This window comes from Epibacterium sp. Ofav1-8, assembly GCF_022348185.1.
Lineage (GTDB): Bacteria > Pseudomonadota > Alphaproteobacteria > Rhodobacterales > Rhodobacteraceae > Epibacterium.
In genome coordinates this window covers 1-56,362 of sequence record NZ_JAKRFD010000016.1, presented here as the reverse complement: position 1 = coordinate 56,362, position 56,362 = coordinate 1, and the positions used below count along the sequence as shown (strand labels likewise).

General features: G+C 64.1%; 54 protein-coding genes and 1 tRNA gene (1 of these 55 cut by a window edge). 32 read left to right on the top strand and 23 right to left on the bottom strand.

Translation table 11 applies throughout. The annotated features are described in order from the left end of the window. Both pbpC and MHM97_RS20420 read right to left on the bottom strand, forming a co-directional pair. Positions 1-805, bottom strand: partial view of a penicillin-binding protein 1C gene (gene pbpC, locus MHM97_RS20425; protein ID WP_239325040.1) — the 5' end (the start) only. It extends 1,379 nt beyond the left edge of the window; only the first 805 of its 2,184 coding nucleotides appear in the window; its start codon is at positions 803-805; its stop codon lies beyond the left edge, outside the window. After that, positions 802-6,249, bottom strand: coding sequence for an alpha-2-macroglobulin family protein (locus tag MHM97_RS20420; protein WP_239325036.1), 5,448 nt, complete (start codon positions 6,247-6,249; stop codon positions 802-804). Before MHM97_RS20420 ends, pbpC begins: the two co-directional genes overlap by 4 nt. A 150-nt stretch (positions 6,250-6,399) precedes the next feature. Between MHM97_RS20420 and MHM97_RS20415 the strand changes: the two genes are divergently transcribed. Further along, complete coding sequence (locus tag MHM97_RS20415; RefSeq protein ID WP_239325033.1) at positions 6,400-8,655, top strand: response regulator; 2,256 nt, start codon at positions 6,400-6,402, stop codon at positions 8,653-8,655. 31 nt (positions 8,656-8,686) lie between these two features. Here the strand turns inward: MHM97_RS20415 and yaaA are convergent, their stop codons facing one another. The 3 genes from yaaA to MHM97_RS20400 form a co-directional block, all read right to left on the bottom strand. After that, complete coding sequence (yaaA, locus tag MHM97_RS20410) at positions 8,687-9,451, bottom strand: peroxide stress protein YaaA (RefSeq protein ID WP_239325030.1); 765 nt, start codon at positions 9,449-9,451, stop codon at positions 8,687-8,689. A 30-nt stretch (positions 9,452-9,481) separates the two neighbouring features. Then, positions 9,482-11,521 carry a DNA helicase RecQ gene (gene recQ / locus MHM97_RS20405; protein WP_239325027.1) on the bottom strand — a complete coding sequence of 680 codons (2,040 nt, stop codon included), beginning with the start codon at positions 11,519-11,521 and terminating at the stop codon, positions 9,482-9,484. A 106-nt stretch (positions 11,522-11,627) separates the two neighbouring features. Then, a complete protein-coding gene (locus tag MHM97_RS20400; protein ID WP_239325024.1) occupies positions 11,628-11,915 on the bottom strand; it encodes a YggT family protein in 288 nt (95 codons plus the stop codon). 133 nt (positions 11,916-12,048) lie between these two features. Here MHM97_RS20400 and MHM97_RS20395 point away from each other — a divergent pair, with 133 nt between their 5' ends. The 11 genes from MHM97_RS20395 (at position 12,049) to MHM97_RS20345 (ending at position 22,195) form a co-directional block, all read left to right on the top strand. Beyond that, positions 12,049-12,627 (top strand): acyl-CoA thioesterase, encoded by a 579-nt coding sequence (locus MHM97_RS20395; protein WP_239325022.1) that lies wholly within the window; start codon positions 12,049-12,051, stop codon positions 12,625-12,627. A gap of 49 nt (positions 12,628-12,676) precedes the next feature. Next, positions 12,677-14,062 (top strand): MFS transporter, encoded by a 1,386-nt coding sequence (locus tag MHM97_RS20390; protein ID WP_239325020.1) that lies wholly within the window; start codon positions 12,677-12,679, stop codon positions 14,060-14,062. Then, positions 14,059-14,982, top strand: coding sequence for a penicillin-insensitive murein endopeptidase (gene mepA / locus MHM97_RS20385; RefSeq protein ID WP_239325008.1), 924 nt, complete (start codon positions 14,059-14,061; stop codon positions 14,980-14,982). Before MHM97_RS20390 ends, mepA begins: the two co-directional genes overlap by 4 nt. Then, positions 14,955-15,884, top strand: coding sequence for an esterase-like activity of phytase family protein (locus MHM97_RS20380; protein ID WP_239325006.1), 930 nt, complete (start codon positions 14,955-14,957; stop codon positions 15,882-15,884). The genes mepA and MHM97_RS20380 overlap by 28 nt, the downstream gene beginning before the upstream one ends. A gap of 132 nt (positions 15,885-16,016) precedes the next feature. Next, positions 16,017-16,649, top strand: a complete 633-nt coding sequence (locus tag MHM97_RS20375; protein WP_239325004.1) for a queuosine precursor transporter — start codon at positions 16,017-16,019, stop codon at positions 16,647-16,649. Between the two features lie 547 nt (positions 16,650-17,196). Continuing rightward, positions 17,197-17,616: an alternative ribosome rescue aminoacyl-tRNA hydrolase ArfB gene (arfB, locus tag MHM97_RS20370; protein ID WP_239325002.1), complete on the top strand. Its 420-nt coding sequence runs from the start codon at positions 17,197-17,199 to the stop codon at positions 17,614-17,616. Positions 17,617-17,698: 82 nt separating this feature from the next. Next, positions 17,699-18,445, top strand: a complete 747-nt coding sequence (locus tag MHM97_RS20365) for an SDR family oxidoreductase (RefSeq protein ID WP_239325000.1) — start codon at positions 17,699-17,701, stop codon at positions 18,443-18,445. Positions 18,446-18,530: 85 nt separating this feature from the next. Beyond that, a complete protein-coding gene (locus tag MHM97_RS20360; protein WP_239324998.1) occupies positions 18,531-19,550 on the top strand; it encodes a P1 family peptidase in 1,020 nt (339 codons plus the stop codon). 140 nt (positions 19,551-19,690) lie between these two features. Continuing rightward, entirely contained in the window at positions 19,691-20,146 is a 456-nt protein-coding gene (locus MHM97_RS20355; RefSeq protein ID WP_239324996.1) for a c-type cytochrome, read from the top strand. Positions 20,147-20,323: 177 nt separating this feature from the next. Further along, positions 20,324-20,878, top strand: a complete 555-nt coding sequence (gene idi, locus MHM97_RS20350; RefSeq protein ID WP_239324994.1) for an isopentenyl-diphosphate Delta-isomerase — start codon at positions 20,324-20,326, stop codon at positions 20,876-20,878. 60 nt (positions 20,879-20,938) lie between these two features. After that, positions 20,939-22,195: a flavin-dependent oxidoreductase gene (locus MHM97_RS20345; protein ID WP_239324992.1), complete on the top strand. Its 1,257-nt coding sequence runs from the start codon at positions 20,939-20,941 to the stop codon at positions 22,193-22,195. A gap of 121 nt (positions 22,196-22,316) precedes the next feature. Here MHM97_RS20345 and glpK read toward each other — a convergent pair whose 3' ends face one another. The 3 genes from glpK to panB all read right to left on the bottom strand — a co-directional run bounded on the left by glpK (position 22,317) and on the right by panB (position 25,607). Beyond that, positions 22,317-23,801 (bottom strand): glycerol kinase GlpK, encoded by a 1,485-nt coding sequence (gene glpK, locus MHM97_RS20340; RefSeq protein WP_239324990.1) that lies wholly within the window; start codon positions 23,799-23,801, stop codon positions 22,317-22,319. A 117-nt stretch (positions 23,802-23,918) separates the two neighbouring features. Next, complete coding sequence (gene panC, locus MHM97_RS20335) at positions 23,919-24,761, bottom strand: pantoate--beta-alanine ligase (RefSeq protein ID WP_239324988.1); 843 nt, start codon at positions 24,759-24,761, stop codon at positions 23,919-23,921. A gap of 15 nt (positions 24,762-24,776) precedes the next feature. Beyond that, positions 24,777-25,607 (bottom strand): 3-methyl-2-oxobutanoate hydroxymethyltransferase, encoded by an 831-nt coding sequence (gene panB / locus MHM97_RS20330; protein WP_239324986.1) that lies wholly within the window; start codon positions 25,605-25,607, stop codon positions 24,777-24,779. Between the two features lie 225 nt (positions 25,608-25,832). Here panB and MHM97_RS20325 point away from each other — a divergent pair, with 225 nt between their 5' ends. Continuing rightward, positions 25,833-27,311 carry an ABC transporter substrate-binding protein gene (locus MHM97_RS20325; protein WP_239324984.1) on the top strand — a complete coding sequence of 493 codons (1,479 nt, stop codon included), beginning with the start codon at positions 25,833-25,835 and terminating at the stop codon, positions 27,309-27,311. Positions 27,312-27,484: 173 nt separating this feature from the next. Here the strand turns inward: MHM97_RS20325 and MHM97_RS20320 are convergent, their stop codons facing one another. Then, a complete protein-coding gene (locus tag MHM97_RS20320; RefSeq protein ID WP_239324982.1) occupies positions 27,485-28,627 on the bottom strand; it encodes an acetoin utilization protein AcuC in 1,143 nt (380 codons plus the stop codon). 109 nt (positions 28,628-28,736) lie between these two features. On the opposite strand from MHM97_RS20320, the gene MHM97_RS20315 reads away from it, so the two are divergent. The 5 genes from MHM97_RS20315 (at position 28,737) to MHM97_RS20295 (ending at position 34,151) form a co-directional block, all read left to right on the top strand. Continuing rightward, complete coding sequence (locus tag MHM97_RS20315; RefSeq protein ID WP_239324980.1) at positions 28,737-29,684, top strand: ABC transporter permease; 948 nt, start codon at positions 28,737-28,739, stop codon at positions 29,682-29,684. A gap of 124 nt (positions 29,685-29,808) precedes the next feature. Beyond that, positions 29,809-30,624 carry an ABC transporter permease gene (locus tag MHM97_RS20310; RefSeq protein ID WP_009176077.1) on the top strand — a complete coding sequence of 272 codons (816 nt, stop codon included), beginning with the start codon at positions 29,809-29,811 and terminating at the stop codon, positions 30,622-30,624. Next, positions 30,621-32,231, top strand: coding sequence for an ABC transporter ATP-binding protein (locus MHM97_RS20305; protein WP_239324978.1), 1,611 nt, complete (start codon positions 30,621-30,623; stop codon positions 32,229-32,231). Before MHM97_RS20310 ends, MHM97_RS20305 begins: the two co-directional genes overlap by 4 nt. Further along, complete coding sequence (locus tag MHM97_RS20300) at positions 32,228-32,701, top strand: GNAT family N-acetyltransferase (RefSeq protein WP_239324976.1); 474 nt, start codon at positions 32,228-32,230, stop codon at positions 32,699-32,701. Before MHM97_RS20305 ends, MHM97_RS20300 begins: the two co-directional genes overlap by 4 nt. Continuing rightward, positions 32,694-34,151 carry an aldehyde dehydrogenase family protein gene (locus MHM97_RS20295; protein ID WP_239324974.1) on the top strand — a complete coding sequence of 486 codons (1,458 nt, stop codon included), beginning with the start codon at positions 32,694-32,696 and terminating at the stop codon, positions 34,149-34,151. The genes MHM97_RS20300 and MHM97_RS20295 overlap by 8 nt, the downstream gene beginning before the upstream one ends. A 94-nt stretch (positions 34,152-34,245) precedes the next feature. Here the strand turns inward: MHM97_RS20295 and pncB are convergent, their stop codons facing one another. From pncB to pncA, 3 genes are all read right to left on the bottom strand, one after another. Continuing rightward, the gene (gene pncB / locus MHM97_RS20290) at positions 34,246-35,535 is read right to left on the bottom strand and encodes a nicotinate phosphoribosyltransferase (RefSeq protein ID WP_239324972.1); all 1,290 of its coding nucleotides are present in this window, start codon (positions 35,533-35,535) and stop codon (positions 34,246-34,248) included. A gap of 63 nt (positions 35,536-35,598) precedes the next feature. Next, complete coding sequence (locus MHM97_RS20285; RefSeq protein ID WP_239324970.1) at positions 35,599-37,869, bottom strand: PAS domain-containing sensor histidine kinase; 2,271 nt, start codon at positions 37,867-37,869, stop codon at positions 35,599-35,601. Positions 37,870-37,955: 86 nt separating this feature from the next. Then, the gene (gene pncA / locus MHM97_RS20280) at positions 37,956-38,549 is read right to left on the bottom strand and encodes a bifunctional nicotinamidase/pyrazinamidase (protein ID WP_239324968.1); all 594 of its coding nucleotides are present in this window, start codon (positions 38,547-38,549) and stop codon (positions 37,956-37,958) included. A 204-nt stretch (positions 38,550-38,753) separates the two neighbouring features. Between pncA and trhO the strand changes: the two genes are divergently transcribed. After that, positions 38,754-39,647: an oxygen-dependent tRNA uridine(34) hydroxylase TrhO gene (gene trhO / locus MHM97_RS20275; RefSeq protein WP_239325139.1), complete on the top strand. Its 894-nt coding sequence runs from the start codon at positions 38,754-38,756 to the stop codon at positions 39,645-39,647. A gap of 30 nt (positions 39,648-39,677) precedes the next feature. Here trhO and MHM97_RS20270 read toward each other — a convergent pair whose 3' ends face one another. The 4 genes from MHM97_RS20270 to MHM97_RS20255 form a co-directional block, all read right to left on the bottom strand. Continuing rightward, positions 39,678-40,511: a metal ABC transporter permease gene (locus tag MHM97_RS20270; RefSeq protein WP_305037483.1), complete on the bottom strand. Its 834-nt coding sequence runs from the start codon at positions 40,509-40,511 to the stop codon at positions 39,678-39,680. Then, positions 40,511-41,371, bottom strand: coding sequence for a metal ABC transporter permease (locus MHM97_RS20265; protein ID WP_239324966.1), 861 nt, complete (start codon positions 41,369-41,371; stop codon positions 40,511-40,513). The genes MHM97_RS20270 and MHM97_RS20265 overlap by 1 nt, the downstream gene beginning before the upstream one ends. Next, positions 41,368-42,255 (bottom strand): manganese/iron ABC transporter ATP-binding protein, encoded by an 888-nt coding sequence (locus MHM97_RS20260; RefSeq protein WP_305037482.1) that lies wholly within the window; start codon positions 42,253-42,255, stop codon positions 41,368-41,370. Before MHM97_RS20260 ends, MHM97_RS20265 begins: the two co-directional genes overlap by 4 nt. 93 nt (positions 42,256-42,348) lie before the next feature. Further along, a complete protein-coding gene (locus MHM97_RS20255) occupies positions 42,349-43,212 on the bottom strand; it encodes a metal ABC transporter substrate-binding protein (protein ID WP_239325132.1) in 864 nt (287 codons plus the stop codon). Between the two features lie 435 nt (positions 43,213-43,647). Here MHM97_RS20255 and MHM97_RS20250 point away from each other — a divergent pair, with 435 nt between their 5' ends. The 9 genes from MHM97_RS20250 to MHM97_RS22920 all read left to right on the top strand — a co-directional run bounded on the left by MHM97_RS20250 (position 43,648) and on the right by MHM97_RS22920 (position 48,210). Continuing rightward, positions 43,648-44,058 carry a Fur family transcriptional regulator gene (locus tag MHM97_RS20250; protein ID WP_239324964.1) on the top strand — a complete coding sequence of 137 codons (411 nt, stop codon included), beginning with the start codon at positions 43,648-43,650 and terminating at the stop codon, positions 44,056-44,058. Further along, positions 44,051-44,545 carry a hypothetical protein gene (locus MHM97_RS20245; RefSeq protein WP_239324962.1) on the top strand — a complete coding sequence of 165 codons (495 nt, stop codon included), beginning with the start codon at positions 44,051-44,053 and terminating at the stop codon, positions 44,543-44,545. Before MHM97_RS20250 ends, MHM97_RS20245 begins: the two co-directional genes overlap by 8 nt. 109 nt (positions 44,546-44,654) lie before the next feature. Further along, positions 44,655-45,533, top strand: coding sequence for a carbon-nitrogen hydrolase family protein (locus tag MHM97_RS20240; RefSeq protein ID WP_239324960.1), 879 nt, complete (start codon positions 44,655-44,657; stop codon positions 45,531-45,533). Positions 45,534-45,616: 83 nt separating this feature from the next. Then, on the top strand, positions 45,617-45,835 hold the full coding sequence (gene infA / locus MHM97_RS20235) for a translation initiation factor IF-1 (RefSeq protein ID WP_005620785.1): 219 nt from the start codon (positions 45,617-45,619) through the stop codon (positions 45,833-45,835). 144 nt (positions 45,836-45,979) lie between these two features. Further along, the gene (locus MHM97_RS20230; RefSeq protein ID WP_239324958.1) at positions 45,980-46,561 is read left to right on the top strand and encodes a Maf family protein; all 582 of its coding nucleotides are present in this window, start codon (positions 45,980-45,982) and stop codon (positions 46,559-46,561) included. Beyond that, positions 46,558-47,580 (top strand): ribonuclease E/G, encoded by a 1,023-nt coding sequence (locus tag MHM97_RS20225; protein ID WP_239324956.1) that lies wholly within the window; start codon positions 46,558-46,560, stop codon positions 47,578-47,580. The genes MHM97_RS20230 and MHM97_RS20225 overlap by 4 nt, the downstream gene beginning before the upstream one ends. After that, complete coding sequence (locus MHM97_RS20220; protein WP_239324955.1) at positions 47,577-47,759, top strand: DNA gyrase inhibitor YacG; 183 nt, start codon at positions 47,577-47,579, stop codon at positions 47,757-47,759. Before MHM97_RS20225 ends, MHM97_RS20220 begins: the two co-directional genes overlap by 4 nt. An 81-nt stretch (positions 47,760-47,840) precedes the next feature. Continuing rightward, positions 47,841-47,915, top strand: a tRNA-Phe gene (locus MHM97_RS20215). A 61-nt stretch (positions 47,916-47,976) separates the two neighbouring features. Next, the gene (locus MHM97_RS22920; protein ID WP_370645773.1) at positions 47,977-48,210 is read left to right on the top strand and encodes a DUF6538 domain-containing protein; all 234 of its coding nucleotides are present in this window, start codon (positions 47,977-47,979) and stop codon (positions 48,208-48,210) included. 57 nt (positions 48,211-48,267) lie between these two features. Here the strand turns inward: MHM97_RS22920 and MHM97_RS22980 are convergent, their stop codons facing one another. Beyond that, the gene (locus tag MHM97_RS22980) at positions 48,268-48,480 is read right to left on the bottom strand and encodes a tyrosine-type recombinase/integrase (RefSeq protein ID WP_441316277.1); all 213 of its coding nucleotides are present in this window, start codon (positions 48,478-48,480) and stop codon (positions 48,268-48,270) included. A 746-nt stretch (positions 48,481-49,226) separates the two neighbouring features. On the opposite strand from MHM97_RS22980, the gene MHM97_RS20210 reads away from it, so the two are divergent. The 4 genes from MHM97_RS20210 to MHM97_RS20195 all read left to right on the top strand — a co-directional run bounded on the left by MHM97_RS20210 (position 49,227) and on the right by MHM97_RS20195 (position 53,022). Next, positions 49,227-50,339, top strand: a complete 1,113-nt coding sequence (locus MHM97_RS20210) for a DUF4123 domain-containing protein (protein WP_239324954.1) — start codon at positions 49,227-49,229, stop codon at positions 50,337-50,339. 3 nt (positions 50,340-50,342) lie between these two features. Continuing rightward, positions 50,343-51,200: a Tox-REase-5 domain-containing protein gene (locus MHM97_RS20205; protein WP_239324952.1), complete on the top strand. Its 858-nt coding sequence runs from the start codon at positions 50,343-50,345 to the stop codon at positions 51,198-51,200. A gap of 83 nt (positions 51,201-51,283) precedes the next feature. After that, positions 51,284-52,003: an Imm52 family immunity protein gene (locus MHM97_RS20200; protein ID WP_239324950.1), complete on the top strand. Its 720-nt coding sequence runs from the start codon at positions 51,284-51,286 to the stop codon at positions 52,001-52,003. A gap of 347 nt (positions 52,004-52,350) precedes the next feature. Next, entirely contained in the window at positions 52,351-53,022 is a 672-nt protein-coding gene (locus MHM97_RS20195) for an Imm52 family immunity protein (RefSeq protein WP_239324940.1), read from the top strand. A gap of 166 nt (positions 53,023-53,188) precedes the next feature. Here the strand turns inward: MHM97_RS20195 and MHM97_RS20190 are convergent, their stop codons facing one another. From MHM97_RS20190 to MHM97_RS20165, 6 genes are all read right to left on the bottom strand, one after another. Next, positions 53,189-53,464, bottom strand: a complete 276-nt coding sequence (locus MHM97_RS20190; RefSeq protein WP_239324938.1) for a hypothetical protein — start codon at positions 53,462-53,464, stop codon at positions 53,189-53,191. Further along, entirely contained in the window at positions 53,461-54,183 is a 723-nt protein-coding gene (locus MHM97_RS20185) for a lysozyme (protein ID WP_239324933.1), read from the bottom strand. Before MHM97_RS20185 ends, MHM97_RS20190 begins: the two co-directional genes overlap by 4 nt. 66 nt (positions 54,184-54,249) lie before the next feature. After that, positions 54,250-54,570, bottom strand: a complete 321-nt coding sequence (locus tag MHM97_RS20180; RefSeq protein ID WP_239319235.1) for a hypothetical protein — start codon at positions 54,568-54,570, stop codon at positions 54,250-54,252. Between the two features lie 18 nt (positions 54,571-54,588). Beyond that, the gene (locus tag MHM97_RS20175) at positions 54,589-54,996 is read right to left on the bottom strand and encodes a DUF4376 domain-containing protein (RefSeq protein ID WP_239324931.1); all 408 of its coding nucleotides are present in this window, start codon (positions 54,994-54,996) and stop codon (positions 54,589-54,591) included. Beyond that, complete coding sequence (locus tag MHM97_RS20170) at positions 54,993-55,316, bottom strand: hypothetical protein (RefSeq protein ID WP_239324929.1); 324 nt, start codon at positions 55,314-55,316, stop codon at positions 54,993-54,995. The genes MHM97_RS20175 and MHM97_RS20170 overlap by 4 nt, the downstream gene beginning before the upstream one ends. A gap of 12 nt (positions 55,317-55,328) precedes the next feature. Continuing rightward, on the bottom strand, positions 55,329-56,273 hold the full coding sequence (locus MHM97_RS20165; RefSeq protein ID WP_239324927.1) for a hypothetical protein: 945 nt from the start codon (positions 56,271-56,273) through the stop codon (positions 55,329-55,331). Between the last annotated feature and the right edge of the window lie 89 nt (positions 56,274-56,362).

The window sequence follows — 56,362 nt, the reverse complement described above, 5'->3', positions numbered from 1 at the left end:
TGCGCTGCAACACCCGCGCCCGTGCGGAGCGTGCTGCACCTACCGAACGGTCAGGGCGGCGTATTTCCGGCGCTTGCGGCAGCGCCACCAGCAAGGCTGCCTCGGCGGCGGTCAGGCGGTGCGGTTCCTTGCCGAACCAGGCAAAGCTCGCCGCCCGCACCCCTTCGAGATTGCCGCCAAAGGGCGCATGGGTCAGATAGAGCGCCAGGATCTCCGGTTTCGACAGCTGCCGCTCCAGCGCCAGCGCCACCCGGATCTGGCGCAGCTTGCCCGCCCAGCGCCCGGTGGAGCCATCCTCCAGCAACCGCGCCACCTGCATGGTCAGGGTGGAGCCGCCGGACACCGTGCGCCCGTGCCACAGGGCCTGCCCGGCCGCGCGCAGCATCGCCAGCGGATCCACTCCGATGTGGGTGTCAAACCGCTTGTCCTCATATGCGCGCAGCATCTGCAGATAGGTCGCGTCCACATCCTCGACCCGCACCGCCATGCGCCAGATGCCATCCGCCACCGGATAGGCCCGCAGCAGGCGCCCATTGCGGTCGCGCAGCTCGACAGAGGTGTCCGCAAGCGTCTGAGGAAGCACCGTCGCATCGACCCACCGATCAAGCGCCTGGGCGGTGAGCGCCCCCACAACAAGCAGCAACAGCAGCGGCGTTCTGACGCCCGCCAGCCATCGCCACTGGGGGCGCAACGCGCCCCCGCCTGACCGTTCGGTCAGGCCGCGCCCGGCCCTGGCAGGGGCCGGGCGCCCCCGCCATCGGCGCCGACGCAGCAGCACCCTGCCGGGGCGATCTGCCCGTGTCATTCGACCTGCAACCGTCCCGCCGCCGTGTTGGCGCGATAGGCCGGGCGATACATGTCCTCGACCGAGGCCGCCGGATGGTGGAAATCACCGGGGCTGACCGCGCGGACCATATAGGCCAGCGTGATCGGATCATCCCCCCGCGAGGTCACCGCCGCGAGGAACCGATCAGAGCGGAACTCCACGTGATCGGCCTCCCAGAGGCTGAGCCAGTCCAGTTCGCGCAGGTCACCGGAGCGCAGCAGGTTGGGATTGTCGATCTCCAGCCCCGCCGGCAGCGGATCATTGACCATCAGCCGCGCGCCGATCTCCTCTTGCGGCAAAACCCGTAGCACCGTCACCAGCCGGGTGCCGACCGCGACCGAGGCCAGATCCACCGGCTCCCCTTCCAAGGTGTAATACTCCCGCGTCAGGGCAAAGCCGTAGCCACGCGCCGCCGGGGGCACGACAGGCACGCCGATGCGGGTCAGGGTGATGTCGGTGCTGCGCCCGGAGGTCGCAGTGATCGACAGATCCGCCGGGCTATCACCCTGCATCACCTCGACAAAGGCTCCGGTGACTGGCTGGCCATTGACCCGCAGACCGGAGTCTTCGGGATTGTCCACCAGCGCCTGCGCCGCCATCAGACTCCAAGCGGCTTCCTGGGTGGAGCGATAGCCCTCACCGCCCGCGACCCGCGCCGTGAGGTAGTCGCGATTGACCGCCGCGCTGCCGGCCTCCACCGCCAGCGCCAGGACAGCCGCCGAGTCGCGCAGCTGGGTGCCGTAATCGACCCGCAACAGCGGCTGTTCCGCGCCCTGTCCGGCGATCATCTGCGCCGCGCGGGCAAACATCCTGTCCGCCCGGCGCTGGTCGCCATAGGCCGCGAGTGCGGCCCCCAGTTGCGCCGCGCCCATCGGGGTGGAGAAGGCCTCGGCCTTCACATCCGCATAATACCGCAGATCGCCCATCGCCGCTGCGCCCTCGCGCGCCAGCACCAGCAGCGCATAGGCCACGTCCTCGCCACCGCTGTCGAAATCCGGCGCGTAGTTCAGCCGGTTGCGCAGATTGTCCATGGCGCGAGCAAAGGCCTGATCAGGCACCATATAGCCTTTGGCCCGGGCCCGGCTGAGGAAGTCAGAGGCATAGGCATCCAGCCACAAATCGCCGCTCTCGGCGCGCCAGAGGCCAAAGGCGCCATTGGCGGCCTGCCGGGTCAGCACCTTTCGGATGGCACCGTTGATGCGCGCGTCCACCTTGGGGCCATCACCCAGACCGGCAGCCTCGGCCACCGACGACAGATAGAGCAGCGGCAGCGCCTTCGACGTCACCTGTTCGGTGCAGCCATAGGGGTAGCCGTCTAGCTGCGACAGCAGCCCCGGCACGTCGAATTTGGCCAGCGGCCCCGCCGACATCACGGCGCGGGCGGAGCCGGGGCGCAGCCCCGCAAACACATCCGCGTTGAACAGGAAGCTGTCGCCACCCGCCAGCGAGAAACGCCGGGTTTCCGAGACCTCGGGATCATTGGCGCGCACCGGCAGGCGCAGGGTCTGGTCCAGCATCTCGCCGCCGGGTGTGGTCAGGCTCAGACGCACCTCCGGATCGCCCACGGCCTCTGCCGTGACCGGAAGTTCCAGCAGCACCCGGCCCTGTTCGGTGAGCGTCACCGAAGGCGGCAGCGCGCCCAGTTGCAGCCCGGACCCGATCACCTCGGCCGCCAGACCGATCTCACCCGCAGGCCCATCGGCATGGGTGATGTCGAGGCGGATGCGGCTCTGATCGCCGGGCGCCAGGAAGCGCGGCAGTGAGGCGGTCAGCACCACCGGATCGCGCACGATCATGTCGGCCTCCGCCTGCCCGACCGAGCGGTCAGTCCACGCCACGGCCATCAGCCGCACGGTGCCGTTGAAGTCCGGCAGATCGATGGGCAGGGTCACGCTGCCATCGTCCCCAACCCGCACTGCACCGTGGAAGACCGACATCAGATCCTGCGTCGGCGGCGGGGACTGGAATTGCGCCCCAAGCCCGGCATCGCCGCCGGAGCGCACCCGTCCCAGCGCGCCATTGCCGGGATCGATGAGGCGGCCATAGATGTCGCGCAGTTCCATCCCCAGACGCCGCTGACCGTGGAAATAGCCGACGGGATCGGGGCTCTGAAAGCCGGTGAGGTTGAGGATACCGACATCAACGGCGGCCAGAGTCAGCCAGACCTCCTCGCCCGCCTTGGCCCCGGCGACCTCTACCGTCGCCGCGACCGTCTGGCGGGGGCGGGTGACCTCGGGGGTGTTGATCGTGACATCCAACTCCTGCCCCGGCTGGGTCGCTGCGGCATGCGCGATGCCCAGCGCCCGGGTCGGTGTGCGGCCCTGCCGACTGGCGACGGGCTGCACGACAGAGGCGGTCACATAGGCGCCGCTGCCCCAGTCCGATGTGACCTCAAGCGGGATCACGTTCTCGCCTGCCGTCACCTCGACCGCTTGCCGGTGGATCAGCTCGCTGCCCATGACGGAGATCAGCGCGGTGCCCGCCGCTTGCGGCACGATCCGCAGGCGGGCGGTGTCGCCGGGGGTGTAGCTTTGGCCATCCAGCGACAGTTCCAGACGATCCGGGGTCTGCGCGTCGGAGGCGGGCACATACCAACCGGCGTAGAAATCCTGCGCAGCGGTCACGTAGTCGCCATCCAGACGTTCCACCACCAGCTCGTAGCGCCCCCAGTCCACCGGCGCGGTGACTGCCACCGGATCGCCGCCCAGCATCGCCTCGCCCGAGGCCACGCGGGTGCGGCGGGTGATCGGCTCCCACTGCCAGTCGCCATAGAGCTGATACCACTGGTAGCGCGTCTCGACCCGGTTCAGCACCCATTGCACCTGCATCGGGGCGGGGGTGAGATCCGGTGCCAGCGAGATCAGCTCGAACCCGGCCTCGGTGCCCTCGGCCACCACGTCATCGGCAAACTGCGTCTTGATCCCGATCACAGGGGTCGCAGGCTGCACCGGCACGGTCAATTCACGCTCGACCGGGCGCGCGGAGCCATCCGAGAGCCGCGTGCGCAGGCGGGCCTCAAGCGGCAGACCCGCTGCCTGCACCTCGGGCAAATCACCAACCGCGACGGACTGGCCATCGGCGCCGGTGTCCTCGCCGCTGAAGTAGCGGGTCTGGCGGTTGGTTTCCGCATCATAGCGCCCAAAGCGATAGCCGGGCCAATCGGCCAGCTGCCGCACCGGGGCGAGAGAGACATCACCCTCGACGCTCAGACCAGCGCCGGGTGCGCCAAACAGGAATCGCGCGTCGATATCGACGACCAGCTGACCGCCGGGGCGCAGGCCCGCGACATCACGAATGTCCTGTTCAAAATCGATCCGCTCGGGCAGGAAATCCTCGACCAGTACGGTTTGCCGCGCCAGCGGCTCCGCCTTGGGGTCGGCATAGATCTCGATCGCCCAGGAGCCGCGCGGCACGCTGTCGCCCACGGGCAGGGCATAGACATGACCGCCTGCATCGCCGCCTTCGGAGATGTGGCGCGAATATTCCACCCCGTCGGGGCGTTTCAGCACCGCGATCAGCGGCAGGCCCTCGATGGCCTGCGCACGGGGATCGCGCGACAGGGCGGTGACGTTGATGGTTTCACCGGCACGATAAGCACCCCGATCCGTGGTCAGGAAGACATCAACCGGGCCGGGCGCGGGACGGCCCTCGACACCACGGTCCGACAGATCAAAGGCGGCATCGCGCAGCGACAGGAAGGCAAAGTCCTCCTCTCCGGCGCGCGCCAGCAGCATTGCGGGCGCAGCACTACCGGCGCCCCGGGTCAGCCCCGGTGCAAAATGCGCATAGCCGGTGGCATCGCTGGTGCTGCGGGCAATCACCGCGTTGGCCTCCGAGATCAGCTCGACCTCGACACCGGCGCGGGCCTTGGCGTCCGACAGGCCCTGCACCTGCACATGCAACCCATCGGCCCCGGACATGGAGCTGAGGCCCAGATCCGTCAGCACAAACCACTGCATCGCCGCCGGGCTGTCATAGGGATCGGCCCCCGGCACAGAGGCGCTGAGCGCATAGATGCCCACGGGTTGATCGGCCAGCACATCGTCCAGCGGCAGGCGGGTGGTCATGTCGCGGTTCAACGCCTGCTGCACCTCGGCGGTGCCGGTCCAGAGTTCCTCTGCCACTGTGGCGTCGAAATTCTCGCTCTGCCATTGGTTCAGCGGGCGGGCAAACAGGTCCTCCTGCATGCTGCGCAAGAGGTTGCGGTCGCTGATGCGGGAGAGTTTCAGATCGAGCTTGTCGACATTGACCGTCTCCACCGGCAGGGCGGTCACATCGCTGCGCGCCAGCACATAGGCGCGGCCCGGAAAGCGCACCGAAGGGCTGCGGTCGCGGATGTAGTGGCTGAGGTCCACATCCTTGATCAGCGCCTCGCCATTGGCGGCTGGAAGACCGCGGCGCAGGGTGACCCGCAGATGCTGGCCATGGGTCAGGCCGGTGAGACAGAGCTCCTGCCCCGAGGCCTCGACCGCAAGGCCCTCGGCCTCGGATTTAAGATAGTCGCCATAGGTGACGCCGGTCTTGGCCAGATCCTCGGAGAAGACGATGCACATACGCGGGTCGGCGCTGTCGGCCTCAACCCGGGTGTCGCTGACCCGAAAGCCGTATTTCGCCACCGCACGATCCAGCAGATCGGCGATGTCCTGACGCGGCGCGATGTCCTGTGCCAGGCGCAGCACGGAGACCATATCGCGGCCCCGGCCCAGTTTCTCGAGCGCCAGACCGGCCTCGCTGAGGGCGGTGGCCTGCAAGGGGGCGGCATCCGCACGCAGATAGCCGTTCAGCGCCGCCGCAACGGACTCGGCCCGAAGGCGACGAGTCTCGCTGCTGCTGTCGCTGGGCATGGCGCGCAGATAGCGGGCATAGTCCACCCAGAGATCCGGCGCATCGCTCAGCGCCACCGCCTCGCCCATCCAGCGCGCCGCAAGGGTGGCGTTGTTGCCGGCAAAGAACTGCCCGGCCCCATCCACCAGCGTGTCGAGGGGTTGGCCGCTCAGCGGGTAGCGGGTGCCGATCTCCTCTGCGAGCCTGCGCGCCGCGTTCAGATCCGTGCGACCGGACAGCGACAGCCGCGCCGCACGCTCTGCCGCGCGCGCCGCCAATCCCGCGTCCACCGGAAGCTTGCGCACGCTCAGGGCGCCGACAAACCCCGAAGGGTCGCGCAGCTCGGATTTCGGGAAACAGGCATTGGATTTGGTGTTATAGACAAAGCCGGCGCAGGCGTCCTGCGTGGCGCAGGCCTGTTGGCAGGCTGACAGCGAGGTGTCGAACAAGGCCTGCAGGTCGGCGCCAAAATGATCGGTATCCGGCTGCGTCACAAACCGCATCTGCGGCAGCGGGGCATCGTCAGCGCCCTGCGCAGACACCGCAAGGCCTAAAGTATTCGAAAAAATAAAAGTCAATAAAATCAAAAGGCGCCGCATGGAATCCTCCCTGTCACCAGCTAGAAGCTGACACGCGATTAACCACATGGCAAGCATCAGCGCCATAACACCAACGCTAAAGCCAAATTAAGGATTGCCTGCGAGATTGGGGCCGCAGGTGCGGAATAGAGTAGTTTGGAGTTGGCGCGTATGTCGCTTGCTGAAAAATTGGCACAGGAACGCCGAGCCCGACTGGCGGCGGAGCGGCTTCTGGAGCTCAAACAGGCGGAATTGACGGATGCGAACCGCAAACTTGGTCGCCATGCGCTGGCGCTGACCAAGCGTATTGGCGCGACTCAGGCCGAAATCGCCACCTTTCGCGATGAGAACGAGAAGGTCAAAAGCGACCTCAACACCGCCAATGAAAAGGTGGAACAGGCCGAACGCCGCCTGTGGCACTCGATCCAGGCGTTTCAGGACGGGTTTGCGTTCTTTGACAGCAACAGCAAGCTGATCGGCGCCAATACCGCCTATCTCAACATTTTTGAAGGCGTGGAGGAGGTCTCGCCGGGGGTGTCCTATGTGCGCATCCTGCAGATCCTCACCGACGAAGGGCTGATCGACACCGAGGAGCTGTCGGCCGATGCCTGGCGCGCGATGATGACCGAACGCTGGATGTCCCCGGCGCCGGAGCCGACGGTGATCCGGCTGTGGAACGACCGCTATCTGAAGCTGATCGACCAGCGCGGCCATGACGGCGACATCGTCAGCCTCGCGCTCGATATCACCACGACGGTACACTACGAGGAAGAGCTGCGCGCCGCCCGCGAACGGGCCGAGGCCGCCAACCGCGCCAAATCGGCCTTCCTCGCCAATATGAGCCATGAGATTCGCACCCCGATGAATGGGGTCGTGGGCATGGCCGAATTGCTCAACGACACCAATCTGACCGAAGAGCAGCGCCTCTACGCCAATACGATCAAGAATTCCGGCGAGGCGCTTCTGGTCATCATCAACGACGTGCTCGACTATTCCAAGATCGAGGCGGAGAAACTGGTGCTGCATCCGGAACCCTTTGATCTGGAAGCCTGCATGCACGAGGTGGTGATGCTGCTTCAGGCCAATGCCCGCGACAAGGGGCTGACGCTCCTGGTGGATTACGACCTGTTCATGCCGACCAATTTCATCGGCGATCCGGGGCGCATTCGCCAGATCCTCACCAACCTGATCGGCAATGCGGTGAAATTCACCAATGAGGGCCATGTCACCGCCCGCGTCACCGGCGTGCCGCAACCCGAGGACAACACGGTGATGCTGCATATCTCGATCGAGGACAGCGGCATCGGCATTCCCGAAGAAAAGATCCGGCACATCTTTGGCGAGTTCAACCAGGTCGAGGATGAGGCCAACCGCCAGTTCGAAGGCACCGGCCTTGGCCTGGCGATCACCGAACGCCTGATCAAGATGATGGATGGCGAGATCTGGGTCGAGAGCGAGCTGGGACAGGGGTCCTGTTTTGGCTTCCGGCTGCCGCTGGTGGTGTCCGATGGCAGTCAGATAAACGCGCCGGAGCTGCCGGAGAATCTGAACTGCGTGATGATCGTCGACGATATGGAGATCAACCGCGAGATCCTCAATCGCCAGCTGCAGCGCCTGGGGCTCAAGGTGATCGCGGTCAACAGCGGTGCCGCGGCGCTGGAACAGATGTCGGCCGAGGTCGATCTGGTCATCACGGATCGCAACCTGCCCGGCATGGACGGCCTCAAACTGGCGCGCAGCCTGCGCCACGCCTGGCAGGATCTGCCGGTGCTGCTGCTGTCCTCCGACCCGACCGACACCAGCGACCCCGCCGTCGGCGCGATCTTTGCCGGCGTGTTGCAGAAACCCTTGCCACGGGGCGCGCTGTTCACCGCCTTGACCAACCTCAGCGCCCCCACCGCAGCCGCGCCCCCGGCCCCCCCGGCGCCGGAGCCTGCACCTGCCGCCAGCGTCAGCGCCCCTGCAGAGCCCGTCACCCCGTCGCCGCCGCTGGCCTCCGACCTGCGCCGCATGCGGGTGCTAGCCGCCGAGGACAACCGCACCAACCAGCTGGTGTTCCGCAAGATGGTCAAGGATCTGAACATCGACCTGCGCTTTGCCAACAACGGGCAGGAGGCGGTCGAGCTGTTCCAGAGCTTTGCGCCCGACCTGATCTTCATGGATATTTCGATGCCGAAGATGGACGGCAAGGAGGCCACGCAGGCGATCCGTGCGCTCGAAGGCCCCGAGCACCGCCGGGTGCAGATCGTGGCGCTCACCGCCCATGCCATGGATGGCGATTCCGAGGGGATTCTGGCCGCGGGTCTGGACGACTATCTGACCAAACCGCTGCGCAAGGCGCTGATCCACGACCGGCTGATGAAGAATGTCCCCCCCGGTGTGGCGCCGCTGAGCACCAGTGAGGATGCGCTGCGCGCCACCGGGTAGGCAGCGGGATTTATGTGGCCGCGGCCTAGGGTCAGGCGCGGCGCAGGAACACCGGCGCGTCGGGCTCGGACATCTCGGGCTGATAGGCATAGCCGCCGCTGTCAAACCCGGTGATCGCCGCCGCATCCGTCAGCCGGTTCTGGATGATAAAGCGCGTCATGGCGCCCCGGGCCTTCTTGGCGTAGAAGCTGACCACCTTGGGGCCGCCCGGCTTGTCCTCCAGGAACACCGGCGTCACCACGCGCGGTTTCAGAACATCGAGATCCACCGCCCCGAAATACTCCTGGCTGGCGCAGTTCACCAGAACATCGCTGCCCACCACATCGGCCTGCGCATTCAACGCGTCGGCGATCTTGCGGCCCCAGTAGGCATAGAGGGTCTTGCCCTTTGCCGTCGCCAGCCGCGAGCCCATTTCCAGCCGATAGGGCTGCATCGCATCCAGCGGGCGCAACAGCCCGTAGAGCCCGGACAGGATGCGGAAGTGATCCTGCGCCCAGGCCAGTTCATCGGCGTCGAGCGAGGTCGCCTCCAGCCCCTGATAGGTATCGCCGGCAAAGGCCAGCGCGGCAGGGCGCAGGTCCGCGTCGCTGGGGTCGGCCTGAAAGCTGCGAAACCGCTCATGGTTCAGTTTGGCCAGATCCTCGCTGATATGCATCAGCTTCATCAGATCACCCACCGACAGGGTGCGGGCCACCTCTGCCAGGGCGATGGCGTCGTCCTGGAGCGCGGGATAGGTCATCTCCACATCGCGGTCGGACCAGTCGAGTTTCTTGGCGGGGGATGTTACTACCAGCATTCTCTGCCTCCGTTTGCTCTTGGCACCGACTTAGCCCGCGCCGCGCAGGACGTCCAGAAACGCCGATGCAAAACGTTCCGCGCGGCGCTCCCCCAGCAGACGTTCCAGGCCGCTCTCATCGTCACCGCGCATCTGCGCCACCTTGGCCAGTTGCGAGGCCGAGCAGGTCAGCGGCTTCTGGGTGCCGCATGCGCCGCGTTGCAACCGCGCCTGCACCTCCAGCAGCGTGTCGTAGATCGAGCCCTGTTCGCGTCCGGCCAGCTTGCGCCGCGCCGGGTGCAGCGCTTCGGCCTCGCCGGTGATCACCCCTAGGAACTCATCGCCGTAGCGGTCCAGCTTTTTTGCCCCAACGCCGGAAATGCGCGCCATCTCATCCAGGCTTTGCGGGCGTTTTTCCGCCATCTCGATCAAGGTGCGGTCGGGAAAGATCACATAGGCCGGGACTTTTTGCGCCTCGGCGAGGGCACGCCGCTTGGCCTTCAGCGCCGACAAGAGTGGCGCATCCTCATCCGAGACCAGTGCCTTGACCGCCGGACGGCGGGTGGCGGATTTGATGGTGTCCTTGCGCAGGGTGATGCTGTCCTCGCCACGCAGGATCGGCAGCGCCGGTTCGGTCATCCTGAGCGCGCCGTGGCGCTCCGGGTCGGGCCGCACCAGATCGCGCCCCATCATCTGGCGGAAGATGGCCTGCCACTCGGGCTTTGAATGCTCGCGTCCGCAGGCAAAGACCGACAGATCGTCATGCCCTTTCTGGCGCACGCGGTCATTGGCGTTGCCGATCAGAATATCGATGAGATGCCCCGCGCCATAGGTCTCCTCGGTGCGCAGAATGGCCGAGAGCGCCTTTCGCACGGCGGTGGTGCCGTCAAACGTCTCGACCGGCACATCACAAAGATCGCAATTGCCGCAAGGCTGCGCCTCTTCACCGAAATAGCCCAGCAAGGTCTGACGGCGACAGGTCATCGCCTCCGCCAACCCCAGCAAGGCGTTGAGCCGTGCATGATCCGCGCCGCGCCGCTCCGCAGGTGCAAGCCCCTCGTCGATCTGGTTGCGGCGCAGGCGGATGTCCTCGGGCCCAAACAGCGTCATCGTCTCGGCCGGGGCCCCATCCCGCCCGGCGCGGCCGATTTCCTGATAATAGGCCTCGATGCTTTTGGGCAGATCCGCATGGGCCACCCAGCGAATGTCGGGCTTGTCGATGCCCATGCCAAAGGCCACCGTGGCCACCACGATCAGCCCATCCTCGCGCGCGAAGCGGGTTTCCACGATGCGGCGATCCTCGGCCTCCATGCCGCCGTGATAGTGGCAGGCCACATGGCCCGAGGCCTCCAGAGCGCGGGCGATATCCTCGGTCTTGGCGCGGGTGCCGCAATAGACAATGCCCGACTGGCCGCGCCGCGCGTCGGCAAACTCCAGGATCTGTTTACGCGGGCTGTCCTTGGCGGCAAAGGCGAGGTGAATATTGGGCCGGTCAAAGCCGCGCAAGAAGGCGCGCGGGGCCTCGCCATCAAACAGTTTCTGGATGATCTCTTGCTGGGTTTCCTGATCCGCCGTGGCGGTAAAGGCCGCCAGCGGCACGTCGAGCGCGCGGCGCAGCTCGCCGATGCGCAGGTAATCCGGGCGGAAATCATGGCCCCACTGGCTGACGCAATGGGCCTCGTCCACCGCGATCAGCGACACGCCAATGCGGCGCAACATCCCCATGGCGCTGCCTGCGGCCAGCCGTTCGGGCGCCATGTACAAGAGCTTCAGCTCGCCCGCTTCAATGGCGTTCCAGACCGCTTCGGTTTCTTCCTCGGTATTGCCAGAAGTAAGCGCCCCGGCACAGACACCGGCCTCCTGCAAAGCGCGGACCTGATCGCGCATCAGCGCGATGAGCGGCGAAATCACCACCGTGATCCCCTGCCGCCTGAGCGCAGGCAATTGGAAACACAGGGATTTGCCGCCCCCCGTGGGCATGATCGCCAGCACGTTTTCGCCTGCGCTCACGGCGTCGACGATCTCTTCCTGTCCGGGGCGAAAGCCGTCGAATCCAAAGATATCGCGCAACAGGGGGATTGCGTCGTGCATAGGGGGCCTGTGGGTTGGTCTGCTCAGGTTATGAGCGGCACAATCCCACAGCTGGAATCGGGGGGCAAGACCCGCCGCGGGCCGCAGCGGTCAATTGGCGCAGGCGCTAGTAGAACATCGCCGCGTTGTTCACCAAGATGATGCGCAGCGCATAGACACCGATCAGCACCACCAGCGGGGCCAGATCGAGCCCCTGCATATTGGGCAGGATGCGGCGCACCGGCGCGTAGAGCGGTTCGAGGATACGGTTCAGACCATACCAGATCTGCGCCACGAACTGCTGGTTCAGGTTCAGCACCTGGAAATTGATCAGCCAGCTCATGATCACATGGGCAATGATGAAGAACCAGACAATGTCCAGGACCAGCATCAGGATTTGAAACAGCGACTGCATCTTTGAACTTTCCTCTTTCGAACCGCAACACAGGTAGGCGGGGCGCGCGGATTTCGCAACCCTTCCGCAAGGTCCTAGGTTGACGTGTGGTGAACAGGTGGCATCAAGGGAACAAGTAAACCGGAGTGTTCAGATGTACCCGATCGTACGCCTTTTGAAAGATGCCGTGATTGCCAGCCGCCAGCCGCGTCTTGCGCCGCTCGACACCCATGTGTCGCGCCATCACTGCTGGCCGTGGGACATCGACATCTGGATGGAGCTCAACAATGGCCGCACGCTGACGCTCTATGATCTGGGGCGCACGATGCTGACCCTGCGCACCGGTTTGGCAGGCGTGTTGAAACGCGAAGGCTGGGCCGTGGCCGTCGCGGGGACTTCGATCCGCTATCGCCGCCGCATCAAAGCCTTTGAGCGGTTCGAGATGAAAAGCCGCGCCATCGGCTGGGACAACCGCTTTATCTATGTGGAACAGGGCATGTGGAAGGCGAACGGCGACTGCGCCAACCACGCATTGCTGCGCACGGTGGTGACCGACAAGAACGGCATCGTGCCGCCCGAACGGGTGATCAAGGCCTGGGGCCAGGACATTCAGACCCCGGATTTGCCCGACTGGGTGCAGGCCTGGTGCGCCGCCGAAGACCAGCGCCCCTGGCCGCCCATGGCGGATGCGGGCGCTGGTGCCCACCACGAGAGGCTTGCAAGCGCCTCCTGACCCCTGCCATAGCTAGACCCAACGTGCAGTCGGGCATTTGGGGGCGGTAATGGCGGAACTTACGGCGGCGCAGGGAATTTCCCTGCGCAAACGCATCTGGGGCTGGTGGTTTTTCGACTGGGCGAGCCAGCCCTATCACACGCTGCTGGTGACATTCGTCTTTGGCCCTTTCTTTGCCGCCAGCGCGACCGAGTATTTCCTGGCAACGGGGCTGGAGAGCGAGGCGGCCAAGGCGCAGGCACAATCGAGCTGGTCGCTCTGCCTGACCATCACCGGGCTGATTATCGGTCTCTCGGCGCCCTTCCTCGGGGCGCTGGCCGATATTGCCGGGCGCAAACTGCCGTGGATCATCGGATTTTCCGTGGCCTATGTGCTGGGCTCGGCGGGGTTGTGGTTCATGGATCCGGCGGGCAGCAACCTGTGGTGGATGCTCATTAGTTTCGGCGTCGGCTTTATCGGCGCGGAGTTTGCGCTGATCTTTGTCAATGCGCAGCTGCCGTCGCTGGGAAGCAAGGAAGAGGTCGGGCAGCTGTCCGGTTCCGGCTTTGCCTTTGGCTACCTCGGCGGGGTGGTGTCGCTGTTCATCATGCTGTTGCTGTTTGTCGAACAGGACAGCGGCAAGACGCTGATCGGCCTGGACCCCATTCTGGGCCTCGACGCCAGCGCGCGCGAGGGCACCCGCGCGGTGGGGCCCTTTGTGGCGATCTGGTTTGCGCTCTTCATGATCCCCTATTTTGCCTGGGTGCGCGATCCGCGCGGCCCCCGGCGTGGCAGCGCAAGCCTTGGTCGGGCGGTGTCGATGGTGGTCGCCTCGGTCAAGGGGCTGGCCCATCGCAAGAGCCTCACCAGCTATCTGGTGTCCTCGATGCTGTATCGCGATGCGCTCAATGGGCTTTATGGGTTTGGCGGCGTCTATGCGGGGCTGGTGCTTGATTGGTCGATCACCCAGATCGGCATCTTTGGCATTATCGCCGCGATCTCGGCGGCGCTGTTCAGCTGGATCGGCGGGCTGGCGGACACGCGGTTTGGCCCGAAACCGGTGATTTTGACCGCCATTCTGGTGCTGAGTCTCGTCTGCCTGATCGTCGTCAACATGTCGCGCACGCAGATCTTTGGCGTCGCTTTGGCCGACGGATCAAGCCTGCCGGATCAGGTCTTTTTCGCCTGCGGCGTGCTGATCGGCGGCTTCGGCGGAATATTGCAGGCCACCAGCCGCACCCTGATGGTGCGCCATACAACCCCGGAAACCGCCACCGAAGCCTTTGGTCTATATGGGCTTTCCGGGCGGGCGACAGCATTCTTGGCGCCGGCGCTGATCGGCCTGATGACAACACTCACGGGCAGCGCGCGGCTTGGGATTACACCAGTGATTGCGCTCTTTGCCCTTGGTCTGCTTTTATTGACCCGGGTGGATGGTGAAGGAGATCAGGTTTGAGGTTCATTCGACAGGTCACCCTGGCGGCGTTTGTGCTGGCCGCCTGCGCGCCGACGCAGGACAGCCCGCGCCCATCCGCCGCGTCATTTGCCAACAAGGCGGTGAACTCCACCGCGCCCGCCAAACAGCTGTTCGGCGCCAAGCGCGACGGCTCCGCCCAACGCCCGGCGCCCCTGGGGTCCTACGCCAAGGGCTGCGTCGCGGGGGCGGTGCAGCTGCCCGAGACCGGCCCCACCTGGCAGGCCATGCGCCTGAGCCGCAACCGCAACTGGGGGCACCCGGAGACCATTGATTTCATTCAGGACCTGAGCCGCGTCGCCGCGCGTCAGCCGGGCTGGCAGGGGTTGTATGTCGGTGACATCAGCCAGCCGCGCGGTGGGCCGATGCTGTCCGGGCACCGCAGCCACCAGATCGGTCTGGATGCCGATATCTGGATGCTGCCGCCGGATCGGCTCGATCTGAGCCGCGAGGCACGCGAAAACATCTCGTCGATTTCCTTGCGGCGCGCCAGCGGGGCCTATGTGAACTCCAATTGGAGCACACAGCATCACGAGATCCTGAAAGCCGCCGCATCGGACCCGCGTGTGGCGCGGATCTTTGTCTTCCCCGGCGCCAAGGTGAAGATGTGCGACACCGCAACCGGCGACCGCAGCTGGCTGCGCAAGATCCGGCCCTGGTGGGGGCATCACTATCATTTCCACGTGCGGCTGAACTGCCCGCGTGGCGCCCGGGGCTGTGTCGACCAGGATCCGCCCCCGCGCGGCGATGGCTGTGATGACGCCCGGCAATGGGTGGCCAACATCCTGAACCCGCCGCCGCCAAAACCGGTTGACCCGAACGCGCCAAAGCCTAAACCGCGCAGGGACTACACCCTTTCGGATCTTCCCCAACAATGCGCCGCCGTTCTCTCGTCCGACTAGCCTCGCTCTCTGCTTCCCTGATCGTCGCGCTCTGTGCGGCGGCCTGGGCGGCATCGGCGGTCTGGAAAGTAACCCACGCCGAGAGCAACAGCGCGACCCATGTCTCCAGCTATCGCTGGCAGGAGGACGCCCCGTGGTTCGGCGGCCTGTCGGGGCTGGAGCTCTCGGATGACGGCCTGCGCTTTACCGCGATCACCGACCGCGCGCATATGGTCACGGGCGAGATCACGCGCGACAAAGGCGTCATAACAAGCCTGCGGATGGCCACAAACGGACGGCTGCGCGACGCGGATGGCGCGCCCGTGGCCGAAAAGGTCGAGGACAGCGAGGGCCTCGCCCTGGCCGGAGACGACAGGTATTTCGTGTCGTTCGAAAGCCCGCATCGGGTGCTGGAGTATCGCAGCGCGCAGGTCCGCGCCCTGTCCGCGCCCGCGGCGTTCAAGCGGTTCTATTTCAACGCGTCCTTTGAATCGCTGGCCTATGGCCCGGCGGGCGAACTGCTGCTGATTTCCGAAGCGGCCGCCCGCGACGCGCAGGTCTCGCGGGTCTGGCGCTGGCGCCAAGCAACGGGCTGGCAGGGGCTTGGCCCCTATCCCGAAGGCGACGGGTTTCTGCCGGTGGGGGCCGATTTCGGCCCCGATGGTGCCCTTTATGTGCTGGAGCGCAAATTTGTCACCGTGGGCTTTCGCAGCCGCCTGCGCCGTTTTGATCTGTCGGATCAGGGTCTGAGCGGCGGAGAGGTGTTGCTGAATACCCCCCTGGCACAGCACGACAACCTCGAAGGCGTCAGCATCTGGCGCACCGCATCCGGCACGCTGCGCGCAACCATGATTTCGGATGACAATTTCTTTTGGGTGCAGCGCACGGAACTGGTCGAATACGACCTGCCCGACCGCCGCTAATGCGGATCGCCCCATAAAACAGGGGGCGATCTCTTGCATTTGCCCCGGGATCTGCATAAACGAAGCGATCTTTCGCGCTCCGGACCGGGGTGCACAAGTCTCCGCGACCTTGTCTAAAAAACGGTAATATACATGACCCGCACCTATCTTCCTGGCGTTCTCGCCATGGCTGCCGTCGTGGTGGCCTCCAACATCCTCGTGCAATTCCTGTTCGGCAACTGGCTGACCTGGGGCGCGTTTACCTATCCCATCGCCTTCCTCGTCACCGATGTGACCAACCGCGTCTATGGCGCAGGCCCCGCGCGCAAGGTCGTGCTGGCCGGTTTCATCGTCGGCGTGATCTGTTCGCTCATTGGCACGCAGATCATGGGCGAGTTTGGCCCGCTGGTGACCCTGCGGATCGCCATTGCCTCCGGTCTGGCGTTCCTGCTGGCGCAGCTGTCGGACGTGGCGATCTTTGCCAGCCTGCGCGGCGGCAAATGGTGGCGTGCGCCGCTGGCCTCCACGCTGATCGGCTCGTCGCTCGACACCGCGATCTTTTTCACCATCGCCTTTTCCGGCGCTCTGACCTTCATCGAGCCCGGCAATGACGTCTCTTGGGCCGGGGAAATGCTGCCGCTTCTGGGCGCAGGCCCGGTTGCCCCGCTCTGGGTGTCGCTGGCCGTGGCCGACTGGCTGGTCAAGCTGTCGCTGGCGCTGATCGCGCTGATCCCCTTCCGCCTGATTGTTGCCCGTTTGACGCGCAGCCAGACCGCCGAGATCTGATTTCGCGCGATTTTCATTTGGTGATCCGAGAATTCCGTGCCACTCTGAGGACAACAGAAACAGAGAGAAAAGGAGGTGATCCAGTGTCAAGAAAGGGATTGGAGCAAGGAGCAGCAACCACCGGAGCGGTCCGCCACTGAGGCAGCCCTCTCTGGCAGAGGCCAACCGGCTGGGTTTGCACAGGCTGACACAGCGCTGACTGCACCCTAACCTGCCTTTGCTCTCAAAGACTTTCGGAAGGGCCGCGCCATATGGAGCGGCCCTTTTCCGTGCGTATTCAGGGTATTGCGCGTGCCAACCGCGTGCTCTGGAGCGATGCTGCTGACAGAGCGGGCTCTCAGTCCCGTGTCAGATGTATTTGCCCCGATTGCGTTTATCCGGGGGCAAAACCGGTTCCCACTTTTGCGCGACATGCTCTTGCTGGTGCCGCATGTCTGGTGGTGCAAAACCGGTTCCCACTTTTACACGACATGCTCTTCTGGATGACGCATGTCTGATAGTGCAAAACCGGTTCCCACTTTTGCACGACATGCTCTATGGTCCGCGCATGCTACGCATAAACGACGATATCACCCTGCAGGATTGGGAACTGACCGAGAGCTTCATGCGCGCCTCTGGCCCCGGCGGGCAGAACGTCAACAAGGTCTCCTCGGCTGTCGAGCTGCGCTTTGAGGCCGAACGCTCGCCGCATCTGCCCGGCCCGGTCAAAACCCGCCTGCGCCGCATCGCCGGGCGGCGCTGGACCAATGACGGTGCGCTGATCCTGCAATGTGACGAGACCCGTTCGCAGGCACGCAACCGCGAGATCATCCGTGAACGGCTGGCAGAACTGATCCGCCGCGCCCTGGTGAAACCCAAGCGCCGCATCGCCACCAAACCCACCCGCGGCAGCGTCGAGCGTCGCCTCAAGGCCAAGAAGACCCGCGCCGAGGTCAAATCCCTGCGCGGTCGCGTCGACGGCGACTGAGCACAGATCCGGCAACGCCCCTTGCGCCGGTTGCGCCCCCGCGCCATCCTGCCGCCAATCAGCAGGAGAGGGAGGGCCAACCATGCGCCTCAAGGACAAGACCGCCATCGTGACCGGCGGCGCCTCGGGCTTTGGCAAGGGAATCGTGGAGGCGTTTCTGCGCGAAGGTGCGCGGGTGATGATCGCCGACATCAACGCAACCGCCGCGGCTGAACTGGCGGCGTCGCACGGGCAATCCGCCTGCGCGCAGACCGTGGATGTGGGGGATCGCGGCTCGGTCCTGGCGATGGCCAACGCGGCGCAAGAGACATTTGGCCAGGTCGACATCCTGGTGAACAACGCCGGCGTCACCCATCTGCCCACCCCGCTGGAAGAGGTCTCGGAAGAGGATTTCGACCGGGTGTTCAACGTGAACATGAAATCCGTCTATCTGACCGCTCAGGCGCTGGTTCCCCACATGAAAGCGTGCGGCGCCGGTGCAATCCTCAATGTGGCCTCCACCGCGGGTGTGTCGCCGCGCCCGCAGCTCAACTGGTACAACGCCTCCAAGGGCTGGATGATCACCGCCACCCGCACCATGGCCGTCGAACTGGCCCCGTCGGGCGTGCGGGTGAATGCAATCAACCCGGTCGCCGGAGAAACGCCGCTGCTGAAGTCGTTCATGGGCGAGGACACGCCGGAGGTGCGGGCCAGGTTCCTCTCGACCATTCCGCTGGGCCGCTTTTCCACCCCGGAGGACATGGGCAACGCCGCGCTCTATCTCTGTTCGGACGAGGCCAGCATGGTCACCGGCGTGTGCATGGAAGTCGACGGCGGCCGGTGTATCTAACACCTGCGGCCGCCCCCAATCCGCGCGCCAGCGCTTAACCTGTGCGCCCCGCCAGGGGCGCTCCGCTTTGCAACAGGATATCGCAATGACCCCAGGCCCCCGCAACCTGATCACCGATGTCGCTGGCCTTCGGGTCGGCAATGCCGCGGATCACGCCCTCAAATCCGGCACCACGGTGCTGACCGCCGATCAGCCCTTTACCGCCGCCGTCCATGTCATGGGCGGCGCGCCGGGCACGCGGGAAACCGACCTGCTGGCCCCGGACAAGACGGTGCAGGCGGTGGATGCGCTGGTGCTTTCGGGCGGGTCGGCCTATGGGCTGGATGCCTGTTCCGGCGTGGTCGCGGGGCTGCGCGCAATGGGGCGCGGCTTTCGCCTCGGCCCCGCCGTGGTGCCGATCGTGCCCGGGGCGATCATCTTCGACCTCCTGAACGGCGGCAACAAGGACTGGGACGACAGCCCCTACCCCGCCCTGGGCCGCGCCGCGCTGGAGGCCGCCGCTGCCGAGTTCACCCTTGGCAGCCACGGCGCCGGCACCGGCGCGCTGACCGGCATGCACAAGGGCGGGTTGGGCTCGGCCTCGCTGCTGCTCGACAGCGGCCACACCGTCGGGGCGCTGGTGGTGGCCAATCCGATCGGATCCGTCACCACACCGGGCGAGCGCCATTTCTGGGCCGCCCCGTTTGAGATCGACGGCGAGTTCGGCGGTCTTGGCCCCGACCCCGCATCCGGCCTCGGGCGCAGCCTGCGCAGCCGCAAGATGGAGGCGATGGCCGCGCTCGCCGGGGCGCCGGTGTCCTCGGACGGGGCCAATACCACCATCGCCATCGTCGCCACCGATGCCGTGCTGACCAAGGCCGAGGCCCAGCGCATGGCCACCGCCGCCCATGATGGCATGGCCCGGGCGATCGTCCCCTCGCACGGGCCGCATGACGGCGATCTGGTCTTTGCCGCCGCCACCGGCGCCGTGCCGCTGGGCGATCCGGCAACCGACATGCTGGGCCTGTGCCATGCCTCTGCGCTTTGCCTGTCCCGGGCGATCGCCCGCGCCGTCCACGCCGCCACCCCCGCAGCCGGAGACATCCTTCCCTGCTGGTCGGCCTGATCGGCAAGTGTTTTGGCACCATTTGCCCCTGCCCTTTGCGCCAAAGCACACCACATACTCCGCCTAGGACCAGAATGTCGCGTTGACTCCACCTCGGCGTCCGACAGAACCTGCGACTAGAACGCATAGGAGCCAGTTTTATGAAACCCATTCTTACCACAGCCCTGCTTGCCAGCCTTGCTGCCGCCCCGGCCTTTGCCGAGGGCGACGCCGACAAGGGCAAGAAAGCCTTCAACAAGTGTAAATCCTGCCACCAGATCGTCTCTGACACCGGCGAGAGCATCAGCAAGGGCGGGCGCACCGGCCCCAACCTCTGGGGCATTGTCGGCCGCCAGGCGGGCACGGTCGAGGATTTCCGCTACGGCGATGATCTTGTCGCCGCCGGCGAAGCCGGTCTGGTCTGGGACGAAGAGCAGTTTGTCGCCTATGTTCAGGATCCGCGCGATTTCCTGAAGACCTATCTCGACGATGGTGGCGCCAAGTCGAAAATGTCCTTTCGCCTGAAAAAGGGGGGCGAGGACGTCTATGCCTATCTGGCGCAGTTCGGCCCGGCCGCAGCAGAGGGTGAGGCGGACGAGAGTTCTGCCACCAACTGACGCTGCCCGGACGGCACAGACTGGCACAGAGCTGCCAACGCGCCGCAGCCACAGGGGTCTGCCCCAGGGTTGCGGCGCCGTGTAGCAAGGACCCGCTCTTGAGATATCGCCGCGCATGGCTTAAATCACCGGCTTTCGACAGTCGCCCGACCGGGCCCATGTAGCGTCAGGAGAACCATGCCAGAGCGCCGTCCCGATTTGATCCCCGCCTGGGTCGATGACCGGCTGACCCCGGTGGACAAGCTGCGCGCCCATCAGGACGGGCTGCGGCACAAGGCCGTTTCGGTCTTTGTGGTGCAGGGGCGCAAGATCCTGATGCAGCGCCGGGCGATGGGCAAATACCACACCCCCGGGCTCTGGGCGAATACCTGCTGCACCCATCCGATGTGGCGCGAAGCCTCCGACCATTGCGCCGTGCGCCGCCTGGAGGAGGAGCTGGGGCTGACCGGCCTCTATCCGCAGTATCGCCATACGCTGGAATATCGCGCCGACGTCGGCGACGGGCTGATCGAACACGAGGTGGTCGATGTCTATCTCGCCCATATGCTGGCGCCGCTCGGGCTGGCGCCGAACCCGGCCGAGGTGATGGAAACCCGCTGGGTGGATTATCACGACCTGCTGGCCGAGGTCGCGCGCCATCCGGAGCGCTTCACCCCCTGGCTGAAGATCTATCTGGCGGACTATGCCGATGTGATCTTTGGCCCCGAGTTGATCGTCACCTCGCGCGGCTGAGCGCGGCTTGCCTTTTGCGCCGGGGCCATGGTCTTATGCGGCGCGGGAGGACATATCACGATGACAGTTTTGATTGCGGGCGGCGGGATTGCCGGTCTGGCCCTGGGGCTGACGCTTCACCAGATTGGCGTGCCGTTCAAGGTCTTCGAGGCCACCCGGGCGCTGAAACCCATGGGCGTCGGCATCAACCTGCAACCCAACGCGGTGCGCGAGCTGTTCGACCTCGGGCTGGAGGCACAGCTGGACGCAATCGGCGTGCGCACCCGCAGTCTCGGGTTCTTTTCCAAACTGGGCAAGACGATCTGGGAGGAACCGCGCGGGCTGGAGGCGGGCTATGCCTGGCCGCAGTTCTCGGTGCATCGCGGAGAGTTGCAGATGCTCTTGTACCGCACCCTGCTGGAGCGCGCCGGGCCTGACGCGATCGAGACCGGAGCGCGGGCCGTGGGCTGGGCGGAGACCGATGCGGGCGCGTCCTTGCAGCTGGCAGACGGGCGCAGCATCAGCGGCGCCATGGTGGTGGCAGCCGACGGCATCCACTCTGCGCTTCGGGCCTGCCAGTACCCCGAGGAAGGCGCCCCGATCTGGGACGGGCGCATCCTGTGGCGCGCCACCACACGTGCGCCGCTGTTCCGGGGGCCCGGCGCGATGGTGATGATCGGCCATGACGCCCTGCGGTTTGTCTCCTACCCGATCTCCGCCGCCGATGCCGACGGCATCGCCACGCTGAACTGGATCGCCGAGAAACGCTTTGACCCCGATCAGGCGTTCCAGCGCGAAGACTGGAACCGGGCCGTGGACATTGACCGGTTTGTCCATGACTTCGCCGCGTGGCAGTTTGACTGGATCGACGTGCCGGCGCTGATCCGGGGCGCGGAGGTGGTCTATGAATACCCGATGGTGGATCGCGATCCGCTGCCGCGCTGGACCTTTGGCCATCGGACCTGGATGGGCGATGCCGCGCATCCGACCTATCCCATCGGGTCCAACGGCGCGAGCCAGGCCATTCTGGATGCCCGCACCATTGGCGCGCAGATGCTTGCCCATGGGGTGACGGCAGATGCCCTGGCCGCCTATGAGGCCGAGATGCGCCCGGCAGCCACCAAGATCGGGCAGGCGAATCGCTCGGGCCAGGGGCCGGACGCGGTGCTGCAACAGGTGGAGGACCGCTGCGGCGGCGCCTTTGAGGTGATCGACGAGGTCATCCCGCAGGCGGAGCTGGCCGCGCATGCGGCGAAATACAAGGCGATCTCCGGCTTTTCGATCGAGGCCCTGAACGCACAACCGCGCCGGATTGCCGAAGGGCATCGCCTGGCATGACGCTGGCGGGGGCGTCGGGGCGCTGCCCCCGGCCCTTTGGGCCTCCCCCGAGGTATTTCTAAAAAGATGAAGCCGAAGGGCCCGCGCCAGAGCCGCGGCGCCCTCTGCCAATGGCGCGCGATCAGACCCCGATCACCGCCTGCACGGCCCGTTTCCAGCGGGCGTAGGCCTCTTCCCGGCGGCCGGCGTCCAGCATCGGCTTGAACTCCCGGTCCAGCGCCCAGGTCGCGGCAAAGCCGTCCTGATCCGGGTAGACCCCCGCCTTCATCCCCGCAAGCCAGGCGGCGCCCAGCGCGGTGGTTTCCTGCATCACCGGCCGGTCCACGGCGGCGCCGAGGATGTCCGACAGGCTCTGCATTGCCCAGTCGCTGGCGCTCATGCCGCCATCGACGCGCAGGGTGACATTGGCGTCGCCCTCCCAGTCGGCCCGCATCGCTTCCCAGAGGTCGCGGGTCTGGTAGGCCACGCTTTGCAAGGCGGCACGGGCAAATTCGGCAGGACCGGAACTGCGGGTCAGGCCGAACATGCCGCCGCGGCAGTCGGGTTCCCAGTAGGGGGCGCCGAGGCCGGTGAAGGCGGGCACCAGGATCACGTCCTGGGTGGGATCGGCCTTGTCGGCCAGCACTCCCGATTCGCTGGCCTTGCCGATGATGCCAAGCCCGTCGCGCAGCCATTGCACCGCCGCACCGGCGATAAAGATCGACCCTTCAAGCGCATAGGTCGGTTTGCCATCGAGCTGATAGGCGATGGTGGTCAGCATGCGGTTCTTTGACAGCACCGGCGTCGCCCCGGTGTTCAGCAGCGCAAAGCAGCCGGTGCCGTATGTCGATTTCATCATCCCCGGCTGGAAGCAGGTCTGCCCCACCGTGGCGGCCTGCTGGTCCCCCGCCACGCCGAGGATCGGAATCGCGCCGCCAAGATGATCCTCCGCGGTGGTGCCGAAATCTGCCGCGCAGTCCCGGACCTGCGGCAGCATCGCCTGCGGCACCCCGAGCAGGGCGCAGATCTCCTCACTCCACTGGCCCGCCTTGATGTCATACATCAGGGTGCGGGCGGCATTGGTGGCATCGGTGACATGCGACGCCCCGCCGGTCAGACGCCAGATCAGGAAACTGTCGACGGTGCCAAACAGCAGCTCGCCCGCCTCGGCCCGGGCGCGGGCCCCCTCGACGGTGTCGAGAATCCATTTGACCTTGGTGCCGGAGAAATACGGATCCAGCAGCAGGCCGGTGGTATCGCGCACCATGTCCTCGTGGCCGTCATCGCGGAAGCCTTCGCAGATCTCGGCGGTGCGCCGGTCCTGCCAGACGATGGCATTGTGGATGGCCTTGCCGGTGGTCTTGTCCCAGACCACGGTGGTCTCGCGCTGGTTGGTGATGCCGATGCCGGCAATGTCGGAGGCGGAAATGCCCTTGTCAGAGAGCACCTTGCGGCAGGTGGAAAGCGTCGTGGACCAAAGATCCTCCGGGTCGTGTTCCACCCAGCCCGCCTGCGGATAATGCTGCGGGAATTCCTCCTGCGCCACGGCGGCCACCTGCATATCGGCATCGAACAGGATTGCGCGGGTCGATGTTGTCCCCTGGTCGATCGCAAGAATGAATGTCATGAGCTCCCCCTCCAAATCTGTCTTGAGGCGGAGATTAGACATAAATCCGTTAGCGCGACCAGCCCTTACTAATAAATTAGTAGAAACGGCGCGGAGATCGGCCTGCCTCAGACGGTGTCAGACCGCGATATTGTCGATCAGCCGCACCCCATCGAGCCAGGCCGCCACGAACATGCGGGCGGGGCGGTCCAGCCGGTCCAGGGACGCGAGGGTTTCGGCGCAGCGCAGGTCGATATACTCCACCTCGTCAAAGCCAAGCTCCTGGAGCCGGGTCCGCATCCCGGCCTCCAGCGGGGCGTAGGCGTCACCGGCGCGCAGGCGGGCGGCGGCGGCTTCCATCATCGGGTTCAACTGGCCGGCACGTTCCACCGCCTGTGGCGACAGGCGCATATTGCGCGACGACAGCGCCAGCCCGGAGGCCTCGCGCACGGTCGGGCAGCCGATGACTTCGATGGGAATGTCCAGATCGCGGGCCATGCGCCGGACCACCATCAGCTGCTGATAGTCCTTTTCGCCAAAAAAGGCCTGATCGGCGCACGATTGCAGGAACAGCTTGGCGACGACGGTGGCGACGCCCTCGAAATGGCCGGGACGATTGGGGCCTTCCATCACCTCGGTCACGCCGTCGAGGCTGACGGTGGTGGCGTAGCCTTCGGGGTAGATCTGGTCCGGGTCGGGCACATAGATCGCATCGACACCAAAGGGCGCGAGCTTTTCCGCGTCCTCATGTTCGGTGCGCGGGTAGCTGGCCAGATCCTCGGGGCTGTTGAACTGTCTGGGGTTCACGAAGATCGTCACCACCACATGGTCGCAGGCGGCCTTGGCGGCCTTTACCAGCGACAGGTGGCCCGCATGCAGGGCCCCCATGGTGGGCACGAGGCCGAGGGTTTCACCCTTCAGCATCCAGGCGCGGCGCAGCGCGCGCAGGTCATCCAGACGGCGCAGGATCGGGGTCGTCATGTCGGGCGTGGTCCTTCAGTCTGTCTTGGGCGCCAGGTCGGCGAAGGTGTGTTCCGGGGCCGGAAAGCGGCGGGCGCGGACCTCGGCGGCATAGTCGGCGATGGCCTCTTCGGCGGCGGGGCCAAGTTCGGCGTAGCGTTTCACGAACTTCGGTTTGAAGGCGGTAAAGAAGCCGAGCATGTCATCCACCACCAGCACCTGCCCGTCGCAGCCCGCAGAGGCGCCGATCCCGATAGTGGGGATCGCAACGATCTCGGTCACCTGGTCGGCGAGGCTGGCGGGGACTTTCTCCAGCACGACGGCAAAGGCGCCGGCATCGGCGACCGCGCGGGCATCGGCGATCAGCGGTTTGGCGGCCTCGTCGCGGCCCTGCACCTTGTAGCCGCCGAGCGTGTTGATCGACTGCGGCGTGAGGCCGATATGCGCCATCACCGGGATGCCGCGCTTGACCAGGAAACGGATGGTCTCGGCCATCTCCACCCCGCCTTCCAGCTTGACGGCGGCGGCGCCGGTTTCGGCCATCAGGCGGGCGGCGTTGCGAAACGCCTGCGCCGGGCCTTCCTCGTAGGCGCCGAACGGCATGTCGATCACCATCATCGCGCGGCTCAATCCGCGGGCGACGGCGGCGCCATGCATCACCATCATGTCCATCGTCACGCCGAGGGTGGAGGGCAGACCGTGCAGCACCATGCCGACACTGTCGCCGACCAGTACAAAGTCGCAATGGGCATCCATCAGCCGCGCCATCGGCGTGGTATAGGCCGTGAGGCTGACAATGGGGCGCTGCCCCTTCAGCGCGCGGATATCCTCGGCATTGAGGGCGGTCTTTCGGGCGGTGGCGCTCATGTCTCGGCTCCTCGGCTGGACGGGCCACGGATGCGGGTCGCACGGGCCAAAGCGGGCAAAGTTGCACGTGTCTATCACTTGCCGCTGCGGCTTACCAGTGATGCGGCGATGCAGCAAAGCTTGATTACGCGGGGAAAACCGGCAAGCCTGTGGGCAATGCCCGGTGCACACGGGCGGCATGACCCCGGTGGCGCAGAGGCCGCCGACAGAGGAGGATATTGGACGATGACATTCAAGACGCCGATCGTGGCGGCTGTCTCCGCGCTGGCGCTTTGGGCCGGTGCGGCGGTGGCCAAGGAAACGGTCACCTATGCCACCCAGCTGGAACCGCCGCATCTGGACCCGACCGCGGGCGCGGCCCAAGCCATCGATTCCGTGGTCTACCTCAATATCTTCGAGGGGCTGACGCGCTTCACCCCGGATGGCGAGGTGGTGCCGCTGCTGGCCAAGGACTGGATGATCTCCGACGACGGGCTGACCTATACCTTCACGCTGCGGGAGGGGGTGACCTTTCATGACGGCAGCGTGATGGACGCCGCGGATGTGAAATTCTCGCTCGACCGGGCGCGGGGCGCGGACAGCACCAATGCGCAAAAGGCGCTGTTTGCCGATATTGCCGAGGTCACCGCCACCGATCCGCAGACCGTTGTGGTCACCCTGTCGGCGCCCAATGGCAGCCTGTTGTTCAACCTGGCCTGGGGCGATGCGGTGATCGTCGCGCCCGAAACCGTCGAGACCCTGAAAACCGCCCCCGTCGGGACCGGTCCCTATCGGTTCAACGAATGGGTGCAGGGCGACCGCGTGGACCTGGTGCGCAACCCCAATTACTGGGGCGAGATGCCGGCGCTGACCGGCGCGACGATCAAGTTCATCTCGGACCCGACCGCCGCCTTTGCCGCGATGATGGCCGAGGACATCGATGCCTTTGACAATTTTCCGGCGCCGGAGAATGTGGTGCAATTCGAGGCCGATCCGCGGTTTCAGGTGATCGTCGGCTCCACCGAGGGCGAGACCATCCTGTCGACCAACAATGCCCAGCCGCCATTTGACAACCCGAAGGTGCGCGCGGCGATCGCGCATGCCATCGACCGGTCGGCCCTCATCGACGGGGCGATGTTTGGCTATGGCACCCCCATTGGCACCCATTTTGCACCGCACAACCCGGCCTATGTGGATCTGACAGACCAGTCCGCCTACGATCCGGAGGCCGCCCGCGCCCTGCTGGCGGAGGCGGGGCTGCCGGACGGGTTCGAGACCACGCTGCACCTGCCGCCCCCCGCCTATGCCCGGCGCGGAGGCGAGATCGTGGCCGCTCAGCTGGCCGCGGTCGGCATCACGGCGGAGATCATCAACGTCGAATGGGCGCAGTGGCTGGAAACGGTGTTCAAGGGCAAGACCTACGGGCTCAGCATTGTCAGCCACACCGAGCCGATGGACATCGGCATCTATGCCCGGCCCGATTATTACTTCCAGTATGACAACCCGGATCTGCAAGGGATGATGACGCGCCTGAATGCCACCACCGACCCGGAGGCGCGCCGCGAGATCCTGCAACAGGCGCAACGGATCATCGCCGAGGATCACGTCAACGGTTACCTGTTCCAGCTGGCCAAGCTGGGCATCGCCAAGGCGGGCCTGCGGGGGGTCTGGGCAAATGCGCCGACCGCGGCCATCGAGATCGGCGCGCTGAGCTGGGCCGAGTGACACGCAGCGGGTGGGAGTCCCTTCGGGGCGGGGGAGGCTCCCGCCCGCTGTGGCTGCATTGAAAATGCATCCCCATCCGTTGGGCCCAGCGCCGGGCCTGCGGCCCGGCGCGCGCAGCGCGTGACGGCAGCTCAAAACAGGTCACCACAGATCACGGCAGGTGGCTGCCTGGATCAGGTGCGCTGCCACCGCTCTCCCGCCTGCTGCCACCGGTCACGCAGGACCGCGACCCGATCCACGATCGAGGGCCGCAGGGGGCCGTCGCGCGGCGCATCGCGGAGTGTGGTGAACCAGTGCTCGGGTGGATTGCGGCCCAGCCTGTGGCCCTTGAATTCCAGCCGGCGCAACAGCTCCTCGGCCTCTGCTGGCACCCGGTCGGGAATGTCCTGCCCGTTGAGCGTGCCCCAGACCCCGGTCCAGAGCCGCCCCACCGACCACGGGTTATACCCGCCGCCGCCCAGCACGAGATAGCGCGGGGCCAGCGGTTTCAGCGCCGCAACAATGGCCCAATGGGCGCTGTTGGACAGGTCGAGATGGGCCAGCGGGTCCTCCGTCACCGCATCCGCCCCGCATTGCAGCACCACCGCATCGGGCGCAAAACCCGCTACTGCCGGCAGGAGCAGCGCCTCGCGGATATGGGCCATTTCGCTGTCGTTGAGACCACGGGGCACCGGCAGGTTCAGGGCTGAACCGCCCGCATCATCCTGCAGGAGGCCGGTCCTGGGCCAGAGGTTTTCCTCGTGCACCGAGATCATCAGCACATCCTCGTCCCCGTGAAAGGCCGCCGCAACCCCGTCGCAGTGATGCGCATCGATGTCCACATAGGCGATGCGCCGCGCCCCATGGTGGCGCAGCGACAGCATCGCCAGCACCGGATCGTTGAGGTAGCAAAAGCCGTTGGCCCGGTCCGGCATGCCGTGGTGGGTGCCGCCCGCCGGGTTGTAGACAACGCCGCCCCGGGCCAGGAGCTCCCCCGCGAGGATCGACCCGCCCGCCGCGGTGGCCGGGCGGCGAAAGATCTCCGGGTAGACCGGGTTGGACACGGTGCCGATATGGTGGCGCGCCCGGATCTCGGCACTGACCGCCTGCGCGTCCTCGGCTGCCTGCAATGCCGCCACATAGGCCGACGTGTGCCAGGCGTGCAGCGCGGCGGGTTTGGCCCGGGGCGAGGTCACGAAGGCGGCGGGCGGCAACCAGCCCAGCGCCCGGGACAGGTCCATGGTGGTCGACACACGCGGCACCCGCAGCGGGTGCCAGCGCCCGTAGGAGGAGCCGCGATAGATCTCGTGTCCGATAAACAGGGGGCGGGTCAGCATGGCTCAAGAGCTAGCGGATCTGACGCGCCGCACAAGGGGGACGGGGCGCAGGGCGGTTTTCTCATGCTGCCACTGGACGGCTGGGCTGCCGCCGCCTAACCTGCCGCCAATGCTGCACTATCTCGTCAGACGCCTCCTCTCGCTCGTGCTGAGCCTCGCCGTCGCCTCGATGGTGATCTTTGCCGTGATCGAAGTCGCTCCGGGCGATCCTGCATCATTTATGCTGGGCACCGGCGCACAAGAGGAAACCGTCGCCGCCCTGCGCGAGGAGCTGGGCCTCGATCAAGGCAAGGTCAGCCGCTATCTGGACTGGGTCGGCGGCATGCTGACGGGGGATTTCGGCACCTCTTATACCTACCGCACCCCGGTGGCCAAGATGGTGGGAGAGCGGCTCTGGGTCTCATTGCCGCTGGCGATCTATGCGCTGACGCTCTCCACATTGATTGCGCTTCCGGCGGGGATCTACGCGGCCTCGCGGCGTGGCAAGGCGGGCGACATGGCCGTGATGGGCGCAACACAGCTGGGCGTAGCGGTGCCGAACTTCTGGTTTGCGATGCTGTTGGTGCTGGTTTTTGCCATCAATCTGCGCTGGTTTTCGGCCGGAGGGTTTGTCGGCTGGGACAAGGGGCTTTGGGCGGGGCTTCATGCGCTCACCCTGCCTGCCGTGGCGCTCGCGCTGCCGCAGGCGGCGATTTTGGCCCGGGTGATGCGTTCGGCGCTTCTGGAGGTTCTGGGCGAGGATTTCATGCGCTCGGCCCGTGCCAAGGGGCTGAGCCAGAAACAGGCCATCCGCCGACACGGGCTGCGCAATGCGCTTATTCCGGTGCTGACCATTATCGGCCTTCAATTCTCATTTCTGCTGGCGGGGGCGATCATCATTGAACAGGTGTTCTACCTGCCGGGCCTTGGGCGGCTGGTGTTTCAGGCGATCTCGGCGCGCGATCTGATCGTGGTGGAAAGCGTCGTGATGCTGTTGGTCTTTGCGGTGATCCTTGTGAATTTCCTTGTCGATATGGCCTATGCGGTGGTCGATCCCCGGCTTCGGAGGGCGGCATGACGGGCATCAACTCTGAAGTTAAGTGTCCGGCCCTGCCGGACAGCGCCCGACCCTCCCCACGGGAGGGCGCTTCGCACCCACCCAGGGTCGAGCGCTGTCCTCATATCCTGCACGCGAGGGCGTCATGAACCGAAGCCTGTTTCTTGGCGGTCTCCTCTCTGGGATCATGCTGCTTTTGGCCATCGTCTCCTTTGTGTGGACGCCGTTTGATCATGCGGTGATGAACATCCCCGACAAGCTCCAGACGCCAAATGGCACGCATCTGTTGGGCACCGATCATTTTGGCCGCGATATCCTGTCGATGGTGATGGTCGGCGCGCGCACCTCGCTGGCGGTGGCCCTGCTGGCCGTCGGCATCGGCATCGGTCTGGGTGTGCCGCTTGGACTGGCGGCAGCGGCAACGCGCGGCTCCTGGCTGGATGAGGTCATCATGCGCGGCAATGATCTGGTCTTTGCCTTCCCCTCGCTGGTGATCGCGATTCTGATCACCGCCGTCTTTGGCCCCAGCGCGATCAATGCCATCATCGCCATCGGCATTTTCAACATCCCCGTCTTTGCGCGCGTGGCGCGGGGTGGCAGCCTCAGCCTTTGGGCGCGAGAGTTCATTCTGGCCGCGCGGGTCGCGGGCAAGTCGCGCGCACGGATCTCGGCAGAGCATATCCTGCCCAACATCGCCAATCTCCTGATCGTGCAGGGAACCATCCAGTTCTCACTTGGCATTCTGGCCGAGGCGGGGCTGTCCTACGTGGGTCTTGGCGCCCAGCCCCCGACCCCCAGCTGGGGCCGTATGCTGGCCGAGGCCCAGACCCTTGTGAGCCTTGCACCGCATCTGGCGATTGTGCCGGGCTGTGCCATCATCGTCACCGTGGTGGGGCTGAACCTGCTTGGTGATGGCTTGCGCGACCGCTTTGATCCCCGCCTGATGGAGGGGCGCGCATGAGCCTTTTGGATGTGTCCAACCTCTCGGTCTCGATCGGGGCGCTGCCGATCCTGCGGGATGTGACCCTGTCGATTGCCGCTGGCGAGATCCTTGCGGTGACCGGCGAGAGCGGGTCGGGCAAGTCCATGACTGCGTTTTCAGTGATGCGTCTGCTGCCGCAGGCCGCCAAGATCCAAGGCGCAATCTATCTGGAGGATGAAGACCTCTGCGCCCTTTCTGAGGTTGAGATGTGCCAGCGTCGTGGGCGCGACATCGGCATGGTGTTTCAGGAACCGATGACAGCGCTCAACCCGGTGATGACCATCGGCGCGCAGGTGATGGAGACGATCCTGCTGCATACCGACACCAGCGCGGCAGATGCGCAAGCCGAGGCCGCGCGCGTGCTGACCCGTGTTGGCCTGCCTCCCGAACGGTTTCCGATGGACCGCTACCCGCATGAGCTGTCGGGTGGCCAGCGCCAGCGGGTGGTGATCGCCATGGCGATTGCACTCAGACCCAAACTCTTGATCGCGGATGAGCCGACCACCGCGCTTGATGTGACCACGCAGGCACAGATTTTGGATCTGCTGCGCGATCTGGTGCGCGAATACGGCATGGGGCTGATGATCATCACCCATGACCTCGCGGTGGTCGCGGACCTTGCCGACCGGATCGTGGTGATGCGCAAGGGCGAGGTGGTGGAGCGCGGCCCCACCCTGAGCGTGCTGACCCATCAGCGCCACCCCTACACACGGATGCTGTTTGAAGCCTCCGCCCATAAGGTCGCCCTGCCCGTCGCACCCGAGGCTCCTGCCCCCCTGCTGGAGGTCCGCAACGCCGTGCGCGACTACACCACCCCACGCAAAGGCTGGCTTGGCAAACCGGGGCGGTTCCGCGCGGTGAATAACGTCAGTTTCACGCTCCACACGGGCGAGCGACTGGGGCTGGTGGGCGAGTCGGGCTGCGGCAAATCCACCCTGACCCGGGCCATTTTGGGCCTCGAAGATCTGCAAGGCGGAGAACTGCTGCTGAATGGTCAGCCACTGTTGCAACAGCGCAGTCCCGCCCAGCGGCAAGCGATGCAGGTGGTGTTTCAGGACCCCTATGGCAGCTTTAATCCCCGCCACCGGGTGGAGCGACTGGTCACCGAACCGTTTCACCTGTCGCCGGATGCGCCAACGGGCCGCGCCCGGCAGGATCTGGTGGGTCAGGTGCTTGAGGACGTCGGCCTGTCGGCGGCGGACGCGCAGAAGTATCCGCATCAGTTTTCAGGCGGGCAACGCCAGCGCATCGCCATTGCGCGGGCACTGATTACCCGGCCCGAACTCATCATCTTTGACGAGGCGGTCTCGGCGCTCGATGTCTCCGTCCGCGCCCGCATCCTCGACCTGATTGCCGATCTCTGCGACGCCTATGGGCTGACCTACCTCTTTATCAGCCACGATCTGAGCGTGGTGCGCGAGGTCTGTGATCGGGTGCTGGTGATGCAAAAGGGGGAGATCGTCGAGCAAGGCCCGGTGGAAGAGGTCTTTACCGCGCCCAAACACGCCTACACCCAGACGCTGCTGGCCGCCGCCCCCGTGCTGCCGGATATCACGCCGACCGAACCGCTCGAGGCCCCGGCATGAGCGTTACGCTCTCGCTGATCCTGCCGCGCGAGCGGGGACGGCTTGCCAGCCTGCTGGCGCCCTATTTTGCCGAGGTCGCTCCCTTGGCGCGCATCGACCCGACGGAACGGGCGGGTCAGTTGCTCAACCGCAAGGATGTGACGGCCTTCTGGATCCATGACGCCGCCACGCGCGTCGGCTTTGCCATCGTGCTGAACCTGCCCGATGACCGGCGGGAGTTTTCGGAATTCATGGTCCTGCCGCAACACCGCCGCAAGGGGCTTGGGATGGAGGCCGCCGCGCTGATCCTCAACGAGTTTCCCGGCTTCTGGCGCATGGGCATCTCGCGGCATTCGCCGGCGGCGGCGGCGTTCTGGGGCACCCGGCTGAGCCTGCTGCCAAACGTCCGCGCCCTGCGCGAAGGCGCGCCCTTCACCGACCACCAGGTCAAGAGCTTCACCTTTGAGATCGAAGGACCCCCGCATGGCTGACACCTCCCCCTTGTGGTTCGACCCGGCGCTTTGCCTGATTGGCGGCACATGGCAGGCGCCCCTGGGTGGCGCCACCTTGCCGCTGGTAAACCCCTCCGATGGCAGCGAAATCTGCCAGATCGCACGAGGCACCGACGCCGACATCGACGCCGCAGTCCACGCCGCCCAAGCCGCGCAGGAGGGCGCTTGGGGCGAGATGAGCGCCACCGAACGCGGCCGCATCCTGACCCGCCTCGGACAGGTCATCGCCGACAATACCGACAGGCTGGCAGCGCTGGAGGTGATGGATGTGGGCAAACCCCTGACCCAGGCGCGCGCCGATGCAGTGGCGCTGGCGCGTTACTGCGAGTTTTATGGCGGTGCGGCGGACAAGGTCATGGGCGAGAGCATCCCCTATATGAACGGCTACACCGTCTACACCCTGCGCGAACCCTTTGGTGTGACGGGCCATATCGTGCCCTGGAACTATCCGATGCAGATCATCGGACGGTCGGTTGGCGCGGCGCTGGCGATGGGCAATTCCTGCGTGCTGAAACCCGCCGAAGAGGCCTGCCTGACGGCGCTGGCCTTTGCCCATCTGGCAGCGGAGGCCGGCCTGCCCGCAGGCGCGCTGAACGTGGTACCGGGCCTGGGGGCGGAGGCCGGGGCGGCGCTGTCGGGCCATGCGGGCGTGCATCATATCTCCTTCACCGGCTCGGTCGCCACCGGCGCAATGGTGCAGGCTGCGGCGGCAAAAAACGTGGTGCCGGTGACGCTCGAGCTGGGCGGCAAATCCCCGCAGATCGTCTTTGCCGATGCCGACCTCGACGCGGCCCTGCCGTTCCTCGTCAACGCCGGCATCCAGAACGGTGGTCAGACCTGCTCTGCCGCCTCGCGGATCCTGGTCGAACGCCCGGTCTACGAGGCGGTCAAGGCGCGGATGGCTGCGGCCTATGCCGATCTCACCGTCGGCCCGGCGGCAGAGGACCTGCGCCTCGGCCCGCTGATCTCAACCCGCCAGAAAGAGATCGTCGAAGGTTTCCTGGCCAAAGGCGCGGATCTCGAAATCGCCGGTCAGGGCCGGATCAGCGCCACCGCGCCCGCAACTGGCGCCTATGTGCGCCCCACCCTGTTTGCCGATGTGCCCCCGGATCATCCGCTGGCACAACAGGAGATCTTCGGCCCGGTGCAGGTGCTGATCCCGTTTGAGACCGAGGCCGAGGCGGTCAGGATCGCCAACAGCACCGACTACGGCCTTGTGGCCGCGCTCTGGACCCGCGACGGCGCCCGGCAACTCCGGCTGGCCAAACGGCTCAAGGCAGGACAGGTCTTCCTCAACACCTATGGCGCCGGCGGCGGCGTGGAGCTGCCCTTTGGCGGCATCGGCAAGTCCGGCCATGGCCGAGAGAAGGGCTTTGAGGCGCTCTATGGGTTTTCACAATTGAAAACCGTGGCCGCGCATCACGGCTGAGCATTTCATCTTCTCCGAAATATCCCGGGGGTGAGGGCCCAATGGCCCGAGGGGGCAGCGCCCCCTCCCTCCGCTGTCACCGTTCACCACGCCGTCAGACGATCACGTCGATGCTCTCCTGCGTCCCGACGCCAAAGACCCGCTTGTAGCGCGCGATCTCCTCTGCCGGTCCCATCGCCTTTTCCGGGTTGTCCGACAGTTTCACCGTGGGCCGGCCATTGGCCGACACCGCCTTGCAGACCAGCGAGAATGGCGCCAGGCCGTCATCGGGCACCAGTCCGCGAAAATCATTGGTCAGCAGCGTGCCCCAGCCAAAAGACGCCTTCACCCGGCCCGAGAACTGCCGGTGCAGTTCGGCAATCTTGTCGACATCCAACCCGTCGGAGAAGATCACCCGCTTGTCACGCGGATCCTCGCCTCGCTCCTGCCACCAACGGATGGCGATCTCCGCCGCTGCCGCCGGATCGCCGCTGTCGACGCGAATGCCGGTCCATCCAGCCAGCCAGTCCGGCGCATTGTCGAGAAACCCCTGAGTGCCATAGGTGTCGGGCAGGATGATGCGCAGGTTGCCGTCGTGCTCCTCGTGCCAATCCGACAGCACGTCATAGGGCGCCTGTGCCAGCGCCGCATCATCCTCTGCCAGCGCCGAATAGACCATCGGCAGCTCATGCGCGTTGGTGCCGATCGCCTCGACCTCCCGGCGCATGGCAATCAGGCAATTCGAGGTCCCGGTAAAGGCATCCCCCAGTCCCTCCATCATCGCCTGCACGCACCAGTCCTGCCACAGGAAGCTGTGGCGCCGGCGGGTGCCGAAGTCGGCAATGCCAAGACCGTCGACCTGCCGCAGCCGCTCGATCTTCTCCCAGACCTTGGTCATCGCCCGCGCATAGAGGACCTGCAATTCGAACCGCCCCATGTCGTTGAGCACCGCGCGGGAGCGCAATTCCATCAGCACCGCCAGCGCCGGGATCTCCCAGAGCATGACCTCCGGCCAGGAGCCTTCAAACGTCAGTTCGTATTGGTCGCCCTTGCGTTCCAGGTGATAGGGCGGCAGGCGCAGCCCCTCGAACCACTCCATGAAATCGGGCCGGAACATCTGCCGTTTGCCGTAGAAGGTATTGCCGCGCAGCCAGGTGCTCTCGCCGCGGCTGAGGCTCAGGGACCGGATGTGATCCAACTGTTCGCGCAGTTCGCCCTCGTCGATCAGCTTTGCCAAGGGCACCGACGTGGTCCGGTTGATGAGCGAAAACGTGACCTGAGTGTTGGGCTTGTTTCGAAACACCGATTGGCACATCAACAGCTTGTAGAAATCCGTATCGATCAGGGACCGGACGATCGGATCGATCTTCCACTTGTGATTGTAGACGCGGGTTGCAATGTCCACGGGCAGACCTCTTCCGATTGTTCACCGATTGATAGGACAGGCTGCAACCATTCGGCAAGCGGTTCAACCGCCCTGGGTTTCCCGCATGGTCTGCGCAAAATTCAGCAACACGGTCAGCAGTTCGTTGCGCGACAGCGGTTTACTGAGGAAACAGTCCATCCCGGCCTCCAGACAGGCCTGGCGGCTGGTCTCGTCCGCATTCGCCGTCAGCGCCGCGATGAAGGGTTGCGCTATGTCGAGCTTCCGGATCGCGCGCGTCGCCTGCAACCCGTTGACCTCCGGCATCGACATATCCATCAGCACCACCTGCGGCTGCTGGCGGCGGACCAGGGCCTCGGCTTCGGCACCGTTTGTGGCAAACTTCAGATCAACCGGCGCATCGGCCAGGAACTTGCTGATCAACAGCCGATTGACGCGATTGTCCTCGGCCACCAGCAAGCGCAGGCCGCGCAGGTCCTGCAACAGGGCCGGTGTCAGGGCCGGCGCATCCGTCACCGCCTCGCCAGCCGGGGCGGAGGACACGGCCAGATCGATGCGCAGGGTAAAGCAGGAGCCCACATCCGGGGTGGAGGTGACCGATATGTCACCGCCCATCGCCCGTGCCAGCCCGCGCGAAATCGACAGGCCCAGCCCCGTGCCACCGTGACTGCGCGAGATCGCGGTATCCGCCTGGGTGAACCGTTCGAAGATATAGTCGAGCTTGTCGGCGGGGATGCCGATCCCGGTATCCTCGACCGAGACCACCAGTTCGATCTGCTCCGCGCGCAGCTCGGCGCGGGCCCGCAGGGTGACCCCGCCCTGTTGCGTGAACTTGACGGCATTGCCTACCAGGTTCATCAGGATCTGTCGCAACCGCCGGTCATCCCCCGTCACCCAGACCGGCAGATCGGGATCAAGATCGATGTCGAAGGACAGCCCCTTGTCGCTGGCCTGCCCCTGCAGCAGGAGCGCCGTGTCCCGGATGCAGCTGTGCAGGTCGAAATCCACATCGAACAGCGAGACCCCTGCGGCATTCATCCGCGACAGGTCGAGCACATCATTGATCAGCGACAGCAGCGCGCGGGACGAACTGAGGATGGTTTCCGTATAGAGTTTCTGATCCTCGCTCAGATCGGTGGCCTGCAACATCTGGGCCATGCCGATGACCCCGTTCATCGGGGTGCGGAATTCATGGCTCATGGTGGCCAGGAACTCTTCCTTGATGCGGGCGCCCTCTTCGGCGGCATGGCGGGCCTCTTCCAGCTCGCTTTCATGCTGCTTGGCCGCGGTCACATCGCGTTCCACCGCGATATAGGTCTCGATCCGGCCATTGTCGTCAAAGATCGGCACCTGATTGGTTTCGATCCAGATGTCCTGACCGTCCTTGCGCCGGTTCACCAGCTCGGCGCGGAAGGGTTTGCCCGCAGCCCGCCCCTGTTCGATCAGGCGCAGGGCCTCGGGGTCCGTTTCCGGGCTGTTCAGCAGCGCTCCGGGGGAGGATCCGACCAGTTCATCGAAGGAAAATCCGGTCATCCGGACAAAGCCTTCGTTGACCCAGCGCACGATGCCATCGCACCCGATCAGCATGACCCCGTCGTTGGCGTGTTCGGCGATCATCGCCAGCCGGCGCGCCTCCTGCTTCTGGTCGAACAGGCGCATGTAGGCGTCCTCCAGCGCTTGCCGCTGGAGCGCCTGGGAGCGCATCGCCCGGCGCGAGTGCTGATGCCGTTTCTGTACAAAGACCAGAAACCAGATCTGGGCGATGTAATAGGCCAGGAACCCGGCGCCGATCAGTTGCAGATCCGGCCCGATATTGGGGTGGTCGCTAAAGAAATAGGCCACCATCAGCAGCGGCATCAACGCAAAGATCGCCAGCCTGACCATCGCCGCCGGAGGGTTGTAGCGATAATCGAGCGACGCGCTCAGCGACGGGCCCAGCACCACACAGAGGGCAAAGAAGGGCTCTGCCAGGATCAGGTGGCCGTCCGTCGGGTCCAGGGGATGCAACAGCGGTACGGTGGCAAACCCGCAGACCGCAACCGCATAGAGCGCCGAGAACAGCGTCGTCAGCCCCCGGGCCTGCGCCACGCTCTGGCCCGCCTGCAACCGGGCCGAGAGCCGGCGCAGGTAGAGGGTTTCGCTGCCGTCGGCGACAACATAGGTGAGAAAGGTCAGCGCGGCCCAGAAGAGGCCGACGATCAGGGCAAGCGCCGCCGCCGTGGCAAAGGCAATCGCCGCGCGGGCCGGAAACAGATCGCTGCGCGCAGTGGCATAGCGCTGCAACAGCCCCTCAGAGCTGAATTGCGCGTTGTGCTGCGCCAACGGCCCGTCTGTCGTGCGGTTTGTCTGCTCCATTCCCTGCGAACCCGGTTATATCCGCCCCGTCATCTGTGGATCGGCCTCTGTGTACAGGTTTGAGATTAACAAATTGGGTGATGCTTTCAGGCAAATTTCACGCCGCATTGACGCATATTCTCAATTTGTGCCTCCAGTGAGCCCTCCAGGTCGATCGCCCGGCAGGCCTCTGGCACAACTCTGACGGAGAACCCCAGACGCCGAGCGTCGAGCGCCGAGAAGGCAACGCAGAAATCGGTGGCAAGCCCCACAAGCGTCAGGTCGGTGATACCGCGCGTGCGCAGATACCCTTCGAGACCGGTGGGCGTGGTCTGATCGTTTTCGAAAAAGGCGGAATAGCTGTCCACTTCGGGGCGAAACCCCTTGCGGATAATCAGGTCGCCATCGGTGCGCAGATCCGGGTGAAACGCCGCGCCGCCACTGCCCTGCACGCAATGGTCGGGCCACAGAACCTGTTGTCCGTAAGGCATTTCCTGCGTGTCGAAAGGTCCCCGCCCCGGGTGCGTGCTGGCAAAGGAGGAATGCCCCGCCGGATGCCAGTCCTGGGTCAGGATCACGGTGTCGAACCGCGCCATCATCGCATTGATCGGCGCCACCACCTGATCCCCGTCCGGGACCGCCAGCGCGCCGCCTGGACAAAAGTCGTTCTGTACATCGATTACGATCAGCGCCTCGGTCATCTCGGTCTCCTGTGTCCTGTCTCCGCCCCGGTCGAGTGTGCGTCGAAACCCACGACAAGTTCAATCAACCTTAAATTGTAAACCGCCGGGCCGGTCTGTGACACATTCGCAAACATTTTATGTATTTCACATACTTATTACAACGCTGGCGCTTGACATCTTCGCATCTTGCAAAACCCTGCACGAGGCTCTATGCGCGCTGGCATGTATACCATCGCCGCGCTCTATCAGTTCACCCGCTTTCCCGATCCCGCCGCACTGAAACCGGCGCTGCTGGATCTCTGCGTCGCGCAAAACGTCAAAGGCTCGCTGCTGCTGGCCCATGAAGGGATCAACGGCACCATCGCCGGGCCGCGAGCGGGAATTGATGCGGTGCTGGCCCATATCAGATCCCTGCCGGGCTGCGCCGGGCTGGAGTGGAAAGAGGCGACCGCCACAGAGCCTCCCTTCGGCAAGATGAAGGTGCGGCTGAAAAAGGAAATCGTGACCATGGGGCAGCCGGATGTGGATCCGCGCGCCTCTGTCGGGCACTATGTGGAGCCGGAAGACTGGAACGATCTGATCCGCTCCGAGGATGTGGTGCTGATCGACACCCGCAACGACTATGAGGTGGCGATCGGAACCTTCGAGGGCGCGATCGACCCCAAGACCGAGAGCTTTCGCGAATTCCCGCAGTGGTGGGAAGAGAACAAGGACCGGTTTCACAACAAGCGCGTCGCCATGTTCTGCACCGGCGGCATTCGCTGTGAAAAGTCGACGAACTACCTTCTATCGCAGGGGGTGGAGGACGTCTATCACCTCAAGGGCGGCATCCTGCGCTATCTGGAGGAAACGCCCGAACAGGACAGCACCTGGCAGGGCGAGTGTTTCGTGTTCGACAACCGGGTGTCCGTGGGGCACGGCCTGGTCGAAGGCCCCCACCACCTGTGCCACGGCTGTCGGCGTCCGATCCTGCCGGAGGACACCGCCCGGCCCGAGTATGAGGCCGGGGTTTCCTGCCACCAGTGCATCCATGAAACATCCGATGCGGACAAGGAGCGCTTTCGCGAGCGCCAGAAACAGATCCGCCTGGCCCGGGAACGCGGCGAAACCGTCTGAGACCGCCTCGGCTGGCCCGGGGCGGAGACCTCATACCGTGGCCGAGGCCTGACGGTTCTGAATGCTCCGGCGCAGGAAGGCGATCACAAAGATCCCGGTCAGGATCAGCACGATCGTCGGTGCCGGGGCGCTGTCGATGAAGAAGCTGAGATAGACACCGCCCAGCATCGAGATCATGCAGACCAGAACCGCGACCGGCAGCATCCGCTTGAGGCTGCGCACCAGCAGAAAGGCGATCGCCCCCGGCGCGATCAGCAGCCCGACCGCGAGGATCAGCCCGGTGGCCGAGAGCGTCGCCACGATGGTCAGCGACAGGATCGCCAGCAGACCATAGTGCAGCAGCCCCACCGGCAGGCCGGAGACCTTGGCCTGCGCGGGATCAAAGGCATGCAGCATGAAGTCCTTCCACTTCATGCCCAGCACCGCCGCGACGCAGACCGAAATGATCCCCGCCGTCCACAGGTCCTGCGCGCCCACCCCCAGCATGTTGCCGAACAGGATGTGATCCAGGTGCACATTGGTCTGCAACCCGACATACATCACGATGCCAAGCCCGAACATGCCGGAGAAGACCACGCCCATCACGGTGTCCTGCTTGATGCGGCTGTTTTCCGACAGGTAGCCCGTGGCCACCGCCGTCAGCATGCCGGCGGCAAAGGCCCCGAGGATGAGCGGCAGCCCGAGAAGATAGGCCAGCACGATCCCCGGCAGCACCGCATGGCTGACCGCGTCGCCCATCAGGGCCCAGCCTTTCAGCACCAGGAAACAGGACAGCAGCGCCGTGGGAACCGAGACCATCACCGCGATCCAGAAGGCGTTCTGCATGAAGCCGAACTGGAAGGGCATCAGAAGCGTATCAAGCATCAGACCGGCTCCTCCTGCATCGCGGCGGCGGCCTTCCTGCGGGCGGCGAGCAAGCCGTGCTTGGGCGCCAGCACAAACGTGGTCAGGAAGATCGCCGTTTGCAGCACCACGATCACCCCTCCGGTGGCGCCATCGAGGAAATAGCTGATGTAGGCACCGGCAAAGCTGGTCACCGCGCCGATCGCCACGGAGGTCAGGATCAGCCGGGGGAAGCGATCACACAGCAGGTAGGCGGTGGCCCCCGGTGTCACCACCATGGCGATAACGAGGAACGCGCCGACCGTCTGCATCGCCGCAACCACGCTGGCCGACAGCAGCATGAAGAACACCGCCTTCAGGAGCCCCGGGCGCAATCCGATCGACCGCGCGTGGCTTTCGTCAAAGAAGGTGACCATCAGGTCTTTCCACTTTGCCAGCAGGATCACCAGCGACACCAGACCGATGATCGCCAGTTGCAACGTGTCCTCGGGGGTGATCGCCAGGATATTGCCCATGGTGATGGTCTGGATCGACACCGACATCGGATTGACCGAGACCATGAACAGCCCGAGACCAAAGAAGGAGGTGAAGATGATGCCGATGATGACATCGACCTTCAGGCCCGACCGGTCCGACAGGAACAGCATCGCCGCCGCGGCCAGGCCACCGGAGAAGAACGCACCCAGCGCGAAGGGCAGCCCGAGAACATAGGCCCCGGCGACACCCGGAACCACGGAATGGGCCAGCGCATCGCCAATCAGCGACCAGCCCTTGAGCATCAGATAGGACGACAGAAAGGCGCAGACCCCACCCACGAGGGCCGACACCCACATGGCATTGGTCATGTAGCCATAGGCAAAGGGCTCCAGCAGGACGCTCATTTCCGGCGCTCCGTCTTGCGGGTCTTTTCACCGTATTGCACCAACGGGCGCTCATCATCGGTGAAGATCGACACCTGCCGTTCGTCGTCATCCTCGTGCAGGTCGGCACCGCCAAGGGTGAAGTGTCGCAGCACGCCGCCAAAGGCCATTTCCAGGTTCTCGCGGGTGAAGGTGGTCTCGGTGCGGCCATGGGCGAGCACCGTGCCCTTGACCAGCACGGTGCGGTCGCAGAACTCCGGCACCGAACCGAGGTTGTGGGTGGAGACCAGCATCACCCGGCCCTCGTCGCGCAAGGCGCGCAGCAACGCGATGATCTGCTCCTCGGTCTTCACGTCGACGCCGGTAAACGGCTCATCCAGCAGGATCACCTTGCCATCCTGCGCCAGGGCCCGGGCCAGGAAGACGCGTTTTTTCTGCCCGCCGGACAATTCGCCGATCTGACGATGCCGGAACTCCAGCATGTTCACCCGCGCCAGGGCGGCCTCGACCGCCTCGTGATCGGTTTTGGACGGGCGGCGCAGAAAGCCCATATGGCCATAGCGCCCCATCATCACCACATCCTCGACCAGCACCGGAAAGGACCAGTCCACCTCTTCGGACTGCGGCACGTAGGAGACCAGGTTGCGCTTCAGTGCCTCCTTGACGCTGAGGCCCAGCAGGCGGATGTCGCCCCGGGCCACCGGCACAAACCCCATGATCGCCTTGAAGAGTGTCGATTTGCCGGCCCCGTTCACCCCCACAAGCGCCGTCACGGTGCCGCGCGGGATCTCGAAACTGGCGTTGCGCAGGGCGGTGTGGCCATTGCGGTAGGTGACGGTGACATCCTGGGCCGCGATACCGTCTTCGGCCTCTTGCGCCCGGACCATATGGCTTTCGTCTTTCATAACACTCTTTCTACCGGAAAAGGTCGGTGCCTGAAACGGCCGTGACCCGCCGGACGACGATACGCCCGACGGGTCCAACGGCAAGGGGAGTCTTTAGTTGGTGCCGGTGGTGAGCCCGTCCGCCACGGTCTGCGACGTCACCTTCAGCAGGTCGAGATAGGTGGGCACGGCGCCATCGGGCTCTGACAGGCTGTCGACATAGAGCACCCCGCCGTAATGCGAGCCGGTCTCGCGCGCGACCTGTTCGGCGGGGGCGGTGTTCACCGTGCTTTCGCAGAAGACCACCGGGATATCGTTGTCCCGCACCCCGTCGATCACCGCGCGCACCTGCTGCGGCGTGCCCATCTGGTCGGCGTTCATCGGCCAGAGGTACAGCTCCTTCATGCCGAAATCCCGTGCCAGATAGCTGAACGCCCCCTCGCAGGTCACCAGCCAGCGCTGGGCCTCGGGGATGGTGGCGATCTCCTGCCGCAGCGGCTCCAGCGTGGCGCGCAGCTCATCCTTGTAGGCGGCGGCATTTGCCACATAGGTCGCGGCATTCTCCGGATCGTGCTCGGCAAAGGCTTCGAGGATATTGTCGATATAGACCAATGCGTTGTCGAGACCCATCCAGGCGTGCGGATTGGGTTTGCCCTCATAGGCGCCCGAGGCGATCGAGATCGGGTCGATCCCGTCGGTCAACGTCACGGAGGGGACGTCCCCGAGGTTGGTCAGGAACTGCTCGAACCACAGTTCGAGGTTCATGCCGTTCCACAGGATCAGATCGGCGCCCTGCGCCCGGACAATGTCCTGCGGTGTCGGCTCATAGCCGTGGATTTCCGCGCCGGGTTTGGTGACCGAGACCACCTCGGCGGCGTCGCCGGCCACATGCTGCGCCATATCGGCCAGAACAGTGAAGGTGGTGACGACCTTCATCTTGTCGTCCTGCGCCATCGCCCCACCGGCGGAAAACACCATGGCAAGCGCCGTGGCGGCCGGCAGCAACACCCGTTTGGTTTGCGTCATCTGTTCACTCCTTGTCTCGAATCAGCCCCCTGCGGGGCCGACAGCTTGCCCTTGTGATAGTGCGGCGGCTGTGCAGCGTCAATGCAATTGCGAGGCATTCTCAAAAACGTTGAAATCGCCAACTGCCTCGCTTAAGACCTGAGCCATGATGAATGGTTCTGACGGTTTCGCATATTCCACCGCAGCACGACGCCCGCCGAGGCGGTGCATCTGCGCCTTCGCCTGCCGCACAGCGGGCCTGATGCGCGCCCCACGGGCAGCCCGGGCGATGGCATGGCAAGCGCACAGAGGGACCGGCCGGCGCAGGAGCGGCACCGCATCAAGGCCGGGCCAGCACCTGCCGGCAAGATCCCAACCCGCCATGGGTGCAGGCAAGGGCGCTGGCACATGAGGACCCCGGCCCGCCTGTCACCCGAAGACCTGCTCTGCGCCCACGGCCTGCGCCCCACGCGCCAGCGCCGCGCCCTGGCGGCATTGCTGTTTACCGGGGCGGGCCGCCATATCGACGCGCAAACCCTGCATGCAGAGGCAACACGCGCGGATGAAAAACTGTCCCTGGCGACGGTCTACAATGCGCTGCGGGCATTTGAACAGGCGGGGCTGATCCATCGCGTTGCCGTACCCGGTGAACGCGTCTGGTTCGACACCGGCACCGGCGCGCATGGGCATTTTTACATCGAAACCGAAAACCGTGTGCTCGACATGCCCAAGGGCGCACCGATCCGCCCCCCTGCCGGGTATCGGGTCACGCGTATTGAAACCGTTGTGCACCTCGAAAGGGCCGCAGATGATGACTGATCCCCTCCGCCGCACCACCCCGGGACCCGATCACATCGACACGGTCTGGAAACGGCTGACGGCGCAGGCGAATGCCGCCTTTGATGCCAACGACCTCGCGCGTGCGCAGCCGCTCTATGACCGAGCCCTCCGCGAGGCGCAGTGGCGGTTTCGAACCGACCGGGACAGCGCCACGCTTGCCGGTGCGCCGCCGATGCTGGTGGCCGCCAGCGCGAATGCGGCGGACTGCCATGCCCGCGCGGGCATGCTGACCAAAGCCGCGCAGCTGACCTTTGACACGCTGGATGCCTTGCGCGACGCGATGAGCACTGTCACCGAGCCGCCTGCCTTCCGCCGCGCCTGTTTCCGACACCTGAAACCAGCCCTGTGCGACTACGCCCATTGCGCCGGAAACGCCTGGATCGCCCCCGCCCTGACCCGACAGACGGTGCTGCGCACGCGCGACGCCGCCCTTGCCTTTGTGTCGGAGAACCGCACGCGCCACTGACACGCGCCGCGCGCCCGGCAGAGTTTTCTGCACGCAATACCCGCGACGAGATGGCAGTGCGCCCTGCCGCGTGATAGCCATAGGCGCAGGTCACGACTGGAGAGAATGCATGAGAATTGCCACTGCCGCTTACCCGCTCGACTGGCTCGACAGCTGGGCCCATTACCAGGACAAGCTTGCGGACTGGGTGGCGACGGCTGCCGGGAACGGTGCGGATCTGCTGGTCTTTCCCGAATACGGCGCGATGGAGCTGTCGACGCTGGATGGCACGGCGATCGCCGGCAACCTGGAGGCGTCGATCCAGTCGGTGTCGGAAAAGATGGACGACGCCGCAGCTCTGCACCTGCAGCTGGCGGCGGAGTACAAGGTTCACATTCTCGGCGCATCCGCACCGGTGCATGCGGGGTTTGCACGCCCGGTGAACCGGGCGGAATTCTACACCCCCACTGGCCTGCGGGACTCCCAGGACAAGCAGATCATGACGATGTTTGAACGCGACCCGTGGGACATTGCCCCCGGCGGCCCGCTCAAAATCTTTGACACCGCGCTGGGCAAGATCGCGGTGCTGATCTGCTATGACAGTGAATACCCGCTGTTGGGGCGCGCCCTGGCAGAGGCGGATATCATCCTTGTCCCCTCCTGCACCGAGGCCCTGGCCGGCTATTGGCGCGTCCGCATCGGCGCCATGTCCCGCGCATTGGAACAGCAATGCGTCACCGCGATGTCGTCGATTGTGGGTCCGGCCGAATGGTCCGAGGCGGTGGACGTCAATACCGGCATGGGGGGCATCTTTGGCCCGCCCGACACCGGCTTTCCCGCGACCGGCGTGCTGGCAGAGGGCCAGCTCAATCAGCCGGGATGGACCTATGCCGATGTGGATCGCTCGGCCATTGAACACGTGCGCCGGGAGGGCGTCGTGCGCAATCGGTCCCATTGGGAAGAACAGGAAACCCGCACGCAATCTGTCGTTAACCGACCCATGATATAAATGCGCCCTTGAAAATCAGGAGAAATGCGCTCATTTAAGCGCACGTCCCGGGTCATCCGGGGAAACACAAATATGGAGACAACATGGCCAAGGAAGATACGCTCGAATTTCCCGGTGTCGTGAAGGAACTCCTGCCAAACGCGACGTTTCGGGTCGAGCTGGAAAACGGCCATGAAATCATAGCACATACGGCAGGCAAGATGCGCAAGAACCGCATCCGCGTCCTCGCTGGTGACCGGGTCCAGGTGGAAATGACACCTTATGACCTCACCAAGGGGCGGATCAACTACCGCTTCAAGTAAGCGCGATTCGCCTCAGACGAAAGAGCCCGGCCCGGTGCCGGGCTTTTGTTTTGCTACGGCTTTTGGTTTCATGGCCCGCCCGTCCCCACCCCGCAGGCCGGGCACGGATCAGGAACCGGGGCGGCAAACCGCAGGAGTGCAAGCATGGGATTTATTCTTGGCTCGGGCAGCCCGCGTCGGCTGGAATTGCTGGCGCAGCTGGGGATCACCCCGGACGACATTCGCCCGCCGGATATCGACGAAACCCCGCACAAGGCGGAGCTGCCGCGCGACTACTGCGCCCGGGTGACCCGCGAAAAAGTCCAGGCCGTGACCGCCGCGCCCGATGATCTGGTACTTTGTGCGGATACCACGGTGGCGCTGGGGCGTCGCATCATGGGCAAACCCCGCGACGCTGGTGAGGCCGCGGAATTCCTGCTCGCCCTCTCCGGTCGACGCCACCGCGTCATCACCTCGGTGGCGCTGCGCCGGAACGGCCAGCTGTGGCAACGCAATGTTGTCAGCCAGGTCAAAATGAAACGCCTCTCGGATACCGAGCTGAACGGCTATCTCGCGACCGGAGACTGGGATGGCAAGGCCGGCGGTTATGCCATTCAGGGCCCGGCAAGTGCATTGATCCCGTGGATCAGCGGCTCGTTCACCGCTATTGTCGGCCTGCCGCTGGCCGAAACCGCGACCTTGCTGCAAGCGGCAGGATACCCTCTCTACAAGGACCAAGCGCCATGAAAGGCACCCAGATCATTCTCGATCACATCGCAGGGCGCGAGGCCGCGGCCCTGATGGTGGACGGCATGCTCGAAGATTTTCTGATCGCAGGTGACGCGCCCCTGCCCGGCACCATCTACCGTGCCCGCGCCGACCGCCCAGTCAAGGGTCAGGGAGGCATGTTCCTCAGCACCCCCGACGGCCCCGCCTTCCTACGTCAGGTCAAGGGTCTGGCCCCCGGGCAGATGCTGCTGGTCCAGGTCACCGGCTATGCCGAACCGGGCAAAGCCCTGCCGGTGACGCAAAAGCTCCTGTTCAAGAGCCGCTACGCCATTGTCACGCCAGATGCGCCGGGGCTGAATATCTCTCGCGCGATCCGGGACGAGGATGAACGCGACCGCTTGCTGGAAATCGCCCACACCGAGATGGAGGGCGAGGACTTCGGACTGATCCTGCGCTCCGCCTGCGCCGGGGCCGACCCCGAGGACATCGCCGAGGATGTCGCCACGATGGTCGCAGCCGCGCGCCAGGTCCTGGAGGATTCCTCCGACACCGCCGAAGTGCTGCACGAGGGCGACACGCCGCATCTGCAGGCCTGGCGCGAATGGACCGATCCGGCTCAGGTCGAGCAGACGCCCGGCGGATTTGAGCGCTGCGGCGTTCTGGATGCGCTGGAGACCCTGCGCAGCGGCAAGATTGCCATCGGTGCGGGCGCGTTTCTCTATGTGGAGCCCACCCGCGCCCTGGTGGCGGTGGATGTCAACACCGGCAGCGACACCTCGCTGGCGGCCGGCACAAAGGCCAATATGGCCTGCGCCCGCGCCCTGCCCCGCGCCCTGCGCTGTCTGGGACTTGGCGGCCAGATCGTGATCGATGCCGCCCCGATGCCGAAGAAGGACCGCCGCACCTTCGAGACCGCCCTGCGCGCCGCCTTCAAATCCGACCCGGAGGAAACCACGCTGGCCGGCTGGACCACGCTTGGTCATTTCGAGTTGCAGCGCAAACGCGCCCGCCTGCCCTTGTCGGAGGTTCTCTCATGAGCTGCCCGATCTGCGGCGCACCCGGGCTGCGCGCCTATCGCCCCTTCTGCAGCAAGCGTTGCGCCGACCTCGACCTCGCGAAATGGCTGAACGGAGGCTATTCCGTCCCCAGCGCAGATCAGGAAGACCTTGAAAACGCGCTGGAAGAACACGAGACACGCCCTCCCACGGAACATTAGAGATTTTCTTTGAAAAAGCCTCTGGACACTGCATCACACAGCGCATAGAAGGCCTTCACCCAAGGCAACACGCCTTCCCGTGCCCGGGTAGCTCAGGGGTAGAGCAGTGGATTGAAAATCCTCGTGTCGGTGGTTCGATTCCGCCCCCGGGCACCATTTCTTCAGCTAACACCTTGGTAACACTCCAGCTTTTATCTCGAGCTAGGAGCCGTAGACCATGTCGGAGACCATTTCACCCACGTTCACCTTCGTTAAAGACGGAGTGTTCTACTTCAGTCGTCGCATCCCAAAAGAGCTGCCTCGCCATTACTCGTCACCTCGGATCGCTTTTTATTTACGTACGAGGTCGGCAAGAGTGGCGGAGGCCAGAGCCAGAAAGGCCGCTGATCAACTGGATGACTACTGGTTCGTCTTGAGGTCGAAAGACGTGGAACTGCCGGTGGATGGGTAAAGAGAAGCTGCTCTCTTTCGGAGAAAACCCTGATCCGATCCTCAAGCAGGCTCGGGACTAACGGGAAGATGCACGCAAGCTTCTTGACGAAGGTAACCCCACAACCCGGCGCTCAAGGTCGATGTGCCCCCACTTCATGCCGACAATTTCTCCGGCACGCATTGCGGTTTCTCCCGCAAACAAGAATGCATGAAACGCGCGCGCCGTCGCTTTTTTGAGGTCATTGCCTGCGGAGAGCTCAAGCCGCTCCAGCTCCGCGTTCGTCGGCAAGCGATCCCGCGCAGCTGCCTCTTGCGGCTTGCAAACATCGGTTACCTCCCATTAATCCCCACTCCCGCCGAGCCACGGAGAACACAGACCCCATGAGAGTCATTTCTCTCCGCACTGTCCAGGGCGCCACTTGTTTGCAACCGGGCGTCACGCCCCGCGGCGAAATTTGCAGGTGAAAATGCGGAGGGGCTCTTGTGGCCAAGATCGGATTGCCCCCCCTAGATTCAAGCAGAGCGTTTCCCGTTTATTGCCGCGCTTCTTCGAGATCACCTCGCGGGCACACCGCTCAAAGAAATCGCACACCATCAAAAGTGTGAGTGGTGCCTCAAGAGGGCAACTAAAAACATTTAAAAACAATAACTAAAAACTATTACGCGTAGTTTATGCGTATGTCGGCCACATCATGGAAGCGTAGTCTGGTGGTACACGCTCTGACAGCTGAGCCTAGGACATGGGTTTCATGGGCTAAGCTCCCGAATCCTGATATTTGCGAACTTGCTAGCCTACCAAGCCGATCTGGTAACACCTGCCACAGCTCGGGATTTCGACTGGTCCATCTAACAGCACTGGCGCAGAGATCGCACCAGCAGTCACATTGTCATGGATCTAAATACATCGGGCCTGTTGTCAGAACGCGCCGACAAATATACCTATGCGAGCAACGCGACGCGCAGAAACAACCTTTCACCATTTAACCGCACACCTATTTCGCAATGAACACTTAACCCTACGCGGAACACCCGTTCATGAACTCCAGAAATGACTCTGACGATTACTGGACTGCGGCTCCTGGCGGTCCGAAGCAAATGGATGATGGTGTATCTACTCTCAAGATTGAGCAGATCAGCGAGCTAGAGCCCCTGGACAGCCAGATTGGTATAGATCCCCCCAAGTCAGCACCTGATGCACTAGCTCAGCGTCTGTTCGGCAAGCCCGCACTCACAACAGAGGAGCTTGAGAGTGCAGACGGTGATCCCACCAAAGTGCCCGAGATGCATACCTATGTCATTCTTGACGCATCAAAGGTGACCAACCTGCCAGAAATGCTTGAAACTTCAGGCCTCGAGCACCGATGTTTCTTCAAGGGGCAGGTCTTTGAAGAATTGAATGCTGTCGCGCCCTGGCTTGTTCGGTTGGAGGAGAACAATGCCTTCTGCCGCGGGCTCTTCACGAAGAGTGACGCGCCCTGGCATTTGTGGGGGAGGAACTTCGGCCTCTTCATTCGGTCCAGGCTGACGTTTGACAGGTTGTGGCAGCACCTACGAAAGTTCACCAAAATCGAAGGGGAGACATCTAGCACATCCCTGTTGCGATATTGGGAAGTGAACACCCTTGAAGCATTCGTTGCTTGGCCGGAGATGTTCCCTGCCATCACCAAAATGCTCAATGTGATTTTTGCGCCAGGTCACCTTCTCTTTCATGCGAACCACTACGATAGCTTTTTCCAGATCGACCTCTCTCCTGGCGAGACACAGAAGCGGCTGCCAGAAGGCTTGAGAGGCGACCTGAAGCGAGCGCGCTTCTATAGCAACATGTTCGACCAGGCCGATGATTTCTTCGAGAGTTATCCGGTTGAATCAGCCCGATACGGGGAAGATCCAGAGGCGATGCACCGCCCACTATTTGAAGCCGTGAATGAGATCTATGCATCCGGTCTGCAAGACCCTCAACTACGTGCCCGATTTCTGCTCCTGGCAATCATCAAGCACCCGCAAGTTTGGCCGGCGCTGTGTCAGAGTGCTGCCTGGCAAGCAGTTCGGTCTGACCCGGAGAATGCAGATGTTAGGTTCCGAGACTTATGCGCGGTCATGAAACACTATAGCACCCGTCGCAATGGTGCCCTTAAAACCTGGTGGTAAGAGATGGTAGCGCCCGCAATTCCAATAGCTTACTGGGGGATCGGTATTCTTCTGGCCGGCGGCGCCGCTGTCACTGCGCGCCGCATTCAGGAAGAAGAAATCGGTCGCGTTGAACTGCCCGATAGCATTGCAGATCTCTTTGAAAACGAACCACAGCCGGAGCCAGAAGAAGATCCTGATCAACCACGCCCGTTTGCTCCCCCGTTCGACTACGAAACCGAGACGCGCACAAGGGAACGATGTGAAGATGATCCCGAGCAGGACTGCAATATTTGCAAAGCGCTAACCGAGGGACGCAGTACACTCCCGAGCCACATGTTTGCAGGTGGCACTGTGCGTAGGCCGTCACCACGGGCACGCGGGTCTTTGTATCAACACTATGTTGTAGGATGGTTACATTTTGAGGCAACCGCCGATACCGATGACAACTTGCAGATCCAGATTGAGGAATGGAACTGGAAGCTGGGCGTACAACAAAGCTGGGATGGGCTTGTTTTCAGTGAGTGCAAGCTGCTGGAGTGCAAACTTGGGTATGTCGATTTCTTAAATCCGGATGAGCCAGACTATGCTGTTTCAAATCCTGCTAAACGCTTCTTGGGGACCTTAAAAGATAGTTTCCAAACTCAGCTGATGGCGCAGTACGAAGCGATGATAACGGATTGGCCAGAAGTGTCGCTTGACTGGATTTTTAGCGATCAAGAGGTGATGTGGCAGTTTGTTGATATGACAACAGATATGGGTATGACCGAAATTGGAAGTAGGCATGTTCCATTCCACCTTGCTCCGAGCGGCACAGAATTTGTTCGTGAGCAGTTCAGCGATGGAAGCGGCGATGACTATGGGTATTGGGAGGATATGTAATGGGGGCTAGGACAAGAGAAGATGCGCGACAAGCTAAACTGAACCAGTTGAGATCACGCCCGCGATCAAAAGACACCCCTCATTTGACGGCGCACTTCGCGTTCCAGCCAGAAACGTTGCATGACGGAGTTACAAACTTCTTGGACTTGGCGAGTCGCTTAGTGGGAACAAATCGATATGTCGAGCGCTGGCGTCATGTGCGTACCCCCGCTGAACAAAAGGCCAATGCAGGCCTCGACATTATCGCAAGGCCCCAAGAGTTTGCTGGGTATCTCCGTGAAAAGGGAGCGAGTGACACCTCGTTTTTAATATCAACAACATCAGAGAGCGATGCCATCCCCAAACCCGATCCAGCATATTTTACCGCCAGCATCGACTATAGTGGTGGGACTAAAGTGGGTAGAAATAATCGTCTTAGCTTTTCTGGGAAGAACTACTCTGAAGCGCGAGAACATACCCTGTTTTTAAACGAGTGGATCAAAGTCATCTCCCAAATCGTCGAATGGAGAACACCACTTTTCGTGGCGGTCGGATCACGCAACTACCCGATCCATGACGCAGTCTGCGATCATCGCGCTTGGCCGGGCTGGATGGCATGGTTTCCGGCCCGCATCGATGCGCATGGGTTGCCGGCGTATGCTCTGACAGTAGATATCGGCGAAGGCACACTCGTTGCCACGCAGGAGACCAACGTGATTACTACGGACCCTTCGCAGGTTGAGCGCGCCAAAGAGGTTGAAATTGCGCTTGTGGAAATGGGTGTTCTGCCGACGAAGGACGACTTGATAGGCCGAGTATATTGATCACTCGGTTTGCTGCTTTTTTTGGCGCATGAAGCATGTATGCCTATTCGGAGAATATCGAAAGTTCATAGACCTGATCACGGCAGGGCCATCGGACAGATATTTAAGGTGCGCATCCCCAACTGGCTGACATATTCTCCTATTGGCACAGGGTTTGTTTCGGTGAAACTCAGTGAAGGACACAGTGATGAATATGGATGTTGAGAGGATACGTGATGGGGGGTAAAACGAGTGAGGATGCTCGTAGGGAAACGTTAGATCAACTACGATCGCGACCTAGATCTGCAGACAGGTCTTTTCTGAAGGCGCATTTCGACTTCCGTTCAGAAGCACTCGACGATGGCGCAATGAATTTTGTTGATTTAGCTCGTCGATTGGTTGGCACGAACAGATACGTCGAGGAATGGCGGCAAGTTCGGACCGCAGCTGAACACAAAGCCAACACGGGCTTGAACATAATCGCCGACAGCGAAGAGTTTTTGAGTTTTCTCCAAAAGGTGAATGATAGTCAGGATTTTTTCTTAATTGATACAACAGGGTTCAGTTCAGCCATACCAAGAGAGGACCCTCGTTATTACACTGCTAGTCTGGGTTACAGCGGTGGCTTGCTCCACGGAGCAAACAATCAGTTGAACTTTTCCGGTAGCAACTATGCAGAACCATTTGAGCACACCCTGACATTCAAAGAGTGGGTGAACGTCATCACCGAGATCGTCGCTTGGAGAACCCCGCTTTTTGTGGCGGTCGGATCACGCAATTATCCAATCCATGACGCAGTCTTCGATTATCGCGCTTGGCCAGGTTGGATGGCTTGGTTCCCTACTCGCGTTGATGCACGAGGTTTGCCGGAATATGCTCGGACATTGGATATCGGTGAAGGCACACTTGTTGCCACGCAGGAGACCAACGTGATTACTACGGACCCTTCGCAGGTTGAGCGCGCCAAAGAGGTTGAAATTGCGCTCGTGGAATTGGGTGTTCTGCCGACGAAGAGCGACTTGATAGGTCGTGTGATCTAATATCCGGTTGGGATCCCGCTATTGGCGGGGCCGCCCCGACAGCACCTCGACCTTCCCGCCACAATCCAGCAATGCGCGCCGATCCTGCGCCCACATCAGTTCGACCTCCCTGTCCGACAGCCACCGCTCCGGCAGCAGTACCGGCTCCGCGCAAGGATCGGCGCTTTTAACGGAGGCTGTTGAGGCGGCGCAGGCGTTGAGGGCCAAGGCAGCGAGGCACGGCAACAGGATCCGCATGGGCTTTCTCCTCGAGGGTTCTGGCAAGGGTGGCGCGGGCGCGTTCGCTGGCAATGCGGGCGCGATCCAGTTGATTGGCCCGCTCGATCTGCGCGAGCGCGCGGGCTTGATAGCTGGCGCGACAGTCAGAGGCCCCGCGCTGATAGGCGAGGCTCGCGACCACCGCAACCAGCGCCAGGGCGGCCAGAAGCGTGATCGCCCTCACGCTTCCAGCGCCTTTAAGCACATGGCGCGCTCTGACATGCGCCGGTTGGTGAGCCCCCGGATCACCCGGCCACCTGCGCGGTTCCAGCGGGGCAGCTCATTGCAGGCCCCGGCGAGATCGCCCGCATTGGCTTTGCGCAGCAATGTGGAGCGGCAGGCGGCAGCGGGGCCGACATTGTAGGTCCAGGAGACCAGAGCCACCTTCATGCCGATGGGCACATCAGCGGTGAGGCATCGATCCAGCGCCGCCTCATAGGCAACGATCTCGCGGGCTAACATCACGTCACATTCAGCTTTGCTGTAGCTGTCACCGGGGCGCACGCCCTTGGTTTCGCCATAGCAGACGGTCCAGACGCCGATGACATCGCGGTAAGCCTCTGTTCTGAGCCCCTCCCATTGGCCGATGAAGCTGATCGCGGTAGCGAGGGCAACGCCGCTACCGGCCAGCACGCCAATGGTGCGTTTGCGCACGGCTCCACTTTCATCGCGCCGGAAGGCAGACCAAAGGCCGGAGGTCGGCTGCACCAGGATGCGCGCCGGAATGGCGATGAGATTCACCAGGGCGGCAATCCCGGCAAAGACCAGGGGATCGAGGCCCAGAAGATCGGGGCTGACCAGCGAGACAAAGACCGGCAGCACCGAGATCACGGCGGCAATAATCAACAGCCGCACCGACCAGGCGCTGGTGAGGGTGGTTTTCCAATTGGGAGTGAGTTTCATGGGGATCTCCATGGCAAAAGAGCCCGCAGGCGGGCTTGGTGTGGATTTGATTGTCGGAGGGGGGGATCAGCGGATCGGGGCGCGTTCCATGCGTTCGAGCCGGTTGTCGATCTTGTTGAGGGTGGAGAGGATGAGGGACAGGCGCTCATCCTGGCGGGCGAGCGCGGTTTCATTGGTGCGCACGCGGGCGGTCAGGGTCACCTGGCGGGCTTCAGAGGCGGTCAGATCCGCGCGCAGGGCATTGATGGTCCTGGACAGACCGGCGGTTTCCCCGCGTAAGGTCGCCACCTGAATGCCGACCCAGAGCCCTGCCCCGACCAGCCCGCAGGCTACCGTCCAGGCAAGGGATTTGTTCATGGTGATCCCGCGATCGCTGTTTTCAATCATGGCCATTCTTCTCTGCCCTTATCCTGCGAATGCGGCGTCAAAGGCCGCCTGAACATCGAAGCCCGCCGGGTCCGCGCTGGCTGCGACCTGCGCGGCCAATACAGCCTCGGCGGCAAAGCAGGCCTGGACGTGCTGCACCACCGCCGCCGCTGCGGCCTCAACCTCTTCTTGCGTCAGCTCGACAAAACCCGCCGGTGTCTTCCAGGCGACCGGCGCGGCGATCATGCCCTGGTCAAGCGCGCTGACCGCGCCGGAGAGTGCAAGCCGGGTGGTTTCATCGCCGGGCATGTGCAGGCCGCCGGGCAGGGTCACTCCCGCAAGTGTGCGCTGCCAGCGCAGATCGGCCAGATCGGCCAGCGCCTGTACCCGTGCCGCCTCGGTGCGGTCCTGGGCGGTGATGACTTGGGAGAAGTCGATGGTGCTCATGGCGCTGGTTCCTCTGTGGCGGTGGTCTGATAGGCGGGGAGCGGCACCGGCCCGTCGCCGGTCAGGCTCAGGGGCTGCGCAAAGCGGGTGGCCTCGGGTGCCTCCGGCCCGTGGGGCAGGATCAGGGTCAGGCGGATCTCGCCGCCCGCGCGGGTCACATCGGAGGCCAGCCAGTCGCAGGCTACAGCCGCGCGGGGCAGCACGTCGCCCTCCTGGAGCGGGGCAAAGTCGAAGGTCTCGCCATTGATTGTCAGGCTGTCGCCCTGGCGGCTGACGCTCAGCGCCTGGTCATGGCGCATGGGGTGGAATGAGAGGTGCATGCGGTGTCTCCTTTAGAACCAGCGGCCAATGACCATGGCCCGCACGGCCCGGTCGGTCGCCGGGGTGGGCGCAAAAACACTGATGTCGATACTGTTGGAATTGAGCACTCGCAGGGTGCCCCAATGGGTCCGGCTGTTGCCCTGAGACAGAACGGCCCCGGACATGGAGATCGCACCGCCAAACCCGGCAGGCGGGGTCCAGGAGATTGGCGCAGCGGTGCGGTAGAGCGCTCCGGTCGTTTCCGTCACATCCAGATTGGTGAAGTCGGGCGAGATGCAAATCTGGGTGCCATCGGCGAAGCGGACGTATTCGCCATTGGCGTTGCTGCCGCGCTCGATCACCGCGCCCGTGGGGGTGCCGCCGCTTTCGGATACGGTGCCGAGCAGGTTTTCGGTATGGACCAGCTGCGCCCACCCGCCAAAGCTGTTGCCGGAGGTGCGCAATAGAACCTCGCTGGAGGCATTGGGGGCCGAGGACGATCCCCGCGCCGCTATCTGAACCCCGCGCCCCGCGTTCCGGCGCAGTTGCAGGAGCGCACCGTCAAAGGGCCAGCCGTCCGACGCGGCAATGCTGTAGAGACCGGCGGGCGCGTCCAGTTGCGCGGGGTCTGCGAGGTTCGGCGGGTTGGTGGCCAGAATGCCCCCTGCCCCAACCGTCAGCAGTTTGCCGTCGCTCGCATCGGTCGCATTCGCCTGCACCGCTGCACCGGCAATGCTGTCGGCCTCCAGCGTGGTGAACTTCGCCGCCGCCGGATCGGTGAGGCCGATGGTTGTGCCGTTCAACGCCGCATCGATCACGGTGGAGTTGTTTTCCAAGAATTCGATAAAGGCCAGCAGCTCATTGCGGTGGGTGGTCGCGAAGTGCTGGAACAGCGCGTACATCTTGGCGTCAAAATCCGCCTCCGGCGTGCTGCGCTGAGGGATCTCAGGGAAGGGTGAGAAGCCTGGAATGCTCATCTGTGGCACTCTCCTATTTTAAGGTTTTCAAAATCAGGGGGAAGACGGACTCGCCGGCCACATCGATGGGCTGGCTGTGGTCATCGACA

Excerpts from the sequence above, each read along its gene's own strand:
- MHM97_RS20325 (WP_239324984.1), top strand. The coding sequence starts at position 25,833 with ATGACATTCAAGACGCCGATCGTGGCGGCTGTCTCCGCGCTGGCGCTT.
- MHM97_RS20250 (WP_239324964.1), top strand. The coding sequence starts at position 43,648 with ATGAGGACCCCGGCCCGCCTGTCACCCGAAGACCTGCTCTGCGCCCAC.
- infA (WP_005620785.1), top strand. The coding sequence starts at position 45,617 with ATGGCCAAGGAAGATACGCTCGAATTTCCCGGTGTCGTGAAGGAACTC.
- MHM97_RS20220 (WP_239324955.1), top strand. The coding sequence starts at position 47,577 with ATGAGCTGCCCGATCTGCGGCGCACCCGGGCTGCGCGCCTATCGCCCC.
- MHM97_RS20360 (WP_239324998.1), top strand. The coding sequence starts at position 18,531 with ATGACCCCAGGCCCCCGCAACCTGATCACCGATGTCGCTGGCCTTCGG.
- pncA (WP_239324968.1), bottom strand. The coding sequence starts at position 38,549 with ATGACCGAGGCGCTGATCGTAATCGATGTACAGAACGACTTTTGTCCA.
- MHM97_RS20270 (WP_305037483.1), bottom strand. The coding sequence starts at position 40,511 with ATGCTTGATACGCTTCTGATGCCCTTCCAGTTCGGCTTCATGCAGAAC.
- panC (WP_239324988.1), bottom strand. The coding sequence starts at position 24,761 with ATGACGACCCCGATCCTGCGCCGTCTGGATGACCTGCGCGCGCTGCGC.
- MHM97_RS20260 (WP_305037482.1), bottom strand. The coding sequence starts at position 42,255 with ATGAAAGACGAAAGCCATATGGTCCGGGCGCAAGAGGCCGAAGACGGT.
- MHM97_RS20420 (WP_239325036.1), bottom strand. The coding sequence starts at position 6,249 with ATGCGGCGCCTTTTGATTTTATTGACTTTTATTTTTTCGAATACTTTA.
- yaaA (WP_239325030.1), bottom strand. The coding sequence starts at position 9,451 with ATGCTGGTAGTAACATCCCCCGCCAAGAAACTCGACTGGTCCGACCGC.
- trhO (WP_239325139.1), top strand. The coding sequence starts at position 38,754 with ATGTATACCATCGCCGCGCTCTATCAGTTCACCCGCTTTCCCGATCCC.
- MHM97_RS20400 (WP_239325024.1), bottom strand. The coding sequence starts at position 11,915 with ATGCAGTCGCTGTTTCAAATCCTGATGCTGGTCCTGGACATTGTCTGG.
- MHM97_RS20255 (WP_239325132.1), bottom strand. The coding sequence starts at position 43,212 with ATGGTGTTTTCCGCCGGTGGGGCGATGGCGCAGGACGACAAGATGAAG.
- arfB (WP_239325002.1), top strand. The coding sequence starts at position 17,197 with ATGCTACGCATAAACGACGATATCACCCTGCAGGATTGGGAACTGACC.
- MHM97_RS22920 (WP_370645773.1), top strand. The coding sequence starts at position 47,977 with ATGTCGGAGACCATTTCACCCACGTTCACCTTCGTTAAAGACGGAGTG.
- MHM97_RS20225 (WP_239324956.1), top strand. The coding sequence starts at position 46,558 with ATGAAAGGCACCCAGATCATTCTCGATCACATCGCAGGGCGCGAGGCC.
- panB (WP_239324986.1), bottom strand. The coding sequence starts at position 25,607 with ATGAGCGCCACCGCCCGAAAGACCGCCCTCAATGCCGAGGATATCCGC.
- MHM97_RS20195 (WP_239324940.1), top strand. The coding sequence starts at position 52,351 with ATGAATTTTGTTGATTTAGCTCGTCGATTGGTTGGCACGAACAGATAC.
- MHM97_RS20165 (WP_239324927.1), bottom strand. The coding sequence starts at position 56,273 with ATGAGCATTCCAGGCTTCTCACCCTTCCCTGAGATCCCTCAGCGCAGC.
- MHM97_RS20305 (WP_239324978.1), top strand. The coding sequence starts at position 30,621 with ATGAGCCTTTTGGATGTGTCCAACCTCTCGGTCTCGATCGGGGCGCTG.
- MHM97_RS20320 (WP_239324982.1), bottom strand. The coding sequence starts at position 28,627 with ATGCTGACCCGCCCCCTGTTTATCGGACACGAGATCTATCGCGGCTCC.
- MHM97_RS20240 (WP_239324960.1), top strand. The coding sequence starts at position 44,655 with ATGAGAATTGCCACTGCCGCTTACCCGCTCGACTGGCTCGACAGCTGG.
- idi (WP_239324994.1), top strand. The coding sequence starts at position 20,324 with ATGCCAGAGCGCCGTCCCGATTTGATCCCCGCCTGGGTCGATGACCGG.
- MHM97_RS20185 (WP_239324933.1), bottom strand. The coding sequence starts at position 54,183 with ATGAAACTCACTCCCAATTGGAAAACCACCCTCACCAGCGCCTGGTCG.
- MHM97_RS20210 (WP_239324954.1), top strand. The coding sequence starts at position 49,227 with ATGAACTCCAGAAATGACTCTGACGATTACTGGACTGCGGCTCCTGGC.
- MHM97_RS20245 (WP_239324962.1), top strand. The coding sequence starts at position 44,051 with ATGACTGATCCCCTCCGCCGCACCACCCCGGGACCCGATCACATCGAC.
- MHM97_RS20415 (WP_239325033.1), top strand. The coding sequence starts at position 6,400 with ATGTCGCTTGCTGAAAAATTGGCACAGGAACGCCGAGCCCGACTGGCG.
- MHM97_RS20265 (WP_239324966.1), bottom strand. The coding sequence starts at position 41,371 with ATGAGCGTCCTGCTGGAGCCCTTTGCCTATGGCTACATGACCAATGCC.
- MHM97_RS20295 (WP_239324974.1), top strand. The coding sequence starts at position 32,694 with ATGGCTGACACCTCCCCCTTGTGGTTCGACCCGGCGCTTTGCCTGATT.
- MHM97_RS20390 (WP_239325020.1), top strand. The coding sequence starts at position 12,677 with ATGGCGGAACTTACGGCGGCGCAGGGAATTTCCCTGCGCAAACGCATC.
- MHM97_RS20205 (WP_239324952.1), top strand. The coding sequence starts at position 50,343 with ATGGTAGCGCCCGCAATTCCAATAGCTTACTGGGGGATCGGTATTCTT.
- MHM97_RS20310 (WP_009176077.1), top strand. The coding sequence starts at position 29,809 with ATGAACCGAAGCCTGTTTCTTGGCGGTCTCCTCTCTGGGATCATGCTG.
- MHM97_RS20300 (WP_239324976.1), top strand. The coding sequence starts at position 32,228 with ATGAGCGTTACGCTCTCGCTGATCCTGCCGCGCGAGCGGGGACGGCTT.
- MHM97_RS20395 (WP_239325022.1), top strand. The coding sequence starts at position 12,049 with ATGTACCCGATCGTACGCCTTTTGAAAGATGCCGTGATTGCCAGCCGC.
- MHM97_RS20365 (WP_239325000.1), top strand. The coding sequence starts at position 17,699 with ATGCGCCTCAAGGACAAGACCGCCATCGTGACCGGCGGCGCCTCGGGC.
- MHM97_RS20380 (WP_239325006.1), top strand. The coding sequence starts at position 14,955 with ATGCGCCGCCGTTCTCTCGTCCGACTAGCCTCGCTCTCTGCTTCCCTG.
- MHM97_RS20285 (WP_239324970.1), bottom strand. The coding sequence starts at position 37,869 with ATGGAGCAGACAAACCGCACGACAGACGGGCCGTTGGCGCAGCACAAC.
- MHM97_RS20375 (WP_239325004.1), top strand. The coding sequence starts at position 16,017 with ATGACCCGCACCTATCTTCCTGGCGTTCTCGCCATGGCTGCCGTCGTG.
- glpK (WP_239324990.1), bottom strand. The coding sequence starts at position 23,801 with ATGACATTCATTCTTGCGATCGACCAGGGGACAACATCGACCCGCGCA.
- MHM97_RS20355 (WP_239324996.1), top strand. The coding sequence starts at position 19,691 with ATGAAACCCATTCTTACCACAGCCCTGCTTGCCAGCCTTGCTGCCGCC.
- MHM97_RS20175 (WP_239324931.1), bottom strand. The coding sequence starts at position 54,996 with ATGAGCACCATCGACTTCTCCCAAGTCATCACCGCCCAGGACCGCACC.
- MHM97_RS20345 (WP_239324992.1), top strand. The coding sequence starts at position 20,939 with ATGACAGTTTTGATTGCGGGCGGCGGGATTGCCGGTCTGGCCCTGGGG.
- MHM97_RS20180 (WP_239319235.1), bottom strand. The coding sequence starts at position 54,570 with ATGATTGAAAACAGCGATCGCGGGATCACCATGAACAAATCCCTTGCC.
- MHM97_RS20230 (WP_239324958.1), top strand. The coding sequence starts at position 45,980 with ATGGGATTTATTCTTGGCTCGGGCAGCCCGCGTCGGCTGGAATTGCTG.
- MHM97_RS20315 (WP_239324980.1), top strand. The coding sequence starts at position 28,737 with ATGCTGCACTATCTCGTCAGACGCCTCCTCTCGCTCGTGCTGAGCCTC.
- recQ (WP_239325027.1), bottom strand. The coding sequence starts at position 11,521 with ATGCACGACGCAATCCCCCTGTTGCGCGATATCTTTGGATTCGACGGC.
- MHM97_RS20170 (WP_239324929.1), bottom strand. The coding sequence starts at position 55,316 with ATGCACCTCTCATTCCACCCCATGCGCCATGACCAGGCGCTGAGCGTC.